Source organism: Nitrospirota bacterium (assembly GCA_016180645.1).
Classification (GTDB): Bacteria; JACPQY01; JACPQY01; order JACPQY01; family JACPQY01; genus JACPAV01.
Genome location: JACPAV010000004.1, coordinates 173,015 through 230,511 on the forward strand (window position 1 = coordinate 173,015; position 57,497 = coordinate 230,511).

Here is a 57,497-nt window from a genome sequence, read left to right on the forward strand (position 1 = left end):
GTTCACCCAATGCAGCCGACTTTCCACCACCGAACAGTTCCACTTCCAGCAGATCGGCCGGCATCCCTTTGCAAGCGAGGGCGGAGAATGGGTGTGTTGCCCGCGGGCCACGTAGATGGATGGCGCGGGCGACGGTTTCCTTGCCCGTGCCGGGCTCACCGGAGATCAGCACAGGGGCGGGGGAGTCGGCCGTCTGATCGATCAGCCGGAAGACCTCCAGCATCCGGGCGTCCCGGGTGGTCAGTCCGAAAAACGAAAACCGCTGGGTGGCGGCTTCGCGGAGCCGGACTTGGTCGGTGATGTCTTGGAAGGAGACCGCCAGCCAGGGTTCCGAGGATTGGGTGAGCCGCCGTGCGGAGAGGCTGAACACCCGGCTGCTGCCGTCCGATCGAACGGTTTCGATGACGCGGCTTTCCGATGGTGTGCCGGAGCAAAGCTCGTCGATGGGGTCGGTCCCAGGTGCCGCGCGGAGTCCCAGGACTGCATCGATACGCGCGCCGGGAAGCGCATCCACGGAGGTCTTCAGGATAGTTCCCGCGGCCGCGTTTCCGAACCGGACGACGCGCTTGGAATCGGCGATCAGGATCCCTTCACGCAGCGTGGCGAGAAGGAATTCACTCGCCTTTGTGAGTCCTATCGATGCCTGAAAACGTCCAGCTTCATCCACCTCATATCATGTTAACTTAACATAATATCCGTGTCAAGTGATACGAATATTACTGATAACTTTACTGTGAAACGTGCTAGTATCTTGAAATTACAATGGTTCGTAGTGAGAGTCTTTTGCGAATGCATCAGGCATCCCTTTCCAATCTGACTCGGGTCGGTCGACGGTGAATTCGACCGTGTGCCCATCGGGGTCCTGCACGTAGATCGAACGGGAGACGATGTGATCGGCGGTTCCGACCACGGAGATGCCCTTCGCCAAACAATGTCTGTACAACCGCCCAAGTTCTTTTTCATCACTGACTGTCACGCAGAAATGGAAGAGGCCGGTGGCCCGATCGGGGGGCGCCGGCGCTTCTCTCCCGGCGTCGACCAAGGCCAAATCGTGGGAATGTCCTCCTCCTTCGAGGAACACCATGCCCGGTCGTTCGCCGACCCGCTCGAAACCAAGCTCGGTGTAGAATTTTTCTGATCGGTCCAGGTCGCGCACTTTGATAACCACGTGGTTGATCCCTCCTAGGTTGAATTGGGCCATGAGTACCTCTCTCACCGAGCGTATCAAATTTTGAGGGTGTAGCGGGATTGTTCGGCGACCGAACGATCGCGGGAAATCAGACGAGGAGATCGATGATCGTGCCCAGGTTGTCGATTTGGATCCCCGCCTCCACGGTTGCCTTCACGGCCTTCTGGGCGAAATCGAGCTGGGCATTGAGGGCTTGGATGAGCACATCGTTCAGCGGGGCGATCGAGACCGATCCGGCGGGGGAGACTCCGTCCATTCGAGGTGGATCGGCGGCCTTGCGCGGAACTTGAGGCTCCGCCTCCGGTTTTGTTGCCGGTCCGCTTGAGGTTAGGGCGCCAAGGCGAACAGGGAGCCGGTCTGATCGAAATCGAGGAAGTTGCCAAACAGACCCTTCTTGCCGCAGATATCCACCTGCACGGTGAGCCAGTTCATGAGCGCGTTGAGGACGCGGTCGTCGGACGCCACGTAGCCCGCCGACGGCAACGTGCCGATCGACCGGCTGCACACGGCCCGGCTCGAATCGGTGAGCTCGCCGATCAGGCGATCGGAGACCTTTACCAGCCCCTTCAGGGCCGGATCCTTGAATTGGAGGTAGAGCAGGTAGCCTCCCCCTTGGGCGGCGCGATAGGGGCTGTCGGCCGCGGCTCCGACGGAATCGAGCAGGGCTTCATTGATGAGCAGGTTGTCCTTGGCCATCGCCCCCGCGAAGTGGGCGGCATCGCCGCGGGAGATGAGAGCGGATTGGTCCTTGTCGCCTTTCTTGTTCTTGCAAATGAGGGCGCCATCTTTTGTCTTGCCGTCCGGGCACGCCGCGGCATCGGAGCTCACTTCGGCCTCGATTTTCAGTTTGAGGAGGCTGCCGCTTCCGCTCGTGGCCGGTGTGAGCGCGCTCAAACCGGACTGGAAGAGAACGCCCGGATAGACTTGGAAGGCATCGCCCAGCACGGCGGTGAGGGTGGGCGAGCCGATGGCCAACTCGCGGCTGGAAACGCCCACGGAAGGATCGACGACGGCTTTGCCGAGCTTGGTGAGAAGCGCGGCCTGAGCGGGCCACAAGGCGCTGTAGTCGATGGCGAGTCCTCCCTCGGTTTTGGGGAGCCTGAAGGCCGCCGCGCTCGAAGGAGCGGGGCAACCTTCAGCCAGGATCGAGCCTGCCCCGGTGGCGGCGAACGCGCCGAAAGATTCTGGGAAGAAACGGATGACGATTTCGTCGCACGCGTTGAGCCGGTTGTCACCATTCGAATCCACAAAGCGGAGGACGGCCTCGGCGCTCGTGCTGTTTTCGAGCGCGGATACGACGGCGGGTTTCGAACCGGCATTGCCGTGGATCCACTCGATGGCCGCCTTGGCGGAGGCGCGCGAGGTTTCCAGTTTCGACGCGGCTCCCGTGTTCTTCACCGCGCCTTCCAGGATCTTGAGCATCATGCCGTCGAGCTGGTCGATCGTGGTGAGAATCTGGCCTGCGGTGTCGACGTCGAAGGAGAGGCTGCCGCTCAGGAGCGAGGTCGCTTCGGAGAGCAGCGAATTGATGTCCACGTGGGCCGCGGCGAAGTAAAGCCCCGCATGAACGCCTTGTCCGATCGCCGCCAGGAAGCGGAAGGCCGCCTCGTTGTAGACGCCGCCCAGATCATGCGTCGTTTTGCTGAAAACAACTTTCGTGGTCACGAGACGGTAGCCTGCGGGCGCGTTGATGTTCACGCCCATGGCGGCGATCGAATCGGCCAGATCCTTGCCGCATTGGGCGAGGCCGCGCTCCGCGCAGGGCGTATCGGGGGAGATGATGCCGATGAGCGGGCCCATCACGGAGTTGATGTCCAGGCTCGTGGCCGTTTGGGAGCCGAAGCTGAAGATTTGGGCGAGGTCGGCCATCGGTCCCAGGAACTGAGCCAGATCGTAAATGACCTGGAGGAAACGCGCGCGGTCCAGCGCATCCGGAGAAATCGTGCCGAGTTTCTGGAGCAGGAGTTCCGTGTTGGAGCGTGTGCCCCCGGAGACGGGCCTGTCCTGGTATGCAGAAGCAACACGGGTCTCCAGATACCGAAGGAGGTCCTCAGCATCCGGCTTGCCATTCCCGTTCGCATCGGCCTTCAATTCTTCTTCGGTGGCTCCCGACAAGGTTTGCATGAGTTCTGAGTCCGCCGTGGAGGAGGTTTTGGTCGCCGCGGCTGAGTCCGGCAATGCGGCAACGGCCTCGCCGAAGGTCGGCTTGCAATGCTCAACAACGCATGTGCTCTGCGTTTCGCCTTTGAAGGTCACCGGGGAGCGACCGTCGCACTTTTCCGCTCCGTCGTACGCGATGGAAAGCGTTTCTTTTCCGCGGAGTTCGATTGTGCCGGAGAGCGGTTCCTGGTCGCAGGCCGTGCCTCGCACGACCTCTTTGAGGTGGGCTTCGACCCGGCCGACCGTCGGCTCGTCCTTGGGGGGCTTCGTCGGTTCCCCACCTTTATAGGATCGCGCCACGACAAGCCCGCCGTTGTAGGTGATCGTGTCGGCTCCGCCTTCACGGATACGAAGATCGTCGTACGAGGCGGTCATCAGACCGGCCCGCCATCCGGGGGCCCCGTACTCCGGGTTCTCACTTCGGTTCGGGTCCAGCCAGGTGTAGGACGCGGTGCCCTTCAGTGTCGTTTCCCCGGCCTTCGTCTCGATCTTGAGCGAGCCGACGGAGAGCGGCAGGCGTTCGCTGAAGCCGGTAATCTGCGCCCAGAGGTTCATCTCGGCTTCGATGAGGCGGATGGAGCTGTCCGCCGACCGTTGTCCGCGAATGAACGCGGAACCCTCGGCGCGGTAGGAGAGATTCGGGGACTTGACATCGAGCGGTTGGACGATCGTCATCGTGAGGTCCACGGCTTCCGCGCTGACTTTCCCTTTCAGGACGGCTTCGCCGTCAACCGAGATCTTTTCCGATTTTCCAAGTGACCGGGAGCACCCGCCTGTGATCGTGATGTCCAGGAGGCCGGCCGCGGAATCGGATCGATCCGTCACCTTTGGGCACGACTCGGCAGCGGCGGTGGTCGTTCCTGTCTTGCCGCCGGTGGAGGCGCCGGAGGAAGAGCCGGTGGAACTGCCTGTCGATGCTCCGCCGGTGGAGCCGGTGGTCGTTCCGGTCGGTGGAGGTGGCGGCGGGGGAGGCGTCGTCGTGCCGCCAGGAGATGTCTGGAAGAAGGGGGAACGGCGCGGAGACTTGGATGGGGTGGTGGTACCGGTGATGATGGAGCAGAGCTGCGATCCGTACTCGGTCAGGATTCCCGAGCACGATTCTTCGTCGGACATCATGAGGGCTGCCTGATCGGAACACAGCATTCCTTTGTCGGCGTATTGACACGTGGAGGATAGGGAAGGGTTAGTGACGGACCCCGGACACGCGCACATCTTGGCGAACAACTCTCGGCACTTGGCACCGAGTTGAACGGCTTTCTGCCCCGAGGGACAGGTGCCCCCTGTGGTGGGTGTGCCGTCTTTCCCCGTCTGACTGTTGCCCGTGGCGCCTTTGGAGTCGAATTTGTTGATTGCTGTCTCGACTTCACCGAGGTCGATGCCCGGCAGGTTCAACATCATATTGGCCGCCTCGGCCTTGAAAGCCGAGTCCCATTCCTCCCTCGCTTCCGTGGCGTCGAACTTTCCCGCCAGATCCACGGGAAGCGGCTCCAGCCACCGGTAGGCATCCGATGCCTTCGTCAGCACCGCCGGCTGCACGCTTTGCTCGATGTTCTTGGCCTGCCCCTCCACACCCTTCGGCCCTTCATCCGTGGCGAGTGGAAGCTCGCAAGCGGCCAGGCCGAAGACGCATAAGGGTAGAACTAGGATTCGGAATGGGTTCATGACTTTCCCCCTTTCGGTTGCTCCCCTGCGGTTCCCATACGGGTTGGTGGAACAGATTACCTCTTCCACTCGGGGACATCAAGCGGTTGATATCGCGGTTCGGCCTCTATAGTCTTGCGGAGGAGTTCCTGTGGCAAAGGAGAACGCTTCCTATGAACGGCGCGGCGCGGCGGCGATCCTTCGTATTACCCGCCCGGAGCGGCGGAACGCGGTGGACAGCGCGACGGCGAAGGCCCTGTTGAGTCATTTCCGCGAATTTGAACGCGACGAATCCGCGCGCGTCCTGATCGTGACCGGAGACGACAAGGCGTTCTGCGCCGGATGGGACCTCAAGGCGGCGGATTCCGCAACCGATCCCGATGAAGGCCCGATGGGTTTCACACGGGTTTTCTCGACGAAACCGACGATCGCCGCGATCAACGGCTACTGCGTGGCGGGCGGGCTGGAAATCGCGCTCTGGTGCGATCTCCGCATCGCGGCAACCGATTCCGCCTTCGGCTGTTTCGAACGCCGTTGGGGCGTCCCGCTTTTGGATGGGGGCACTCAGCGGCTTGCTCGCGTGATCGGACTCAGCCGAGCACTGGAACTCATCCTTCTCGGGCGGGCCGTGGATGCGGAAGAAGCCCTTCGATTCGGACTGGCCAACGCGGTTGTTCCGCCGGCCCAGGTTTTGGAAAAGGCCGTCGAGTGGGCGGAACTCATCGCGTCGTTCCCGCAGGAAACGCTCCTCGCCGACCGCGAGGCCGCGATCAAAGGATTCGGGTTGCCGCTCGATCAGGGGCTCGCCCTTGAGCGCCGATTGGGGCTTCAAACCGTGGCGGTCGCCCTCAAGGGCGCGGCGCGATTCAGCGGTGGCGCGGGCCGGCATGGAGCAGGCGTGCCAGGAGGGCAGCGTCCCGACCCTCCAGCGGTGTCCAAGGATGGGCGCCGCAAGTAGGTCGGGGGAGTTCCGGATCTCAAGAAGTAAGCCGCGCTTTCCGTTTCCCACGAAGCGCGTGCTTTGCTACGCTTTCGCTCCATGAACAGAGCCGTATTTCTGGATCGCGACGGAACCGTTTGCGAAGAGGTGGGTTACGCCAATCACCTTTCCCGGATTCGACTCCTTCGCCCGTCCGCCGGCGCCATCCGCCGGCTGAACAAGGCCGGCTTCAAAATTATCATCGTTACCAACCAGGGCGGCGTGGCCAAAGCCTACTTTCCCGAGAGCTTTCTCGCCCAGGCGCACGGCTACTTGCGGGCAGAGCTTCGCAAGCGCGGGGCAAAGATCGATGACGTGTACTACTGCCCCCATCACACGGACGGCGAGGTGAAAAAGTACACGCGCAAATGTGAATGCCGGAAGCCCAGGACCGGCATGCTTCTGGCGGCCTCTCGGAAACACGGGATCGATCTCCGGAGCAGTTTCATGGTGGGCGACAAAGGCGTGGACGTGGAACTGGGCAAGAACGTTGGGGCGAAGGCGATCCTCGTGAGGACCGGTTACGGAGCCGGCGAGGTGGCGTTCAGAAAGAAATATTGGAAGGCCCGTCCGGACTACATCGCCGATGACCTCGCCGACGCCGCGCGCTGGATCCTGCGGAAAGGCCGCATGATCGTTCCACTCGCCGTCCCCGGAGCGAAGAGAAGGGGGCCGCGGAACGGCTCGTCCCGGAACCGGCGCTGATGGCGAAGCGGCGATCCGCTCCCGTTCGAAAGTCCGAACTCAACCGAATTCTTCGGGCCCTTCCGAAGCTCAAGGCCGGCGTGATCGGCGATCTGCTCGTGGATGAATACGTCGTCGGGCGCACGTCCCGCGTCTCCCGTGAAGCCCCGGTCCTGATCATCCGTTACCAGGAGTCACGGTCCGCCCTCGGCGGCGCGGCCAATACCGCGAACAACGTCGCCTCCCTCGGCGCCCGCGTGCGGCCGCTGGGCACGGTGGGGGAAGACGCCGCGGGGCGTTCCCTCACGGCGCAACTCCGGCAGGCGGGAATGGATACCTCCTGCGTGCTCGCCTCGGCGGAAACGCCCACAATCACCAAGACGCGAATCCTCGCGGGCGGACTTCACACCGCCGTCCAGCAGGTCATCCGGATCGACCGGGAACCGGACCAGGGTCCTCCTGCCGCCGTGGAGCGCCGGATTCTCCGCGAAGTGGACCGCCTGGTGAGGACCGTGGACGTGATCATTCTCTCCGACTACGGTTACGGCGTCCTCGGCGAGGCGGTGGTCGCCAGGCTAAATCAACACGCGCGCGAAAAAAAGCCGCCGATTTTTGTTGATGCGCAGAAAGATCTCTTGCGCTTCCGGGGGATGAAGGCCATCACGCCAAACGAACCGGAGGTAGAGGAAGCCCTCAAAGTGAAACTCTCGACGGACGATGAAACGATCCTCGCCGGGCGGACACTTCTCGAAAGATCGGGTCACGCCTGCGTAGTCATCACCCGCGGGCGGAAAGGGATGGCGGTGATCGAGCGCGGAGCCGAGCCGGTTCTGCTGGACGTTTTCGGGACGGATGAAGTGGCGGACGTAACCGGAGCCGGCGACACCGTGGTGGCGACGCTGGCCCTGGCCGTGGCGGCAGGCGCGGGCTGGCGGGAAGCAGCGGTCCTGGCGAATATGGCCGCGGGAATCGTCGTCACGAAATCGGGAACCGTCCCTATTACCCGCGCGGAGCTTTCAAAAGCCGTTTCGTCTCTGTAATATTCCCCCGATGCCCAGATTCTATGACCTTTCCAGTCATCGTCCCCTGAGCGAAGCGTAGGGGGGCGATGGTCCACAATAAGACGAGAGCTCAGAGGTAGGCCCGAATGGCTGAAGCGGTTGCGCACCGACCCAAACTTCGGTTCAAGCCGACGGACGAAACCCGCTTGAGTTCCGTCTCGGACCCGGCTAATGTGAGCAGCCACATGGCCAAGAAGCCATACACGGTAGTCGTAGCGGAGGACGATCCCGTTTCGGCCAAGATCCTCCTGAACGAGCTCCAGAAGGCTGGTTTCAAGGTCCAAGTATTCCCAAACGGGGGCGAGGCGATCCAGGCCATCAAGCAGAGCCCGCCCGACGTGGCCATTCTCGACCTGATGATGCCGAAGCTTCACGGATTCGAGGTCTGCCGCATGATCAAGACCGACGCGGCGCTGAAATCGGTGAAAGTGATGATCCTGACGGCGCGTGCCTACAAGCCGGACCAGGACAAGGCCATGGAGCTGGGCGCCGATGGATTCGTGCTCAAGCCCTTCGCGCCAAACGAAATTATTGAAAAAATCCGCAAGCTGGCGGGCGGATGAGCGCGGGTCACCACACTCCGGCTGAATCGACCCCGGGTTTTTTCCGCGTCAAGTTCTGGGGAACACGCGGATCGATCGCCACACCCGATCCGGCCTGTCTCGGATACGGCGGCAACACGGCCTGCACCGAAGTTCGCGTGGATGGCGAGGTGATCGTGATCGACGTGGGCACGGGAGGTCGATTGCTTGGCTCCGCGTTGGCGAAAGAGTACGTGGGCAGGGAGTTCACCGTCCACCTTCTCATCACGCACACGCATTGGGACCATATTCAGGGCTTCCCCTTCTTCCTGCCGGCGTATCTGCCCACGGTAAAGCTGAAGATCTACGGCCCGGCGGGAACCGACAAGCCCATCGAGAAACTGTTCCGGGACCAGATGGACACTTCCTATTTCCCGGTGCCGCTGACCGACTTGTCATCATCCATTGAATTCAAGAACCTCCGCGGGGGGGACGAATTCGATATCGGGCCGATGCGGGTGAAGGCCTTCTACCTGAACCACCCCTGCATGGCGCTCGGCTACCGGATCGAGGCGGGCAAGAAATCGATGGCCTACATCACGGATCACGAGCCCTACCGCCATCTCCTGTTCCGCCAAAATCCGCTGGCGACACGGCTTGCGAATCGCGAGCAGATCGAGCGGCTCGATCACGGCTTGGTGGAGTTCGTTCAGGGCGTCGATCTCTACGTGTGCGAAGGCCAGTACACCAAAGAAGAGTATCCGCAGAAAATCGGATGGGGCCACACCTGCCTGGACGATTTGGTTCAGTACGGCATCGACGCGAAGGTGAAGAAGATGCTCCTCATCCACCATGATCCGATGCACGACGACGGATTTGTGGACAAAATGGTGGCCCACGCCCAGCAGCTCATCAAGAAATCCGGCCAGCCCATCGAATTCGCAGGCGCCCGCGAAGGCTTCGAAATCAACCTGATCGGCTGATCCGTTTCTCCTTTTCGGCGAGCCCGCATAACTTCCCTTCTATCTCCAGAGCGTAGACTCGCAGGAGGGCACGTTCCGGATCCAGTACCGCGTGGTAGCGGATATCTTCCGTTCCGGCGGTGCGGATGAAGAGTTCGGTCGAGTTCTTCTTGTCGATGAGTTCAATGCCTTGAATGGCGGCGATCGGGAATACACAGATCCGCTTCCGCGCGCTTCCGGCGGTGAGATCCACAATGGCCGACCCCACGATTCCGCCGAACTCCAAGACCGGCTTCCCCTCCCCGTGACTGACTTGGTAAAAATGGGCGGAGAGGTCCGTTTCCCATCGGGAAAGGGTCCGGACGAAATCTTCAACAACCTCCGAGGGAAAGTGCTCCGCCGCGACTTTCCTAATCCTCTTGCTCAGGAGTTCCAACGACCTACTTCTCTCCGCGGGGGATGATGACGGGTGATCCTGTCTCCACGTAAGTGCGGAAGAACTCCTGGACTTGGCGGGAGGCGCGGTCGTCCTCGAAGACGACCCAGTGGCGCCCCTGTTCGTATTGCTGGTCGCCGCCCGTGAGCTTGACACCGGTCGGAACGGATACATTCAAAGAAACCGGGGGCGTCAACGGCTCCCTGCCCAACACTTGGAGGAACGGCACGTCCTTCATGAGAGGCGTGAGCATATCCACGCCGAGTGCTACGGCCAGAGCTTCGTTAGTGGAGGGAGGCAGATAGACGTCCTTGAAGCCCTCTGTCATGAAGACATGCTTGGGCGCGTCGGTATTGATCATCACGTAGGGAGCATAGTTCACTGGATCGACCGGCTCGGTGACGGATTGAAAGAGTGTGAGGAGAAAGTAGAATTCGTCCACCGGCTCGCCCGCCACGCCGAACCAGGATTTCAACGTCTCCCCCGCTTGTTCGGGGGTCACCCCGAGGAGGTCGGCGATTTCATCATCGCCCTTGAACAGCCGGTCCTTCACGAAATAGATCATGTTTCCACCCGAGCCGCTGAGCATCGCCGCCTTCACGTCCGGGTCGATCATGAGGTACGGCACGCCGGTCGTCGTCCCCTGCGAATGGCCCATGAAAAGGATCTTGTTGGCATCGAACGTGATGGGTAGTTTCTGGGTTGTGATCTCGGCGGGCACGACGAGCTTCCGGACGAGCAGCGATGTTTCAAGCGTATCGAAAGCGGCCTGACGGAGCAGATCGAGTGAGGAATTCACGTTGGTGAGATTCACCGTGAGCATGATGGCGGGGACATCGGAGGGATTTCGCGCGCCGTGGAGCGGTTGATCGATCGCGATGACCGCCGTATCGATCTGGGCGAAAAGGCACGGGAGGTCTTCATTCACGAAACTGAACCGGTCGCCTCCGGTTCCGTGCATGTAGATGACAACGGGGAAGCCGGTTGACGGCGGTGCGGATTTCGGGAGCGAGAGGCCGAACGAAAGAGTTTCTTGCGTTTGGGGCTGAGGGGTTCCGTCCGGTGCGAGGACAAAGATCCCGGTTCCGGGGTCGGCGTAAGGCGCAGGTCCTGAGAGGAAGTTCGGTTCCTGGAACTTCCCTTCGTAAAGGTCGAAACATTCACTCGCCTTCTTGAGTTTCTTGGTTTGGATACTCGTGGCAGTTGGGGAGGGCAACTGGCGCAGGTACTCGGCCCCCTTCAGGAGTGGACCCAGCACGTCCTGGGTGGTGAATACAGCCGCGGCAGCGATGTCGTCGCCCTTCGCCAGCACGCGGGACCGAACGAACTTGAGGTCGGTGGCAAGATGGCCCTGCTCGGCTTGGAGGAAGGTTTCCATCGAGCCCAGGCTGAGCCCGTCGGCGTCTTCGACAGTTCGCGTGAGAACGGCGGCGTATCGGGAGGCGGGGCGCATCGGGAACCCCGGGAACGGGAGCAGCACGAGCGTATTCGCGGGCGAGAACTTGGTGGACTCCTTCAGAAACTTGATTAGAAGGGGTACTCGTTCGCCGAGATACGGGGAAGTGGGATCGACATTGACCAAGAGCGCCGACGAACCGGGGAGCAACGTATCGAGCGGCGTTTGCGGCAGTGTTGTTTCATCCAGCGGAGCGTTGAAATAGAAATAGACCGCCCCGCTCGTGCCGAATGCGCGGAAACGCGTTTCCACCTGCGGTAGAAACAACCTCAGAAGCAGATTCTCGTTTCGGCCCGGCAGCCGCGAGAGATCGACAAGCCCTTGCGCGTTCAATCTGGTGTCGTCCGGAAACGGCGCCGCGAAAAAATCCTCGGCAAGTCGCACCGGCTCGTAGTTCGCCCTCGTCGGGTTCTTCGCCGGATTATTTTCAGCCCCGCATGAGATTGCCACAACAGACGCGAATAGGCTGGCTGAGAAACGAAGGCATTTCATGAGGCCATTCTACGGTCTGGGGCCTTCCTTGCAAGAGTGGAGAAGATAATCGATCATGGGGAAGAAGATGCCCGAACCTCCCGCTGAACGGAATCGGGAATGCGAGAGTGGGCCGAAAGGAGGCGAAACATGGAACAACCAAATCAGCTCGGCAACACGGGCGCATATGCCCCCTGCCCTTGCGGGAGCGGCAAGAAGGTCAAGTTCTGCTGCGGATTGAAGGAAGACGTCGATCCGGAGAAGCCCGCTTCAGCTTCTGCGCAAGTCGAGAGCAAACGACCTCCAGCTTCACCGACACGGGGAAAGTCGGGCCCCTCCGACGCCTTCATCGGCTACCGACACGGGAGACGCAAAGTCTGAGAGGAGGTCGTCCGCTCCCGCCTGTAACGCCGCTTGCCTTGCAAGGGTGAAGCGATGAGAATGCGGCGATGTCGAAAGCCGGGGCGCTCCTCAAACAGGTCCGGTTCGTGCTCGTCCGGCCTCAAACGCCGGGGAATATCGGTTCGACGGCGCGAGTCCTGACGAACTTCGGCTTCACCCATCTCTCCCTCGTCGAACCGGCCGCGGCGCTCGATCATGAAGCGGTGAAGTTCGCCGTCCACGGAAAATCTCTTCTGATGAAGGCGCGCCGCTGTGCGTCGCTGGAAGACGCGGTGGGCGGTGATCACGTGGTGATGGGCATGACCCGCAGGCTCGGCCATCGGCGGAGACATCACTACCTCACTCCGGAGCAGGCCTGCGCGATGGTGCGGGACGTCGTCGCCTCTTCCCGCGTTTCGATCCTCTTCGGGCCGGAGGATGACGGACTGTCCAACGACGATCTCCGGTTCTGCCATTGGCTGGTCACGATCCCGTCTCCCTCGACGCACAATTCGATGAATCTCTCGCATGCCGTGGCGGTGATGGCCTACGAACTGGCGCACCAGATCTCCGAAGGACGCGTCTATTCCCGCGCCACCGCCTCGGAAATGGAATCATTCTTTCAACACCTGCTTACCGTCCTCCACCAGATCCGCTTTCTGAAAGCCCACGATCGTCACCGGATGATGATGAAGTTCCGGCATATCTTTCACCGCGCCGGACTGGACCAGAAGGAAGTGAAGACGCTCCACGGCGTGCTGAGTCAGATTCAGTACACGCTCGGCGTGCGCAAGGGGATCGACTTGAAGAGTTCGGCAGAAGCTGATACCTGAGAGCGTACCGCACAGGGCTCATCGTGGATATTTGCGTTATTGGAACCGGATACGTCGGTCTCGTCACGGGCACATGCCTGGCCGAGACGGGCAACCGCGTCGTCTGCATGGACATCGACGAAAAGCGGATCCGCTCGCTGGAACACGGCCAAATCCCCATCTTCGAACCCGGCCTCAAGGAGCTGGTAACGCGGAACGTGAAGGAAGGGCGGCTCCGATTCACCACGGATCTTCGCAAGTCGCTCGATGGCGCGCTCCTCTGTTTCATCGCGGTGGGGACACCGCCCCTCAAGAGCGGCAAGTCGGATTTGTCGGCGATGTTCCGCCTGGCGCGGGACATCGGGAAATATCTGACTCAATACACGATCGTCATCGTGAAGAGCACCGTTCCCGTGGGCACTACGATGAAGGTGAAGCAGATCATTCAGAAATCGGCCCGATCCGATTTCGCCGTCGCCATGAACCCCGAATTTCTCAAAGAGGGCAGCGCCGTCGATGATTTCATGCGGCCGGATCGGGTGGTCGTCGGCGTGGAGCGCGATGACGTGGCCGGCATTCTGAAACGGCTCTACGCGCCTCTGGTCAGAACCGAACATCCCATCATCGTGATGGACATTGCCAGCGCCGAGCTGACGAAGTATGCGGCCAACGCCTACCTGGCCACCCGCATCTCCTACATCAACGAAGTCGCCAACATATGCGAACGCGTGGGGGCGGACATCGAGATGGTACGCAAGGGGATGGGCGGCGATGCCCGCATCGGTTACCAGTTTCTTTTTCCCGGCGTCGGATACGGCGGCTCCTGTTTCCCGAAAGACGTCGATTCGCTCGCGCACTTCGCCAAGGCGGCCGGCTACCGTCCCGACCTTGTGGGTGCTGTCAATTCGGTCAACCGGAGACAGAGACAAATTCTCTTTCAGAAGGTCGTGAGACATTTCAAGGGCTCCGTGGCGGGGAAGACATTCGCCGTGTGGGGTCTCTCCTTCAAACCCAAGACGGACGACGTGCGGGAGGCGCCCTCCATCGACATCATCCGCTTGCTCCTCCAGGCCCGGGCGAAAGTCCGTGTATACGATCCCGTCGCCATGCCGAACACGCAGAAAATATTCGGCCACCGACTGCAATACACGAAGAAGCCCCTTGAAGCCGCCCGAGGAGCGCATGCGCTTCTCATCCTCACCGAATGGCAGGAGTTCCGATCGCCCGATTTCGCCCAGCTCCGCGAGACGATGAAGTCCTGGGCGATTTTCGACGGGCGGAATCTTTTCGACCCGGCCGTGATCCGCAACGAAAAATTCTTCTACTACGCCTTCGGACGTCCGCCGGTGACCGGTTCGCGGGCTTCGAGCTGAGGCCCCATGGCGAAGGGTCGGGTCGTCATCACCGGAGGGGCCGGTTTTATTGGCTCCCATCTGTGTGAGGAACTGATCCGGCGCGACTACGACGTCACGTGCATCGACAATCTCCTCACCGGCGATCTGGCCAACATCCAGCCCCTCTTTGGAAATCCGAAGTTCATGTTCATGAAAATGGACGTGACGAACTTCATTCACGTGCCGGGGGAGGTGAACTACATCCTCCATTTTGCCTCGCCGGCTTCGCCGGTCGACTATCTCCGGCACCCCATTCCAACGCTCAAGGTCGGCGCGCTGGGTACGCACAAGGCCCTGGGCCTCGCGAAAGAAAAGAGAGCTACGTTTTTTCTTGCCTCCACCTCCGAGATTTACGGCGATCCGCTCGTGCATCCTCAACCCGAGTCATACTGGGGGAACGTGAACCCGATCGGACCTCGCGGCGTGTACGATGAGGCGAAGCGCTTTGCCGAGGCCCTATCGATGGCCTATCACCGGAACCACAAGATCGACGTCAAGATCGTCCGCATCTTCAATACTTACGGCCCGCGGATGAGGCGGGAGGACGGCCGCGCCGTGCCCACGTTCATCAACGAAGCTCTGGCGGGCCAACCGATGACGATCTTCGGCGACGGAAAGCAGACGCGAAGCTTTTGCTTTGTGACGGACCTGGTGGATGGAATCCTCCGGCTTCTCTTCTCCGATTTCAACGGCCCCATGAACCTCGGCAACCCGGCGGAGTACAGCATTATGGATCTGGCCCGCATGATCGCCAAGCTCGCGGGCGTCCCGGAGAAATTCCGAAACCAGCCGCTGCCGGTGGATGACCCGAAGGTTCGACGCCCGGACATTTCCCTGGCGACGCAGAAGCTGGGGTGGTCCCCCCGCGTGCCCGTCGAGGAGGGCCTGAAGGTCACGATCGACTACTTCCGCAAGAGCGCTTCGCCCTCGGGGCGCCCGATTGAATGAAGCCTCGGCGCAAATCGTACGCAGGCTCAAGCCTGCGCCTACCTAGGACTCACCTCTTGGGTAGCCGCGGGCTTCAGCCCGCGTCATTGCGTTGGGGGCTTTAGATGATCCCTCCCGAGCGGATACGCAACTTCTCCATCATCGCCCACATCGATCACGGGAAGTCCACCTTGGCGGATCGCATCCTGGAACTGACCGGGGCCGTGTCCAAACGCGAAATGCGGGCGCAATACTTGGACAGCATGGACCTCGAGCGCGAACGCGGAATCACGATCAAAGCTACGCCGGTTCGGCTCGAATACAAGGCAAAGGACGGTCAAATCTATCGCATGAATTTGATCGACACGCCCGGCCACGTCGATTTTTCCTACGAAGTGTCCCGCTCGCTTGCCTGCTGCGAAGGGGCGGTGCTCGTGGTGGACGTCTCCCAGGGCGTGGAAGCCCAAACCCTGGCCCACGCGAACATCGCGATGGAGTTGGGCCTGGGTCTGCTCCCGGTTCTGAACAAGATCGATTTGAAAAACGCGGATCCCGAACGGGCGTGCCGCGAGATCGAAGAACTCCTGGGGCTCGACACGGCGGACCACGTGCGTTGCAGCGCAAAAGAGGGGGTGGGCATTCAGGACGTTCTCGAAAGCGTCATCCGGCTGATCCCTCCCCCCAAAGGAGACCGATCCGTTCCGCTCCGCGCGCTCCTGTTCGACAGTTGGTTTGACGATTTCCGCGGCGTGATCGTCGTGGTGCGCGTATTCGAGGGGCACATCACCCCCGGGAAAACGATTCTCTTCATGTCCAATCAGAAAACCTACTTGGTCGAGGAGGTGGGCATCTTCGCTCCAAAGCCGGTAAAGGCCGACCGGCTTGACGCCGGAGATGTGGGCTACATCATCGCCGGGATTCGGGAGGTGCGCGACACGAGAGTGGGCGACACGGTGACCGAGAAGGAACGCCCGGCCTCGGTGCCTTTCCCGGGATTCAAAGCCCTGAAACCGATGGTGTACGCAGGCTTGTACCCCGTGGACTCGAACGACTATGAAGACCTGCGCGATGCCGTGGAGAAACTGCGGCTGAACGATTCCTCGTTCACCTACGAGCCGGAAAATTCGGTGGCGCTCGGATTCGGCTTCCGCTGCGGATTCCTCGGGCTGCTCCACATGGACGTGGTTCGGGAGCGGCTTGAACGCGAGTTTGGACTCTCCGCCGAAGGATCGCTCATCTGCACCGCGCCGACGCCCCTCTTTGAAGTGATGAAGACCGATGGGGAGATCCTCCGCGTGGACAATCCGAAGAAGATGCCGGACGAGAGCCAGATCGAGCTCGTTCAGGAGCCGATCGTGCTGGCCACGATTCACGTGCCGACGCCGTACGTGGGTGCCGTACTTCAGCTCTGCGAATCGGTGCGCGGCGTTCAGAAAGAGCTCAAGTATCCCACACCCGACCGCGCCATGGTCCTCTACGACTTGCCTTTGAATGAAATCATGGCAGACTTCTTCGACCGGCTGAAGTCGGTGTCGAAGGGATACGCTTCGCTGGACTATGAATTCAAGGAATTTCAGGAAGCGGAGATGGTGAAAGTGGACATGCTGCTGAACGGCGAGCCCGTCGATGCCCTTTCGTTCATCGTGCACAAGCGGCGGGCCTACGATGAGGGGCGGGACATCGCGGAGCGCCTGCGAAAGCTGATTCCTCGCCAGCAATACGAGGTGGCAATTCAGGCGGCGATCGGCGGCAAGATCATCGCCCGGGAGAACGTGAAGCCGTTCCGGAAGGACGTGACGGCGAAATTGTACGGCGGCGATATAACGAGAAAAATGAAAGTCTTGAAGAAACAGAAGGAAGGCAAGAAACGGATGAAGATGGTCGGCCGCGTCGAGGTTCCCCAGGAGGCCTTTCTGGCGCTGCTGAGGAAAGGTCAGGCGTAATGCGGAAGAAATCGGTCTTTCGGGAGTACTTGGAGTCGTTCGCTTTTGCGGTGGTGGTGGCCCTGCTCATCCGCACATTCATCGTCCAGCCTTTCAAGATCCCGTCTTCCTCCATGGTCCCGACACTCCTCGTTGGAGACCACATTCTCGTGAACAAATTCCTCTATGGAACGAAACTTCCATTCAGCCCGGCGCGCTTCCTCCGGTGGAGGGAACCCTCGCGCGGCGACGTGGTCGTGTTCAAGTACCCCAAGGACCACAGTGTCGATTTCATCAAGCGATTGGTGGGCCTCCCGGGCGAGCGATTGGATATCTGCCCCAAGAGAATTCTGTTGGATGGCACTCCGCTGAATGATGGCTGGGGGCACTACGAACTGGATGAAGGCGGATTTCTCCTGGAAGGGACCTTTGCGGCGGCCGACTGCGTGCCCCTTGTGGTTCCATCGAAGGGCATGGGTGTCGAGTACACCGCCTCGCAGGTGCGCGTCAATCAAGAGGCCCTTAGCGACCAGGGGAGCCGTTTCGTGCGAGAGGCGATCGCGGTGGAGGAAACGGATGCGGGAACGGCGGTCGTGACGGAAGATCATTACTTCATGATGGGAGACAACCGAAACAACTCGCGCGACAGCCGCGCGTGGGGCTTCGTGAAAAACCGGGAAGTCGAGGGAAAGGCTTTTCTCATTTACTGGTCCTGGGACAAGGAGAAAAAACGCGTCCGCTGGGACCGTATCGGCAACCGGATCCGGTAGACGATTTCCGTGGGCCCGGCCCTGGCCCTCCTGCCGATTCTTTTCCTTGGCGGTCCACGTTCCACCCTGTCCTTCTGCGAACCGACTCGTCTGACCGCTGATCTCGAATCCGGCGCGCGCGAGGCCGCTGAAAACCTGCGTCGGGAGGAGAAGCCCTACAGCAGCCTGGAGGACCGTGCGCGGTGGAGGAGCGTCTTGCCGGCGGTAACCTTTCGGTCGAGTTTCTCGGAACGGACGGCCACCGCCACCGGATCGGGGACACGCTTCTACTCCGAAATCGATTCGGAAACCGTCCTCACATCATCCAGCGAGAGCGGCCTCGTGAATCAGCGGACCTCTCCGACGGGCGTCACCGTAACCGCGACGTGGAATCTCATGCCTTTGTTGTTCTCTTCCGGTGAGAACGCCGCGCGCGTATTCCGCAGGGAATCCTACATGCGATCCCGAAGGCGTAGCCGGGAACTGCTGGAAGCCGTCGAAACGGCGCGGGGCGCGATCCGCCGTGTCGAAATGGGCGCGGGTTCCCCGGTGTTGGAGTGTATTGAAGCTCAGGCGGCTGTGGAAAAGATCAGGCACCGAAATTGAAAGCCGATGGCTGAAAGCTGGTCCGCCTCAGGCGGACTGAGCGCTGAATGCTGACGGCTGTTTACCTCACGAAAGGAGGATCCGATGAACCACTACCTGTGGGTTGCCGCGATGGCGGCGTGGTTGATGTCGGTCCGGGGGACTTTCGCGCAGGAGTCGAATCCTGTTGATTCGCTCCTCGCAGAAACACCGCCGGTATCCGACGTAGTCGAGGCGGCGCTCCGCCATGCGGACGTGTTCCGGGGCGGGGTCAACCGATGGCAAACCCGATCCCGGGCCAAGGCCGTCCTGCCCGTGTTCGAGGTCTCCGTATCGAGAAACGTGGGCGACGGCACTTCGGTTGATACCTCGCGGACGATCTTCGGATCGGCGTCCACCGAGACCAGCCCGGGCCAGTTCGGGAACATCATCGAAGGTCCGGATGACCGCACGCTTCGCCAGTCGAAAGACGAGGGAAAGACACTGCGGTTCGCCGCGCGATGGTCGTTGGATGAGATGATCTTCAATCCCGACGAACTTCGCGCCGCACGGGAGGCGCAGAATCTCGTCGATCTCCGCGGCGGATTGTCGCGTCAGGTGGTGGACCTCTACTACACCCGCCTCAAACTGCTCGCCCTGCTTCGACTCCCGAGCGGACTGGGCCTCGTGGAGAGAACGGACAAGCAGCTCCAAGCCGACCGCGCCTCCGCCGAGCTCGACGCCCTCACCGGCGGCTTCTTCGCCCAGGAACTGAAGCGGTTGAAAAAGAAGTAGCGTAAAGCGTTCAATCCCCCGCGCGCTTCCCCCTCATGGGGAGTGAAAGAACCTTCCCCTCTCCCCGAGCGGGAGAGGGGGAGGGGGCTGATCGCCGTCGAGGCTGACACAAGGGAACTCCAGCAGATTTCAGAAGTTCTCGATTTGATTCTCGTCGGCTGGCAGGCCGAGCAGTGTGGTGATAGGATGCGCATCGATACATGACCCAGGGGGACGAAAAGAGTTAGACGGTTGAACAAAAGACCGTACCCTATTGGCGCTACAATATCAGGGCACAATGGCAAGTTAATCAATGGTTAGGCAGCTTCAATGAGCGGCAAGAAATTGACTCAGCACCGCGGAGAACTCTCCCTTGCGATGATCGCGGAGGGAATAAACGCAGCTCGCGCAAATGCAAGGCGCCTGCTTGATGATGCGAAGACTCTGCAAGATGCGGGTCGAACGCACAGCGCTGTGGCACTCGCCATCCTTAGCATAGAAGAGTCAGGGAAGATCTCGATCCTCCGGCAGATGGTGTTATGCGAGAGCGAAACAGAATGGCGGCACGCGTGGAAGGACTATCGTAGCCACACAAGTAAGAACACGGCGTGGATCCTCGGCGAGCTTGCCGCAAAGGGATATTGGGGTCAAGGCTTTACTTGCCACATAGTGGCCGTTGGAACCGCTTGGAACGGGCGCATGGGCACCGGCGCATAACTCGAGCGGTCGGGGCTAGACACGGGGCGTGACACATCTGGACGAGGATTGCGCGGAGTTTTGAGGTTGAGGGTGGAGCCGGAGGCAGTGGGAATCGGACGAATAAACGCGGCCAGCGGGCGGACGTGCGGAAGTTCGTTGGCGGTCAGCGGGTCCCAACTTGCTCGGTTCGGATAAGCAGTTCGGCGGGGGTAACGATCTCGATCCCTTCGTGCGTCCCCAGGACAAGCAGATCCTTGTCGCCCGTCACCAGTATATCCACCCTCGCCTTAACAGCGGCGGCCAGGATCGCATCGTCGTCCGGATCACGACAAACCCGCGGGGGGTCGCCCTCAGCGTCAACGACCTCACAAAATCTGCGGATGTTCGCGATGCGCGCGTCGGCCTCCGGCCCCGCGTGCCCGACCTTGGGCAGATGCTCCTTGAGTTCATCGAGCACCTGCGGGCTCACCACACTTTGGAACGTTCGCAAGGCCGCATGCGCCAGCAGACGGTGGCAGACCCCCAGTGTCGCAAAGGCTGAAAAGAGCACATTGGTATCGAGGAAAACCCGGCTGCGTGTGGCCGGTGAGCGCCCCGGTGCTCGACCTTGCCCGGCCAAGCGGGGCGGCGCCAAGATGGCAAAGCGGTTCCGCGACTGGCCGGATGCCACCAAGCGGGGAGACCCTCAGGAAACCATGTCGAAGATCTGCTCTTCCGAGACGATCCCGCGGGCCGCGGCCCTCTTGCGCGTTTCAGCAGCCAGCTCCTCGAACTCCTGGAGAGCCAGCTGTCGTTGGAGAGCTTCCCGGACAATGGCGCTCCGTGGGAGCCTCCGCTTCCTGGCGACGGCGGAGAGTTGTCGGACAAGGTCTTTGGGGAGGCGAACGGTAATCGCGGCTTCCATGTCTGACAATGTAATACAACCCGGGTGCGGTGTCAATGCCGTCGGGTCCGAACGGGATCTGCACGGCTGGGGTCAGGCGTGGGGGTTGATACTTTGGGTCCAGCGTGTTTCGACAACCCTTGGGGCAGCACGGACTATCCTGATCCTGAAATCGTGATTGCGAGCATTCTCTCGATGCCTCGATACTGTGAAAGTATCAGGTCCCATGCCTGACCGCATGACCCCCTGACCCATGACTTGGAGTGTCCCGAGCGCGGAAATCCAGAAACCTGATCGGGGGGATTGCTTGCCATTACCCCGGTAATGTGAGATAAGAGGCTCATGCCCATCGCGCAATCCAGGCTGACCGCCCAGGGGCAGATCTCGGTGCCCGCGGAGGTGAGGCGGAAACTCGGGGTCGGACCCGGCTCGATCCTGGAATGGGACGAAGCGGGCGAGAAAATCCTGGTCCGGCGGTCGGGGCGGTACACCTCGGAAGACATCCATCGGCAGATTTTCGCCGGGAGCGCGCCGCGGCGTCGGAGCACCGCAGAGATCAAGGAAGGCATCCGCCGGCACATTCGGAAGAGACATGCGGGCGGTTGACACGAATGTTCTCGTCCGACTGGTGACCCGGGACGATCCGGAGCAAGTGGCCGCCGCGGAGTCGTTCGTGGAGCGCGGCGCTTGGGTCTCCCATCTTGTCTTGGTGGAGCTGTTGTGGGTGCTGGAATCTGTGTATGGGATTGGGCCGCGTGAACGCGCTATGACCGTGGAAATGCTACTCCATCACGACCGGTTGACGATCGAGGGTCCGAACGTGGTTTCCGCGGCGCTTGCGGTCTTTCGACGCAAGCCATCCCTGGGCTTTTCGGACTGCCTGGTGCTGGAGACCGCCCGAACAGCCGGGCACCTGCCCCTGGGAACCTTCGATCGCGCGCTCGGGAGAATGGACGGGGCTCAGCGACTGGCGTAACGCGGCCCAGCGATGTCCACCGCCTCCGGCGAAGACCCTCAAACGCGAAGATTCCTCTCAAACGGTGTTTGACGCACCCCCGGTGGGCCGGTAGAATCCGCCTGTGGGGAACAGGGTTGTTGTCTACACAGCGAGCCTCTGACCGTATTGCATCAAGGCAAAGGCTTTGCTGAAAAAAAGGAATGTCCCGTTCACGGAGATCAATATGGGTTGGGACGGACCCCTCTGGGATGAATTGGAGAAAAAATCCGGCATGACCACCGTGCCTCAAATCTATCTCGACGATACCTGCATCGGGGGCCATGATGAACTCAAGGCCCTCATCGATTCCGGTCGCTTCGAAAAGGTGTTCGCCTCCGTTCTGAGATCGTCATGAGCGCCCGACCGATTGGCCGCATGGAAGCCGCCGGAGCCGGCCGGGTTTCTCCGGGTAAGATCCTCGTCGTCGATGACGATGCCGCCCTTTGCGACACACTGAAGGATGTCTTCACGGGCGATGGTCATCACGTGGGGATAGCCCGGGACGGGAAGGCGGGGCTCCGCGAGCTTGCGAACGATCATTACGACGTCGTCATCACCGATCTCAACATGCCCGAGATGGAAGGATTGGAACTGCTCTCCCACATCCGTAAGAGTCAGTTCGACGTCTGTCCCATCGTACTCACCGGCTTCGGAACCATCGAGGCCGCGGTGGAATCGATGAAGCTGGGGGCCTACGACTACGTGCTGAAGCCGTTCAACGTAAACGAATTCCGCGAGGTCGTCTGGAAATGTCTGGCGCGGGTTCGCGAGGAACGGGAGCACCCGATTCGCGTCGACCGGCTCAAAGCGGAGACGGCGGAGGGCCTCCTTGAAGCCTTGGAAGCCAAGGATCGATACACGCGCGGCCATTCGGAGCGCGTGGGCCGATACGCCCGGATTCTGGCCGAGGGGCTCAATTTGGGTGACGGAGACGTGCGCCTGATCGAACAGGCGGGGCGGCTCCATGACATCGGCAAGATCGGAGTGCGCCTTGAACACCTCAACAAGAGGGGCCCCCTCACGGTCGACGAACACGAGCTCTACAAGCTGCATGTCTCCTATGGAAAGACAATTCTGGACGTCATCACGCCGTTTCGGAACCTGTCGGAAATGGCCTATCACCACCATGAACGATTCGATGGCAATGGGTATCTTGCGGGTGTTCAGGGCGCCGACATTCCGCTCGGTGGACGCATCCTCGTCATCTGCGACGGGTTCGACGCCATGACCTCCGACCGACCCTACCGCTCGCGTCTGCCTCTGGGTGTGGCGGTGCAGGAGCTTCTGCGCTGCTCAGGAACGCAGTTCGATCCTGACCTGGTTCAGGTGTTCGTGCGAAGACTCAAAGAGCTTCACCGTCCGGAAGAACTCGAACCGGAAGAGATCGTCATCGCCCGGGAAAGCTCGAAGGGCGGCCTCGGACCGCTGATCTTCACCAAGCGCGCGGTGGATGAGGGTGAAATCCCTGAGTGGGAATCCGACGGCCGGAAGACCGTGCCGTTCGAACGATACTAAAAGGAGTCACCACGTGCCGATCTATGAATATGTCTGCAAGAAATGCGATCAGGAATTTGAGGAGTTGCTTCGATCAAGGGATGAAGTGGTCAAGTGTCCCGGCTGCGGAACGAAGAAGGTGTCCCGCCGGCTCTCGATCGTCGGTTTCAAGAGCGGAAGCACGTTCGTGTCGGCGAGCGGCGGCGGCGGCTGCGGCAGTGGGAGTTGCGGCGGCGGTTCCTGCGGATCCTGCTCGCACTAGGCCGCAAGTACCCTGAGACACGCCCGCGCGGCGAGTCGGCCGGCGAGCGCTTCCCCATCCAGACCCCAATAAGGAAATATCTCCGGAGCGGCAAAGAAAAGATTCGACCAGTGGCTCCTGAGGGTCAATCCCACCGGCGAGTCTTCATGCTTCGGATCCATCCGGTAAACGACATTCGTGTTCCCCAGGAAATTCCGGGCAAACGTGAGGGAGTCGTGCCACCCCACGCACCTGATTTTCCCCTCGGCGAAAGGCATCAGATCGTGAAGGCGGCGCAACACCTGATCCCGAGCGTGGGCGGCGGCGGTCTCAAACTTTTCCATGTCCTCCGCCGGGAGGAAGACCGTGGCGGTAACCGGAACTTCGTTCATTTCGGAAGTGGGATGGACAGCGAGCAAGAAACACTCGGTCCAATCCTTCAAGTCGGGCGACGCAATGGAGCTTTTGGCGCCGGGAGGTTCCTCGCCCAGATGGCAGGCCAGATACGGACCGATGCCCACGGGCACTACGTCCATAAGGACCCGGAAATGTATCGACAGACGGACGTATTTCGGCGCGAGAAAGAATGAAGCGATCCGGCTTCGGACGGGATCCTCGCCGGCAACCCGCGCAAACTGGAGATAGCCGGCGGCCCAAACGTAGGATCGTGCCTGGATGGGCCCATTCCCCTCGTGCAGATCGACGGCCTTGACCCGATTCCCCTCGGCGAAAACGTACTTCACTTCTGCACCCGCCACGTCCCCACCCATCTCCTTGACCATCTCGGCAAGATCGGTGAGGAATCCGCTCCTTCGCCCCTCGAAATAAAACGTGTCGAGTTGGGGATGAGCCAGCACCCCGATGGCAGCGTGAAAGTCGCCTTGGGGGTGGTAGAGCTGGCTGAAGGGAAGCAGAAGCAGGTTCAGATCGTGGATGAGCGAAGGGGGAAGTCCCGCGGATTCGGCTGCTTTCGTGAGCGTTGGCATCCGATCCTCCATGGCGGTTTTGACTTTCCGCTTGGTCCGATCCCACAGACCCTTCGGTTCGGCATCCGGGGCGAGATTCAGGCGCTCCATGGCCGTCTTCCGGACCTGGGAGAGGGCTTCAAGGAGTGCGCGCAGCCCCTCCTCGCCTACGGAGTGGTAGCGTCCCAGCGCTTCGAGAATCTGCTCCTGCTTCGGCGGGAAACTGATCCGGTGATCGGGCAGGAGAAGCTGCATCGCGGGCTCGACCGGCATGATGCCCCGCATTTTGTAGACGGGGACGTTCATCTCGCGCAGACCTTTTTCGAGATTGCGCCCCGCGGATAGGCCCCATAGAACGGGAGGGCCGTGCTCCAGGACCACTCCATCGGCCTGCGACTCCCAGGGAATGGTCTTCAGGAGGAGAACGCGCTTCTTCTTTCGGAGCAGAATCCCCGCGGTGATGAGTCCACCGATAGTGTTGCCAATAACAACGCAGTCGTAGGACGACTTCACGGTTTCTTCTCGAAATTGCGACGAACCGCGGGCTGGATCAGATTGGGAGCGGGACTCACAGTCGATTCGGATATCGTCACCTTGCGTCCTTCGATGCGCAGCCGTCCCTCGGCGTAGAGCTGTATCGCTTCGGGATAGATCTGATGCTCGAGAGCGTGAATCCGCGCCTCCAGCGTCTCTTCGGAGTCGGTTTCAAGAATCGGGCATTCCGCCTGGATAATGATAGGGCCGGCATCTACCTGCTCTTCGACGAAATGGACCGTGCAACCGGTGACCTTGACCCGGTGCTGAAACGCCTGCGAAATGCCATGGAGTCCGGGGAAGGACGGTAACAGCGAGGGATGAATGTTCATGATGCGCTGCGGGAAGGCACGGATGAAAACGGGGGAAAGGACCCGCATGAAGCCGGCGAGGATCACGAGCTCCACCTGGCGTTCTCGAAGCACGCCGACGATCTTCTCCTCGAATTGCGTCCTCGTACTGAACGCCTCTCGCGGGACGTGCTCGTGGAACAGTCCGTGCTTTTTCGCCCGCCCCAATGCACCGGATTCCGCATGGTCCGATATGATCGCGGCGACCCGGGCGGACAGGCTGCCGGCTTCTACTCGATCGATGATGGCCTGAAGATTGGTGCCTGTTCCGGAAGCAAGAACGCCGAGGGCGACCGTTCGCATTATTCGAACACGACCGGCGGGCCGCTCTTCCGCGTCTCCACCCGCCCGATCTCGTACGCCTTGATGCCCACGCCCTCGAAATGTCGAAACGTACCCCGGGCCTCGCGTTGGGGAAGGGCCAAAACCAGTCCGATGCCCATGTTGAAGGTGCGGAGCATCTCCTTGTCTGACACGCCTCCCGACGCTCGAACCCATCGAAAAATGGGCGGCACGGGCCAGCTCTCCGGCCGAACCCGGCAGGAGAGACCTCGGGGAAGGATCCGCGCGAGGTTGCGAACCATCCCCCCCCCCGTGATGTGCGCAATCGCGTGAACTTCCGACTTGTCCAACAAGGCAAGCACGGGCTTCACGTAAATTCGCGTCGGCTCCAGGAGCTCATCGCCGAGCGTTCTCCCTCCTGGAATTTGAAATCTCAAATCTGAAATCTGAGATTTCTTTGGGGAGAAGCCGGCGGCTCGAAGGGCCAGGGAGTAGCCGTTGCTGTGGAGGCCGGATGAGGCCAGGCCGATGAGGAGGTCACCCGGTCGAACGCGACTCCTCCACAGGAGTCGCTTTCGATCGACGATGCCCACGGCGAATCCCGCCAGATCGAACTTCTCGGGAGTGTAGACGAGCGGCATTTCCGCCGTTTCCCCGCCCAGCAAGGTACACTCGGCCTCCTTGCACGCGTCGGCGATTCCTTTGACGAGGCTCACGGATCGCTTCAGCCGGAGCTCACCCACGGCCAGATAGTCGAGAAAGAACAAGGGACGAGCACCGGTTGTAAGCAGATCGTTCACGTTCATGGCCACGAGATCGAATCCCAGCGTGTCGAACTTGCCGAGCGCCTCGGCGACGAGGATCTTCGATCCCACGCCGTCGGCGGACGCGACGAGGATCGGGTCTTTGAGGTGTCGAGAATCGGGCTGGAACAGTCCGGCCGAAGCGCCAAGATGTCCGATCACCGATGGCGAGTAGGTTCGCTTGGCGAGGGGCGCGATCCGGCGGACGAATTCGTCGGCCACATAAATGTTGACGCCGCTCGACTTATAGGTGAGGGGCTTCGGTGATTTTCTTCCAGACTTCACGGGTTTGGGCATAGGTAGACTCCAACGGCCCCGAATTGTCAACGACAAAATCGGCTTTTTTGGCCTTCTCGGCCACCGGCATCTGGCTTTCGATCTTCGCGAGGGCCTCCACGCGGGCAATCCGGTCCCTCACCATTAGTCGGTGGATTTGAGTCTCCAAGTCTGTCGACACCACGATCATCGGCCGGAGGAGATCGGCCCGTCCATTTTCGATGAGAAGGGCGGCCTCCACCACGCAGATCGTGCATCCCGACTGAGCCTTGCTTTGGAGGCCGAGAGCGATGGATTCCCCGATGCGTGGATGGGTGATGCCGTTCAGAAGGCGGCGTTTTTGCGGATCGGTGAAGACGATTTGTCCAAGCGCGATGCGATCGATGGCCCGGTCCGCGGCGAGGACGACTGAGCCGAAGGCGCGAACGATCTCGTCGTACGCCGGCCGGCCGGGGAGAATGATTTCGTGAGCGACCTCATCCGCGTCGATGAGCGAGGCCCCAAACTGGACGAGGTAGCGTGCGACGGTGCTTTTCCCCGTTGCGATTCCTCCAGTCAGGCCGATCGTCTGCATCAGAGAGGTTTCCGCTTGATCAGTTGATGATCACGCTCGCGTATCCGACCACGGCGTCGTAATCGCCGCTCACATCCCCCGAATTGGCGTACCGGACGAGAGTGGCCTGTTTGCCTCCAAGGGCCGTGGCCGCGAAAAGCGCAGCGGTCACGGGCAGGACTCCACACATGCTGATGTTCTTCTTCTGAACAACGTCATACAGCCCCTCGGGATCCATTCCAAGGATGCGGTCCAGCGCGAGTTCATCTTTCACCTTCGAAACATTCGACGGTTCGTAGTGATTCATGTCCGAACTGGCGACGATGAGGATCGGGCCCGACGAGATCAATTCCTGAATGATGCCCGCCAGCGCTTCGCCGACGTCCCGGCAATCTTCGACCGATAGATCCCCGAGTGTGATCGGGAGGAGTTTCACGTGCGGCTTCAGCCTTTGCAGGAACGGAATTTGGACCTCGCCCGCGTGTTCCCGCAAGTGTGCATCCTGATCCAACTCGGCCGAGGGGCATTTCTTCAGTAACGCAGTTCTAAGTTCAACATCGACGCATGCAATTCCCAGTGGCGTTTCCCACTCATCGAATTCCGAAACGGACACTCGCGCCCCGATCCCGGTGTGGTTGGGATTGAGGATAATAACGCGGGGTGGGACCGTGATCCGCGCATACGCCTCACCCGCCACGGCGCCCGAATACATGTACCCGGCGTGGGGAACCATGATCGCGATCGGGGTGGTCTTCGCTCCATGGGATTTCGGAAGAAAGGAATCGAGTTCCTTCAGGAGGGTCCTACGATCCGCGGGGTAGAACCGCCCCGCAACGGCCGGCGCCCGCATCATTCCCTCTCAATATCGGAGTTTCTGGCCCCGCGCAAGGTGTGATAGATTGCCCGCGTGCGATTTGAGACCATCGTGTGGAGAAACCTGCTCCGTCGGCGCGTGCGATCGATCCTCACCGTGCTGGGGATCGGAATTGCCATCGGCGCGATGATCGCCCAGGTGTCCATCACGCGCGGCTTCATCAAGAGCATCAGCCGCCTCATGGAAACGCGGAATGTCCAAATGGTGGTGAGCAAGAAAGAATCGCCGGACCCCATCTTCAGCTCCCTTCCGGAGGATTTGGCCAAGGGTCTGCTGGAGGTTCCACACGTGGACGGCCTGATCGGCGTGCTCGTGGACATGGTGACGATCGGCAACCAGCCCGGTGTGGCCGTGTTCGGATTCCGGTTTCACGGCGAGGCGCGTTCGCACCTCAAGATCATCCATGGGCGGGACATCGCGGGTCCCGGCCGGCACGAAATCGTCATCGGCTGGAGCCTGGCCAATCGAATGAAAAAGAAAGTGGGGGACAAATTGAACATCGAGGTGGACTTGTATGAATTGGTGGGTATATATGAAACGGGAAACATGATTGAGGACAACAGCGCGGCGATGGCATTGGAGGACGTGCAGGACCTCATGAGCCGGCCTTCGCAGGTGACCTTCTACAACGTGCTTCTGGACGACGTGAAAAACATGGACGTCGCCAAGAAGGAAATCGAGACTCGATTCCCGCACGTCTTGGCCATGGGCGCGGGGGAACTGGCGGACACGCTGGACGCCATCCAGATGGCCAAGGTGATGGCCTGGATTCTGTCGGTCGTCTCCATCGTAATCGGCGCGGTGGCGACGATGAACACCATGCTCATGAGTGTGTTCGAACGGACGCGGGAGATCGGCATCTTGCGCGCACTCGGCTGGAAGCGGAGGAAGATCTTTCGCTTGATACTGTCGGAAAGCGTTCTGCTTTCGGTCTTCGGCTGGGTCGTGGGAATCGGAGTGGGCATCTTTGGAGTGTGGGTCATCAATGAAATCCCGCGGGTCTCAGGGACGCTCCCGGGAAAGTTCGACGCCGTCCTGCTGGGCCAAGCCTTCGGGATCGCCGTCGGATTGGGGGCAATCGGCGCCTTTTATCCCGCCTATCGGGCGACCAATGTTTCACCGAGCGAGGCGCTGCGTTATGAGTAAAGGGAACGGCGCTTTCAAAGGAGCACCCCGGTTGAGGGGCGGGCCGATCGCGGCCCTCGCCATCCTGTTCTTCTTGCTGAGCGCGAGCGGGCGCGTGGTCCAGGTGGTGACGGACTACTGGTGGTTCCAGGAAATCGCCATGACTCCGGCCTTCTGGGTGATGCTGGGGTCGAAGATCAAGCTCGGCCTCCTCGCGGGCGCGGCGGCCGGTGCGGTGATCTATGTGAGCGTTTGGCTGTCGCTGCGGGGCGGGCGTGAAATGGTTGTGCGGGAGGAGCGGGACGTGATCGAATTCCCCGCTGCGCGCATGAAGCTCGGCGCGATGAAGATCACGGGCGCCCTCGTCTCCCTCCTGCTCGCGTACTGGATCGGCATGTGGGCCTCCAACCGCTGGAGCGTCGTTCTCGAATTCTACAACGGCGTGGCTTTCGGCGAGGTCGATCCGCTGTTTGGGAAGGACATCCGATTCTACGTCTATTCGCTCCCCTTCTACCGATTTATTGGCGGTTGGGCCACCGCGGTCATCGTCCTTTCGCTCCTGGCCACGGGCCTTATCCGCGCGATGCTGGGTCAACTCGAATGGGGCACGAGCGGAGCGAAAGTGTCGTCTTCGGCCCGATCGCATCTCTTGATTCTTGCGGGATTGTTTTGCGTGATTCTGGCGTATCGATTCCATCTCTCGATGTACGATCTCGCGTCGGCCCAGAGAGCCATCGCGCCGGGTGCGGGGTACGCGGACATCCATGCCTATCTGCCGGCGCTCAAGGTCCTACGCCTCGTCGCGTTGCTCTCCGCCCTCCTTTCCTGGGCGGCAATCTGGATTCCCGGCGTCCGGCTTCCCGCCGTGGCGGCCGGTCTCATCGCCGTCGGTTTCTTTGGGGCGCGGGGGTATCGGGAATTTGTACAGCGTTTCGATGTGGCTCCCAACGAGGTGGTCCGCGAAACGCCATACATCCAATGGGGCATCCGGAACACGCGCGCGGCGTTCGGATTGGAGGGGGTGCAGGAACTTGAGTTCGATCCCTCCGAGTCGCTCACGGCGAATGATCTCCGTCGGAACGAAGGGACGCTCAAGAACGTCCGCCTGTGGGACCACGCACCGCTCCTTACCACCTACAGCCAGCTCCAGGAAATCCGGACCTACTACGATTTTATGGACGTGGACAACGACCGCTATTGGGTGGAAGGCGAGTATCGACAGGTCATGCTCTCACCGAGAGAACTAAACCCGGCCAGCCTGCCGAGCCGCATCTGGATCAACGAGCACCTCACGTACACTCACGGTTACGGGGTGTGCATGGGTCCGGTCAACCGGATCACTCCGGAAGGGCTTCCCGAGTTCTTCGTGAAGGATATTCCGCCGGTATCGAGGGCCGGATTGAAGGTGACTCGCCCCGAGATCTATTTCGGAGAAGCCCGCGGCGTGTATTCGATTGTGAACACCCAGGCGAAGGAGTTCGATTATCCCGCCGGGGAAGAAAATGTCTACTCGCAATACAGCGGCCGCGGCGGGATCCCCTTTACCGGTTCCCTGCGGAAACTCCTTTTCTCGACGCGGCTGAAGGAACTCAAGCTCCTGCTTTCACGGGATATCACAGCCGAGAGCCGGATCATGATCTATCGGAACATCCAGGAGCGCGTCACAAAGGCGGCGCCGTTCCTGCTCTACGACCGCGATCCCTACCTCATTCTCACGGACGAAGGTCGGCTCGTGTGGATGGTGGACGCCTATACCACCACGTCCCGCTACCCCTATGCCGAAGTCGTTCGCGGCATCGGGAACTACATGCGCAATTCCGTGAAAGTGACGGTGGACGCCTATGACGGTACCGTGACCTTTTACGCGGCGGACGAACGGGATCCGTTGATCCGGACCTACCAACGGATATTCCCGGAGGTGTTCAAGCCCCTGGCACAGATGCCGAAGGATGTGCGCTCGCATGTTCGGTATCCGCAAACCCTGCTGATGGTGCAGGCCATGGTGTACGGGACCTATCACATGACCGATCCGCAGGTGTTCTACAACAAAGAGGATTTGTGGAGGATTGCCCAACGCTCCGGAGGCGACGCCATGGAGCCGTATTACACGATTATGAAGTTGGCGGGCGTGGGGCAGTCGGAGGAATTCATCCTCATGGTGCCGTTCACGCCCTCCAAGAAGGAGAACATGATTGCCTGGATGGCCGCGCGGTGCGACGATCCCAACTACGGCGGGTTGCTCGTCTACAATTTCCCGAAACAGAAACTGGTGTACGGCCCCGGACAGATCAGCTCCCGGATCGATCAGGATCCCGAGATTTCAAAACAACTGACCCTGTGGGGTCAGGGCGGATCGAGAGTCATCCGGGGTAGTCTTCTGGTCATTCCGGTCGATCGATCCTTACTGTATGTCCAGCCGCTCTACTTGGAATCGGAGGGAGGAGGGTTGCCGGAGGCGAAGCGGGTGATCGTCGCGTTCGGAAATTCAATTGCCATGGAGGCGACGCTGGAGGAATCGTTGGAACGCATTTTCGGGCGCGGATCGAAGGTCTCCGGCAGTGCAGCGACCGCTCCGGGAGCGCCGGCGCCGAATCTTCGGACCGATGCGGGCGTCTCCGAACTGACCCGTCAGGCGCGTGAGCACTACGATCGGGCGCAGGAACGGCTGAAAGCGGGCGACTGGGCGGCCTTCGGGTACGAACTTCAAAAGTTGGGGGAGATCCTCAAGCGATTGCAGGAGAAGCGCTGAGCGCTTCATTCTGCTCTACTCGATCATGTCTGCAGGACCACCATCTGAGCCTTCTTCATCGCGGTAGGCGCACCCTTCACGGGTGCGTCTTCGGACGCGGGCGTGAAGCCCGCGCCTACAGGAGGCACGGAGCACGGTGCGCAAGCGAGGAGCACCAAAAAGGTTTAGAGCACCATCAGCGGTGATATACAATCAGCCCACGCGAAAGCTCGCAGTAGTTCTTCTCATATCGCTGGGCGTCTTCGCCTGTGATCAGGTCACCAAGGACCTCGTGAAAACAGGCCTCCGTCACGGGGAGGTCAAGACCGTGGCGCAGTGCTGTTTCAATCTCGTCCACGTACACAACACCGGCGCCGCATTCAGCCTGTTTTCGGACGTGCGTTCGTACTGGGGACGAATGGCCTTTACACTCTTCTCGCTCTTAGCCGTGGGAGTGGTCTTCTACTACCTCTTCGCCACACCGGCCGGTGCCACTCTTCAGGTTATTGCTCTAGCCGCGATCCTGGGCGGCGCGGTCGGCAATCTACTGGACCGTTTCCGCTACGGCTACGTCGTCGATTTCATCCATCTCCACTATACCCGGTTCCACTGGCACATCTTCAACGTCGCCGACATCGCCATCACCGTGGGCGTTGCCCTCCTGATCCTGCGGATGATCACGCCCCGTCTCGCCCGCCTTCAACCCCCTGTTCCCCTCTGAGTCGGCAGTCGTTCGGGGCGCCTTCACATTTAGAGCCTCTAACAGAATGCCGATTCGTAGGGGAGCATCTTCAGATGCTCCCTCTTGTCGGGAGGGTCTGAAGACCCTCCCCTACGGATTCTGTTAGACGCACTTGGAAGCACGACTTCTGTTTTTCAAGGTCAACTCCTCCACTTCCGCGCGGGTCCGCGGGACATCGCAGCGCCTCCGGTGGCCCTCGGGGAGAGCGCCGCTACCCGGCGGCGAAGGGCATCGAATGCCTCGGCGCTCGGGAATTGCTCCAATCCGCAAAGATTTGAAATATCCCGCGATTCGCCTATGAGGCGGTGTCCTAAACTGAGTGGCTCTCCCTCGAACTCGCTCCAGGCGACCGTCTCCCTAAACCGGCAAGGTGATGAAACGCACGAGGCATGGAGTTTGCCCCGACGTCGGCACCAAGGCCAGCAACGCGTCTGGGGTGTGTGTTCATTGTCAGCTTTGCCGGATCCTGCTATTCTTCCAGCCGGGATACATGAAGCGAGATTCCCTGTTCCTTGCTGCGGTACTCTGCTTCTTCTCGATCGGCTGCCCCACTCCCTACGAAGAAGCGGGCCTACGGGGTGGCTACCGAGACCTCCAAATCAAGCCGGGGGTGTTTTACGTCCAGGTGAATGGTAACGGTTTCACCCCGGAGATCACGCTAGTTGGCTATTTCCACCAAAGGGCAGGTGAATTGTGCAGAAGAGCAGGATTTTCCGACTACTCCGTGCTGTCGGAGGCCCATTCCTCGGAAAGCCAGAACATTGAGTTGGGGAAGAGCTACACCGGAACGACCAGTGGTCAGCTTTACGGCAACACCTACACGGGCCAGACGACCGTGCAAGAGCACGGCGGTGGAACCATTTCAGTTACGCGTTACCAAGTAAGCGGCTACGTCGGATGCCTCACCGCGAACACCGGGCGCGTGAGTGATACGCCGGCAGCCGTCCCCAGGAAGAACGATTCCATGGACGTACCTACCAAGGCTGCGCCTCAGATTCCCCCGGTATCGCCAGTGCGCAAGCAAAGCGGATACTGCGTGACCGTTGCCCTCAAAGAACAACCCCGTGTGTATTGCTATCCGACTCTGGAAGAATGCCAGGGGTCTGCGGGCCGAATCTGTAAGAATGACCAGCAATGCGGCGTTTTGAGCAGCTGTGATCCAGGGGGAGATTGAGACTCCAACTCATGGGGTAAGAAAAGGAAAACAGCGCTGCCTGTTCCGGGATTTCGAGGTTGCGCCTGGCGTCGACCGTCAGCCTGAATAGAAATGGGGGTCGAGTGCGCCAAGGAATTCTTTCCCCAGCCCCCGAGCTTGCTCGTCGTACCAAGCGACCGCTCCGTCAAGCTCCAGTTGGGCCAGCTCTAGAAAACGGACCTTCAAGAGGGGCGATGCCTGGCCATGACCGATTCATACGATACCGTTCTGGCGCGGCCGGATTTGTAGGCCGCCCACCTCTTCCGGGCCTCTTTCGCCCAAACGCGATCGACCTCGGGGTCCGGTTTATCCAAACCCGCTAGAATGGCATCTACGAGTCGCAATTTGTCGGTGTCGGGCAGCGCCTCAATCTCCTTCTCCAACTTCTTGGCCGCCTTCGTCATCTGGATCCTCCTTTTCAGGTTTGCTCGGTTGGGAAAAGACTACCGTATTCCTTCTGACCTTGGAAGCTGACTCGCTGCGGCATCGTGGTCCTGACGCCGCCACGGGGACCAAGGGTCAGACATGCCATTCTGTACGTCCTTGGAGTATCACGCGGGTTACCCGCGAACCCGCATGACAAGAAATGGCCGGGAAGTCCTACCGGCCGAGGACGATATCGACGCCTTGAAGAATCTGCGCGAGGAAGCGCGGGGAAAGTTTACCGGCACGCTCGGAAAGGAACACCCGATCGATGGCCACGATTTGCGAGGCGTTGGCTACGGAGTCCTTCGGCAGGCCGGTCGCTTCTGCACGAAGAAGAGTATTGCCAGGGGCCTCCGCCCAATTCAGATTGCTCGTGAGCAGCACGCAGACCAACGTGGCAATCCGACTCCTGTTCAGGGGGTCTCCTTGGACAACGATCACCGGTCTTCGGAATCCGGGCGCAGATTTTGTAGGTGTGGGCAAATCCGCCCACCAGATTTCTCCCTGGGCGGCTTCTACCACTCGTTGCGCTCCAAAGCGCGTCGGGCGGCGGCGGAAACGAATGAATCCTTGGGTGCGTCGATCCGTGAAAGGGCTTGGTTCATCCGGTCGGTAACCTCATCGGGTGCGTGGCGAGACAAGTACTCCGAGAGCGCCTCGGAGTAGAGCCGACTGCGGGACTTGCGCGTGCGCCTCGCCTGGCGCTCGGCGGCCCGAAAAACCGTCTCGGGAACGGAGACCGCTGTGTTCATACCTCTAGTATAACCGTCGCGTCCGAGGCCCGCAACCGTCGAGGCATCCCGGTTGTGGAAACCTATTTGAAAGAGCAGGAATCAGCCTTGGAAAGATCGCGAGGGATGTTGAGCGTGGCCAGGCCGATGCGTTCGGTGCCCTCTCTCCAGCCGTCGCGGGCGTTGTAGTACATCCAGAGTTGGTTGCCGACGCGCCTCACGTCGAATGCGTACACGAAGGCCGATTTCCAGCCGTCGCCCTCCGGACCCACAACGGGGCGGTCGCAGACCTTCCCCCATGCGAGTCCGTCATCCGATGAAAGGATTCCGATCGCGGAGCGGGAGTGCCCTTCTGCGTCGTGAAAAATCCCGTTGCTGAAGGCTAGCCATCGGCCCCGCCACTTCTCGTCGAATACTTTGATGGATCCTGCCGCTTGATTTCGGTACGGATCGTCCGATCGCGGTTCCAAGATCGGCGCCGGATGTTTTTCAAAAGGTCCCTCCGGGCTTGAGGCCATCGCCCGCCCGATGTACTTCGGCTCCGAGAATCCCGTGTCGCTTTGGAGCACGCCGTTGGCGCTGTAGTAGAGCCAGTACTCAGTTCCTGTTTTCATGATGAAGGGATTCCCATTCGTGGACTGGAAACCGATTTCCCAATTGAGCGAGGGCTCCAGCACAGTGGTCGGAGTGGACCAATCCGTCAGATTGCTCGAAGTACGGATCTGCAAGGAAGACCGATCGAGTGTCAGGCTCTGAAAGGATTCGTAGAACAGGTAGAACATGCCACCTTCCGGATAGAGATACGGACGGGCGCCGGCGAAGAGGGGCGGACCGGCCGTCACGCGGTCCCAGTGAACGCCGTCGATGGACTGATAGTGATGGATCCCCAGCAGGCTGTGGGCGAACAGGTGCCACTTTCGATCCGGCGCCTTTTCCGGCAAGAGCACGGTGGGGTCGGCGATGATCGATTCCGGCTTGGGCGGCTCAATGAGCGGATTTTCCGGATGGTCCTTCCACCCGGTGCATAGACAGCCGGAGGGCTCAGGGCCATCCTCGATTTTCGCATCGCATCCCGCACCGGCCAGGGCGAGCAGAACAAGACAACCCGTTTGCATGCCGAACTTCATGATTCGTCAGTCTGACGCACCCGCCACCGCCACGCAACGGATTCCCGCAACGGACGGCGCCCTTCGCGCGCATGGTACCTGGCCTAGGACGGCTTGGTACCACGCTATGTCGCCCCGCTAGGCCATGGTCCATGCCGCGCCATCCGTGGCGCGGCGACATCGCATGGCCCCGTACCTTCCTTGGCACGGGGAAGGCGGGGCAATGCCCCGTGGTATACTGACCGCGTGATCGATTTCCGTCTGGAAAAGAAGCGCCGGAAACTTCTGGCGGATGAAACGGGCACGATCCACAAACAGGGAGCCGGCTACTCCGTGGCCCTTGTCTACCCGAACGTCTACTCCGTCGGCATGGGGAATCTCGGGTTCCAGGCCGTCTACGGCTACCTCAACGGCCTCGACGGTGTTTCTTGTGAGCGAGCGTTTCTCCCGGACCACGAGGATCTTCCGCTCTACGAGAAACATGATACCCATCTTTTCACGCTTGAGTCCGGACGGCCCATCACCGCATTTGACCTGCTCGCCTTTTCCATTTCATTCGAGGATGATCTCCTGAATCTCCCGCGGCTCTTCCGGCTCTCTCGCCTGCCGCTTCTTGCCCGGGCGAGGAGCGATCGACATCCTCTCGTGCTCGGGGGCGGCATGTGCGCGTTCATGAATCCCGAACCGATGGCGCCGATGATGGATTTCCTTTTCCTTGGAGAGGCCGAGGCGGGGATTTCGGAAGTGCTTGAAGCCCTGCTGTCCGTCGAACGAGGGAGTGGAAACCGCGAAGAGGCCCTGACCGCACTGCTTCGTGTTCCGGGAGTCTATGTGCCCCGCTCCTACGAGGTTGTTTACGATGAGCGAGCCTGGGTCTCGGAGCGCCGGCCGCTCAAGGGCGCGCCGACGATCATTTCCAAGCTCCGGGCTGAAATGCTCAAGGGATTTGTCACCAAGAGCGTCGTCTACACGCCGAACAGCGATTTCGGCGCGATGCATCTTGTCGAAGTCACCCGAGGCTGCGGCTGGCGTTGCCGATTCTGCGCCGAAGGCTACACGTACCTCCCGCCGCGGACGTACGATGCAGACGCTATTTTGCGGACGCTCCCCCAGGGTGAGGGTATTCGCAAGGTGGGGCTCGTAGGCACCTCCCTTCCCGAGCATCCACACCTCCTCGAACTGCTCCGGGGGGCGGCGCTGGATCAGCGCACGGTGTGTACGGCAAGTTTGAGGATGGACGGCGCGAATCGCGAGGTGTTGACTCGGATGTCCGAGGGCGCTCAAAAGACGCTGACCATCGCCCCGGAGGCCGGGAACGAACGCATGCGGCGCGTCATCAACAAGCCGATCTCGGACGCCGCCCTCTTTCGTTCGGTCGAAACGGCGATGGACTGTGGGATCAAACACATCAAGCTCTATTTCATCGTCGGCCTGCCGTTCGAGGAAGATGAGGACGTGAAAGATGTAGCCCGCCTCGGTGAACACATCTGGGGTCTGATCCAATCGAAGAGCCGTCACGCGGACTCCAAACTGACCCTGAGCGTCAATCCGTTCATCCCGAAGCCGTCGACGCCCTTCCAATGGTGTGGACTGAAACCCGAGCCTGAGCTGAAGAGAAAGGTCGCGTCGATTAAGAACGGCTTGGCCCACATCGAGCGGGTGCATGTGAGTGGATACTCGCCCAGGCAGGCCGTCCTTCAAAGTCTTCTGTCGATCGGCGATCGGCGTGTGGGGGAAGCCATGGCCAACGCTGCGGGCGACCAGGGTTCGGCACGGGGACACTGGGCCGCGGAGTTTCCGCCGAAAGACTGGATCGTCCATCGGGCAAAGGATGTTGGGGAAACGCTCCCGTGGGATTTCATCGATCACGGAGTACGCAAATCGTTTCTGGTTGATGAATACCGGCGCGCCGAGGCGGAGGTTCGCACGCGCGCGTGCCACGTCCCCACGTGCCGCATCTGTGGGGTCTGCACAGATGAGTCTGCATCGGCCGTTGCCCCTGGACATGAACACCGGGCCGGGGGGTCCATGTGAACGCCGAGCGCGTGCTTTTCATCCGGCTCAGTTCGCTCGGCGATGTGCTACGGACGCTTCCGACGATGGCCGCGTTCAAGTCGGCCTTCCCCCAAACGACGGTCGGCTTCCTCACATCGGAGTCGTACGCGTTTCTGAGGGGCGGCCTGACGTTTGTCGACAAATTTCATTTCTGGTACTCGGGCCGTCGCTCCGAAGTCATCCGCGAAATCCGGAGGGAGCGATACGAACGCAGTTACAATCTCCATCCCATCCTAAGGGCGGGGCTGATCTCAGCCATGCTGGGCATTCGGGAACGCTACGGTTTCGGGCCGGCTCTCGATCGGGAGGGCGGATTCCTCTTTTCCAACCACAGGGTGAATGTCCTGCCCTGCACTCATCGCCTCGACCAGACCGTTGAGTTGGTCAAGGCCTCCGGGGCAAGCTTGGAGCCTGTGCTGCGACCATTTGCCCTTGCGCCGAATCAGACACCCGAAGCCGTTACGCGACTGTTGGATCGGGAGAAGTTGGGACCCCAGCCGTTCGCCGTGTTCATTCCGGGCTCAAGCCCAGGGGCGACGGAAAAGAGATGGCCGCATCCATCGTACGCGGAGTTGGGTCGGCGGCTCGCATCGAGATTCAAGCTGTCCGTGTTCGTCCTGCCCGGATTGGGTGAGACGGCTCTTGCCGCGGAGGTGATGCGGGGGACGGACTCAGCCGGGCGGGTGGTTCCAGAATTGCGATTGGAGGAGATCGCCTCCCTTCTGTCCCGGGCTCGGATGGTTGTGGGGGGTGACACGGGACTGACCCATCTGGCGAACACGATGGGGGTGCCCTCGCTGATGATCTTCGGACCGACCGACCCTGCGGTCTACTCCCCCCGAATCGGAAAGTTCGAATGCTTGGGTGGTCGACCGGGAGCAGGACGGCCCCATCGTGGGGCCAGCCGTCGCGCCGCGCCGCCGACGTCCAGCATCAGCGTCAATCAAGCCTTCGATGCCTGCGCGCGGTTGCTTGACCGGACGCGAGTCTGACAACCTAAAATCGCTATAAAGGGAACAGCGTTGTAGCTTGGGTGATGGCTGGGGAGTGAGGAAGATCCGGCAAACCGGTCCTTCCGGAGAACACCCTCCCCCGTAAATCGTCGGCTAGGGAAGCAAGCCGGCGGCTCAGGTCGGGATGGTTGAACTGAGTGCAGTAGGAGAAGAGCTCCGTGGCCGCCAGTCGATGAATCCAAGTTTCTGATTCTCCTGATCTTCCGGCCAATTCCAAGCATCGACGGAGAAATCGGCGTGAAAAATCAGACTGGCGAGTGAGGAGGGCCCATTTTAGAAGCTCGAACCACGCCGCCGGCATGTCCCCACTCTGGAGGGCGGCGTGGAGGGAGACGATGCGCTCGCGAGCGAAAGCCGAATCCTCCAGACTCATCATGGCCTTGGGGTGCTGTTGGACCTGGAGATCGATCCAGGTGATGAGATCGGCGGCCGGCAGCGGCAGCGCCCCCTGGGCCAAACATCTCTCCACGCCATCGAAAAAATCGCTCCAACGTCCACGGGTAAGAAATTCAAAAGTGTCATGCCACGGCCCCTCTGCCGGATCGACCTGGAGCGGCCGACGTTCGCGGATCTTCCCTTTCTCATCCCACAACTTCAAGAATAGGGCCTCGTGCTTTGCCGCGGTGACCGGTGCATCGAAATCGCGCGCGCGGCGTCGCGCTGCCTCAATGAACCGGGGTACGATCGGGCCGTCTGATGCGACGTCTCTCCAAAGTGCGGCGACGACCGAACCTGCTTCTTCCAGGTTCCCTCGGGTGTAGTGAAACCCGCTCGTCCCGTTCTGAACGATTTCTCCCGGTCCCTCCAGGTTTGCGACAATGGGAATCAGGCCGCAGGCCATGGCTTCGACGACCATGTAGCCGAACGCCTCATCTCGCGGAGCCAGGTGAATAAACAGATCGGCCTGATTCAAGATTTCGGGAACGTCGTTCCGCCAGCCCCAATAGCGATGGAGTTCGGTCGATGGCCCATCGGTGCCCACCGTCCAGCCGACCGCAGGGACCCCTGCGCCTCGGAGGAGGCCCACCAGGCGCTCCATTCCCGCCGGATCCACGTCATACGGATAACCGACCTGAACGAGGATCAGCCGGTCCTTCTTTGCAATCTTCACCCGGTCGGTCCGGAATCGCCCGAGATCGATCCCGCTGTAGATGACGCTCGTCCGGGAGGAATCCGGTTGGAGACGGGCCACGCTCTGGGAGACGCAGATGGTCCAATCGACAAAATCATACTGTTGGCAGGGATTCGGATTTTCCACCCGCTCTACGATGAGCGGCACGCCGGCTTTGTGCGCCGCCATGAATCCCGTGTGATGAAACCCGCCGTGACTGATCACGGCGACGTCGACGTTTCGTAGCGAATCCACGAAGTCCTCGAACCGGGCGAGACCGTCAAGAATCCTGGCCCCGGTGGCGGCTTCGATTTGCGCCTTCATGTCGGCCGGCGCCTTCAACGCCGTGTGGCCGGACTGGGAGAAATTCTCTTTGGACGAATGGCAGAGCAGCGTGTATTCGCTCCAGTTGATTCCGGTGATCCGGCTGTAGTCCTGCTGCCAGCTCATGTGGGCCAGACGGAGGGGCAATGCAGACCGCATCACATAGGTTATCGGCGGCGCCGGACAGGAACTTGATTCGAGACCTCCTCCCGCGGGATGGCCGACCGAGGCCGATTTTGGTACCGTGCTCCCTCATGAAACACATCGGTTCGTTCCTCGTTTGGGTATTGCTGGCGTTCGCCGCGCAAGCCGCCGAGCCGATCGTCGTCCTCCAGGCGGGGACGTCGTCTGCGAACCCCTTGAATTGGGGGGGCGACGGGTTTCTCCCGTTCCCAACGGACTTTTACACGGTGGTGGATCCGTCAACGCCTACCGGTCTGAGGATGCAACTACCGGAAGATCCGATAGAGAATAAGCTCCTCTCGCGACTGCCGATGGACACGACCGGCCTGAGAGAAAAACTGAGGGAGCATGACGGATTTTCGCCGAACTTTCCCATCGTGATTTCCGTTCCTGCCGTCCTGAAGGAGTTCGATCTCCCGAAGCCCGAGGACACTGTCAAGTCCGATTCTCCGATCCAATTCTTTCGCGCATCCGATGCCGTTCCCCTGCCCTTCCGCACTTTTCTGGATGTCATCCTGAACGTAGGGGGGCCGAACGTGACGGTTGTTCGGATCCATCCACTCGTGGCGCTCCGGAAGAGCGAGCGGTACGTCGTCGTCGTACGATCCTCCTTCGGCGCAAGGGCTGATCGAACCATTCCCCCCAGCGGCGGTTTCCGCGCCCTGATGCAGGAGAAAAGTCCCGCCGACGGGGACCTCGCTGTCGCATGGCCGCGATACGCGGGGCTCCGGTCGTTTCTGAAAGATCACCAGCTCGACCCCTCCACCCTCTCTCTGGCCTTCGATTTCACGGTGGAGTCGGACGGGAGCTACACGCGCGGGGCGCGCCGGCTGCGGGAGGCCGTGGAGAATCACGCGGCGGAGCATCCCCTCCGGATCAAAGAGATGCAGGCGGACGAAGAGCGCACGTGGTGGGACTCGGCTGAGGCCGTCGGAGTACACGGCGCGTTCGAAGCGCTCGACTTCATCGACTCGGAAGGCCGGGCCCGCCCGGCACCCGTGCCCAAGAACGTGAAGTTCAAGCTTCTTCTCCCCCGGAAGCCCCGCGAGGGCGGCATTCCGCTGGCCGTGTTTGGGCATGGACTGGCTGTCAATAAGGACACCATGTTCCAGGTGGCGGGAAGGCTCGTGCGTGAGGGCATCGGCGTCATCGGCATCGACGCCCCGTATCACCAACACCTGTGGTCCCCTCTCAAGCCGATCCTGGGATCGCGCAGCAACATGGATCTCCTCGCCGGCATGTTCCGGCAATACCTTGCTCAGCAGCTCATGCTCCTTCAATTTATCCGGCAGGGGCTGGCGGAACTGGACGTGCTGCCGATGGGTGAAGGGGAGTCGAAGGGGGACGGACGTCCCGACTTGGACGTGACGCGCACGGCCTACATCGGCCAGTCGATGGGAGGGATCGTGGGGACTTCCGTTCTTGCCCTCGATGATCGTCTCACAGGAGGAGTGCTCAATGTTGCCGGAGGAACACTCGGCGATGTCTTTGAAGAAGCGTTTCTCATCGAGGAAATGGGCCTGCCCGTCTTTTCCGTGAAAGGCTTGTCTAAGATGGAGTCCTACGTTGCGGCGGGTCTTCTGGGGTATCTGACGGATGATGTGGATCCCGTGGGGATGGCGCCATACATCACGAGGGAGCGGTACTTGAACACCCATCCAAAACTGGTACTCGTCCAGGGCGGGCTGAACGACGGGCTGGTCCCCAACGCGGCGTCGGACCGCCTTGCGCGTGCGCTGGGCGTTCCACTGATGGAGCCGTCCGCGCGTGAGGTCTCTTTCATCGAGAAGGTGCAGCGACCCTATGTTGGCCCCGGTCTAGCCTTCTACCGCTTCGGTCAAGGGCGATTCTTCCCTCACCTCTGTCTTATGGGTGATGAGGCGGCCTCCGATGCCGTCGCCTTCCTGTCCTCTTTGCTGAGGCCAACCGGCGACCACGCCTTCTCCGCGACATCCGGCGACCCGAAATAGGCGCCCTGCCCCATGTCGGCGGATCGACCAAGCCAGCCGGCGGTGATTCGAGGAGGGAATCCGATCCTCGCGGCACTCGCCCGAATCGTGCGGATCGGAATCGATGACACGGTCCAACCGTACGAGGGAAAGTACATCGTTTTGACGAACACGCTCACCCTTATCGCGCTCGTCATCGCCATCGCCTATTTGCCGCTCACCATCGCCCAGGGTTCGCGACTGCCGATCCTTCTGCACGTCCTGTTGATTCCCATCTACCCGATGGCCTTCGTGTTCAATCGGTTCCGGAAACATTGGTTGGCCACCACGTGGATAGGGCTGAGCTCGATGGCCGCGTTGGCCGGACTGGGTCTCATGATGGGAGTGAGCAGCGGCATCCACTATTTTATTCTCACCCACGCCGTTGGAAGTTTCATTCTGTACTCCCCTCGCCATGAGAAAGCCATGTGGGCTCTCGCCCTGGTCGGACTGTGCGTTTTCGCCGCCTTCCTGTCCGTGGATGTGCCCGCGCAGGTCGGCGAAGGCGCCGCGGCGGTCTCCACCATGCCCAGATGGTCCCGGCCGGCCAATCTGATCGGTGTCTACATCGCGGTGGCCGCGGTGGCGTACTATTCCCGGCGCGGCATGATCAGGGCGGAGCGTGCCGTGCTTCGGGAAAAAGCCCGCGCGGAAGACCTGCTGCTGAACATTCTTCCCAAGCCGATTGCGGATCGGCTTCAGCAGTCGCCGACCACCATTGCCGATGGATATCCCGCGGCAAGCGTTCTCTTTTCCGACTTGGTGGGATTCACCACGCTCAGCCAGGAGATGCCGCCGGAAGATTTGGTCCGCCTTCTGAACCGTATCTTCATCTCGTTTGATGAGCTGACGGACAAATTCGGATTGGAAAAAATCAAGACGATCGGAGATGCGTACATGCTCGCTTCCGGCCTCCCCACCGCGCGGGAGGATCATGCCGAGGCTGCCGCGGAGATGGCCATGGCGATGCTTGAAACGGTCGCTCTCTTGGGCGCTGAACTCCGCCGCTCCCTTCACATCCGGATCGGCATCAACTCCGGGCCGGTTGTCGCCGGCGTGATTGGGAAGAAGCGATTTATCTACGATCTGTGGGGCGACGCCGTGAACGTGGCCGCCCGGATGGAATCCCACGGCGTCCCCGGCGAGATCCACGTCTCCCACTCAACCTATGAGCTCCTCAAGGCAAAGTTCATCCTGGAGTCCCGTGGGCGCATCGAAGTGAAAGGCAAAGGCGCCATGGAAACGTACCTGCTGAAGGGAAGAAAGGAGGGGAATTGAAGGAGATCGGCGTAGGCGCGCCGGACTACGGCGCGCCCTTGGCCCAACGGATGCGGTCCAGGCCCGGGAAGTTCGGGCCGTAGTACATCATGCGGTAGAGGCGGACCACCTGGCCGGTGGCGGGTTCTTTCACCTCCGCGAGAAGAAGTTCGACAATCGTATCCTCCGCTCCGCTCGGTTTGAGCCAGACCGCGGTATTGGGTTTGGCGATGGAGGCGGCGCCGTATCGCTTCACGGCATCACCATAGAGGGATTTGATGGGCGGATCATCGAGCGTGGCGGCCTGTCCCGCGTCGTACGCCTTGGAGTAGAGAGCAAGCTTGCCGTCCACAAAGTAGAAACCGTGCGAAATGCTGCGCCCATCCTCCAATCGCGTATCCCAGTAGGCATATTTTGTCTGTACTCCGAGGATCTCGGTTTCGCCCCCATCGGTGAGCGGAGGGAGCTTCGCCTCCGCGGCCGGGGCGAGCATCCCCCAGGGAATCTGATAGAGGTTCCAACCTTTGAAAGCCGGCTCTTTCTTCGCGGCGGTCGCCGCCTGCGCGGACGCCGTGAACCGTGAATCGTGAATCGTGAATTGAAGGAGGAACAGAAAGCCGAGCGTTTGGGCCGCCCGGATTGCAACACGAAGGGGTGGGTTCCCTCTCGGTCTCACGGGTTCACGATTCACGGGGTCACGACTCCTGATAGATCGCCAGGCTTGCGAAGCTCACCACGGATCCGGTGGCCTCTTCCGCAGCCTGGTCGTATTTCAGGAGATGCCCTTTGAGTGCGGGCGAACCCGACACGGTGGAGGTCACCGCCTTGAGAAGCGTGTAGATGGGTGAGAGACCGCAGATGCGCCGCTTGTCCTTCTCGCCCTGGATATTGCGAAAGAAAGCATCGCCGTCCACACGCTCGGCGTGCGTCAACATCTCTCGGTCGAGGATATCGAGCTCGCGCCGAATGCTCTCGTTCACCTTGAACGGATCGCCGAATTTCACTCCCATGTGGGCGAGATCCGCGCCGGCGATGTACACCGTCGGTCCGAATTGACGGTCGGCCTCCTGAAGCGCGGCAATGAACCGGCCGATCCGCTCGCTCTCGCCGGGCAAGTGGCCGTTCAGCACCCATTCGTGCATGGAGGAGCAAAGAATCGGCACGATCTTCAGCCCCGGCTCCAGCGGAAACAGGTATTTGAGAAACACCGCCTGAAACTCGACGGAATGCTCCGTCCGGTGGACCCATTCGTCGGCGTAGATCTCCGGCCCCAGCTCGGTTTCAAGAAACTGCACATAGTCCTGATCCGTGGGCACGGGGCCCAGGGGCGTGTCGTAGGCCTTCCGGGTGACCACGAACGTATTCGGCGGAGACTGGTGAGCGGTGCCCAGGATGACGAACCGCCGCGGCAGGGGCCCGCGGGCCAGGGAGGCGTACGCGAAAGCGTACGCTTGTCCCGCGAAACGGATATCGATATGCGGGACCACGACGCCTCGCAGGACCCCGGAATTGTCCTGCGGTCGAACCGCCGCGAAGTACTCCTGGAACTGCTTGCGCAGTTCTTTCGGCTCCGCGGGGTACACGAGGCCGGCGTGGCAGTAGGGGCGAACCGGCTGCGAGTGGAACGCGTCGTCGGTCTCCTTCTGGAGACGGCGGAAGCCTTCGCTATCGAGGTAACCGGACTGGTCGAGTTGGGTCATGAAGCCCAGGACCTGTTCCGTGAGGAGGAGCTGACCGAGACGGCGCTGAATCTCCTCCTGGAGCTGGCGGATGGTGTGCTTGCCGTCGAAGAACGCGAGGAGGAGGGCCGCGGCCTGGGGAATCAGGACCGGATCTTTGGCGTATCCCATCGGGTCGCGCAGCGCGATGAACTTTTGCGACCCCTGAACGATGGGGTAGACCTCGACGGCGCGGATGGAGGGCAGGAGCGTGTCCGGATCGGCTGCAACCGATGCGGTCGAAGCGGGCGGCGCGTCAGACGGAGGCGACTTTGACACAGTTCTTTCCAGAGCGTTTGGCTTGATAGAGCGCGGCGTCGGCCCGGTCGAACAGATCCGTTTCGTTGTCCGCCGACTCCGGGTACATCGAGAGTCCGACGCTCACGGTCACGCCCATTTTTTTCCCATCCCGAGCGATGTTGTATGCCTCGATTTGTTCTCGGAGCCGGTTCGAGACGAGCAGGGATTGCGACGCGTTCAGCTCCGTGAGGATCACGGCGATCTCTTCCCCGCCGTAGCGCGCGATCACGTCCGTGTCGCGCAAGCTTTTTCGCAAGATGTTCGAAACGCCGCGGAGGACCTCGTCGCCCACGGAGTGGCCGTAGGTATCGTTGAAGGACTTGAAGTTGTCGATGTCCATGAGCACCACGGCCAGGGGACGGCGGAGACGTTTCGCTTTATGGAGTTCGAGCCGGAGGTAATCCTTGAAATAGCGGTGCGAGTAGAGGCCGGTCAGCTCATCGGTGATGGCCAGTTTGAACAGCCGCGCATTCTCGATCGCGAGGGCGGCCTGATTGGCGAAGGCTTCGAGGATCTCCAGGTCGTCGTCCGAGAACGTGGGACCGTCCTTCCGATTGAGGACTTCGATGGCGCCGATGATGCGGGCCTTCACCTTCATGGGGGCGCAGGCGATGTTGCGGCTGGTGAAGTTCACCGATGAGGCGACGCGCGGGGAGAAGCGCGGGTCTTTGTCGACATCCGGGGAAAGCACGGGGACGCCGTGTTGAACGACCCAGCCGGCAATCCCTTCACCGATTTGCAGTTTGATGTCTTTTACTTCGTCCGCTTTCTCGCCGGTAGCAGCGAGAAAATAGAGGCTGTGGCCGTCCTCGCCCTTGAGGATGATGGAGCTGGCCTCGGCGTGGGTCACCTGCGTGGCGTGTTCGAGAATGGAGTTGAGCACGTGCCGTTCGTCGAGGGAGGAGTTGACGAGCGCGGTGACCTTGATGAGAGATGACAGTCTGTCAATGCGATCCTGTTCGGAGCGGAAGGCTTTGGAGAGCTCCTCGGGAAGGTGGGCATCGTCCACGTTGGAGTGGGCGCGGAGACTCTGCGTGAGCGTGTTCATGACGGATTGGAGGGCTTCGCCGTATCGGAAGCGCGTGCCCGGCGCCGTGGCAGGAGCGGGCGTGGTCGGCGGAACGGAAGGGGGGGGGCTGACGAGGCGGGCGGCGCGGCTTGGGGAAGGGGAGTGCCGGGGCGTGGAGCGGGTGGATCGCCGGACGGCGGGATGGGGCCTCGTGGACGACGCTTTGGATACAGAGCGTTTTGCTATGGAATCCTCCTGTAGTGTTCGAGGTCGCTCCCGGAGGTTCGCTCGGATTCCGGGAGAGGGGGATTGTAGCGGAATGGCGAGTTTTTTCAAAGGCGGGGGGGTGCTGAGTAACGCCCGGCGAAGCTCGGGGGGAATCGGTGAGTGACTGTGTGATAGTGTGATGGTGAGTCATCTAGGGTCTGCTGCGGGGTGGGGGAGGGGGCAGGCATTGGAGGCGTGAGGGGGAAAATAGGAGGATTGCCGCCGTTCAGCGGGTTCGAGGCCCCGTGACTTGCCGCGGAGCGTGGTTTCTTCAGCGCGAGCACGGGGTCCGGCCCGTCCTCCGCAGTGCCTACTCCGTCGAAGCAGCTTCGGCTGCGAAGGCTGGAAGCTGCTACGGAGGGGGAAGCCCCGTGCGGGGCTTTTGCGGGGTAGGCTAAGACCTTCCTGGATGGCGGTGGGTAGTTTGCATTGCAAGTTGGTTGTGGGCCGCATGATTAGTGGTTCAGAAATAGTAAAGAAAAGAATATAGTAGATGAAGATATCAGATAAGTCATTGGCTTGGTGCTTGGAAGTGGCATGTGTTCCACGTGGAACTTCGGATCGGAAACGGGGTTCACCAAGGTGGTATCGGCGTTGATGAATCAGTGGAGTTGCAACGTGGTCCGAGACTCATGGCCGACCTGCCAGGATGGACGCATGTAGAGGCTCGCCGAGGAAAGGTCTTGCGGTGACAACCTGGTTATCTCCCTCGGATCGGATGAAGGATATCTTGTTGGCAGGAGTGCATGTTCGCCCTGACCGATGCAGGGCCCTGGGAAGCACCATGAGCCGGATTCCAGGACAAGGCAGTTCTTGCGTTCCTGGGAAAGGTCTGGATTGACCAAGCGGCTGGAAGCGGGGCCGACCTGCAAGCAAGGCTGGAGTGGGAAACTGGATGGCGAACCAGGGCCACTCACTTGAACATGCGCGAGGCGAGCTTTGGAGGATTGGCTGAGCCTCGGCCGTCCCTCCTCGCAGTCGGAGAATCCTTAGAGAAGCTTGATTCCGGGAACCGCAAAGCCGGATCCTGTGCTCAGATCGCCAAGGCGAAGCACGCGACTATTTGCAGGAGTGCGCAGCATGTAGCGGCACCACCAAAGATTGGAGGTCCAAGACGGGCAAAGGCCCCTGAGAGCCGCAGAATGCGTAACCCCCCAGGATTGGCCTCTCAAAACATGCCGAGTCCTCGCGAATGCGCTACTGAAGATCGCCGTGGAACAGCCAGGATACGCCGGCTCTCTACCTCCCCTCTGCCCCCACTTACAAAGGAGGGCAATTCCTCCCAAGGGGAGGCGAAGTGGAGTAGAACAGATCATGAGTGACTTTAGCTCCGAAGTTTGCACGACATCTCAAGATCAGAACGCGTCTTCCGCCTAACGTCAGCCTGAACTCGCTTCAGGATCTCATTGAGATGCCGAAACAAGCTCGACGTGGTATCCGAAGTAGGGCTGCGGCATACCGAAGCGAAATCTGAAGTTTCTCAAGGGCGATATGCGCAAGTCACTGGCATTGCTCTCAGTCCATCTCGGGCGTCAGAGACCTACCAAGAACATCCTATCCGAGGCAGGTGCCAGTTGATGGACCGGAGTGCGATGAGGAGGGGGCGGCAACCGATGGGTGGGACACGCCGGAGGGTCTTCCCGTTTTCAAATTGGAAGGCGGGCAGGGCGACCATCTGAGTTTGCCGAGGCCATACTGCGTTTCCGGTGGCGCGGAAACCGCCCCTGCACGGATAGGATGCCGGCGAACGGACGAGCGCTGAACTTCCGGGTTTTCGGCCGGCGGACGCAGGGTATTGTAGGGCCGCATCTCCCGAATGCAACCGCACGACCTCCTGCCTCGAGACACCCAAGCAAGCATTTTCGCAGGAACTGACCATTACCCAGACACTCAAGACTGCACATCTCACAACGGCACGAGTTCCACGTGGAACGCCGATAGCCACCAGACTCGACCCTCCAAGCCATGGCCGCCCCAGGAACATTGTGAAAGTGTAAAGATAACATTCCAGTCGCAAATATGATAAACCCTGACAGTACAGATATATCTATATCATATTATATATACCTATAATTCAATACACACATCCGACAACCCGACGCCGGCTGTGTACAAGTCTGCCGCCCCTTGGAGGTGATTGGGATCACAGTATCAAAGCTCACGCAATTCTCCTTCCCCTCAAGGCGGGCCGATCGAACCGTGGACGAGGTTCGAGCCGGAGGCTTCCCCCGGCGGGGGCCTTCCCGGACGGAATCAAATGACACTAAGTCAAGGATACACACTGTCACTAAGACAAACGCGGTCGCATGGAAACCCGGACGGAAATCGGTCTTTCCATGGTCGGAGGCGGGCGGCGCCGCGGCTTTCCCCCACGGGCTCCTGCGTGGCTCGCCATGCGCGCCGTGCTATACTCCCCCTCCCAGTGAACGGGATACACCTCCGCCTAGGCCGCCTGATCGGCACGCTTCCGATCCTTCTCGTTGCGGCGATCTGTGCTCGCTTCGTTTTTCCCGATTCCGCCCGCGCGCAACTCGATCCCTTCGAGAAGGTTCACGAGAAAAAAGGCCCCATCAATATCACGGCCGGCCAGGTGGAGTACGACAAGGAACACAAGATCGTTACCGCCACCGGTCATGCGAAGGCCGTCCAGCAGGACTTCTCGATTGAAGCGGACAAGCTCATCTACTACGACCAGGAAAAACGGCTCGAGGCCGTCGGAAACGTGGTCATGCAGGAGTGGGAAAATCTCTACAAGGCCGACCGGATGGTCATCGACACGGGAAATGAAACCGGAATTCTCATCAACGGCGAGGTGTACCTCTCCTCCGGAAATTTCCAGCTCTGTGGGGAACGCGTGGAGAAGCTCCCCGATGACCGTTACCATATCGAGGATGGAACCTACACCACCTGTACCTGCCCGCCCGGGCAGAAACCGAGCTGGACCCTCCGAGGCAGCTCCATGGATGTCGCGTATGGCAGCTACGGGGCGGTGTCGAACGCGCGCCTCACCGCGAAGGGCATCCCGGTCTTTTACTTCCCCAAACTCGCCTTTCCCGCCCTTCGCGAACGCCGGTCGGGTTTCCTCTTCCCGGATGTCTACTGGACGGACCGCAAAGGGTTCAGCACAAGCCTGCCGTTCTACTGGGCCATCGCGAAGAATGCCGATGCCACCATCCGACCCCGATTCATGGAGCGCCGGGGGGCGGGGGCCGACGTGGAATTGCGCTACGTCATGAGCCGTCGCAGCGGGGGGGGGGCCAACTTCTCCTATTTCAATGAATTCCGATTCAAGCGGGTGGCGCCGCTCGATCCCAAGCGGCCGCAACGCCGCAAACTGGGCGATCAGGAGCCGGCGCCGAGCGTGGCGGCCTTCAAGCCCGACGCCAGCCTCCACCGATGGGAACTCTCGGCGGGGTACGGGCACGAATGGACACCCACGCTGGGCAGCAACGCGAGCATCCACATTCTGAGCGACGAGCTGTACTGGGAACTCGCTTCAAGGCAATTTGACACCTCGAAGCCTTTTACCACCTCGACCGTAACCACCAGCAAGGGGTGGACCGGCACGGGGTTGACGGCGACCGTGCGCTACTTCCAAGACCTTGTTCCCACCCAGCCGCCGTTGTGCCGGCCCGCGGACGGATCGGATCTGGAAGAGGCGAGCGTAGGGGTGGACCGCGCTCGCGGTACGTGCAACCGCATCTGGGTGGTCGAACGGCCCATCACCTATCAGCAGTTCCCGAGGGTGCAGTTTGGAACAAGCCTCTACGATCGCGATCAATCCGTCCTGGCCCTCACGCTCAATTCGGAGATCACCCGGTTCTACCGGTTTCCCAACGTGCCGATACCGGAACATCTTATCGACCAAGTGAGTGCTCCGATCGAGGCCTACCGGATGATCCTGACGCCCGCGACGGGTCTCCCCTACGACTTGTGGGGATACTTCAACGGTTCGGTGAAGTTGGAAATGGACCAGTTTGTTTACTATGTGCCCGTTTACCAGTCCGGCACGACACAGACTTTCACGATCCTCCGGCCCACCGTGGAAGCCCGGACCAGCCTCATCCGGCGCTACACGTTTCCATTCGGTCCGATCCGAAAGATCGTCCACCAGGTCCAGCCGACCATCCGGTACAAACTGGTCAACCCTGTTTCGCTGCCTCCCCGGATTTCCCCCCAGCCGGCGGACGCCACGCTCCTCGAGCCGCCTCCGCGGGTCGAAATTCCGCCCGAGCCGGGCGGTGGGATGACGCTGCACAGTTTCGGCCTTTTCGGATTCGATGGCCGAGACGGAGGCACGAAGACGGAACTCATCGAACTGGTCCTGCGCAACCAATTCCCGACGACGTACGTGACGTGGAGCGGGCAGGAAGGCGGAATCGACCCGTTCGAACTCCTGTTGACGCAGCCCATCAGCGTGAATGAACTCAAGCGCCAGGACATCGGCCAGAGTAGTCTCACGGGAGGTTACGAGTCGCACTACAAGTACAACCTCGACCCTTACGTTCGCCAGCGGCAGGCGGAGCAGTTGGGCCTCGTGCCCGTGATCGAGTCCGACGTCCAGAAAGCGGCGCCTCGCCCGGAGGCGGGGGATATCGTTTCCACAAAAGACGAGCACCGGCCGCTCTTGCCGCTGCTGGCGGAACTCCGATCGAGGGTCATCAGGAACGTTGACATCCAACTCCTGGCGCAGGTCGACCCCTACTACGGTCGGGAGTTTCATACGCTCACCGCGTATGTGGGGATCCGGGACAGGTTCCGCTTTCGCCGGCTCGGGTTGAAGTACACGTTTGGGGCACGTTCTCGGAAACCGCAAAACGGACCGGATCCTGCATCCGCGAACAAGGAGAACCCCTTCTTCTTTCATTCACAGTACATTGAGCCCAAAGCACGGTTCTACCTCCACCCCCGATTCGTCATCGGGAGCGACGCAAGCTATGACATCGGTTGGCGCAGGCTCAACTACGGCGCCGGCAGCATTGAATACTACTCCGCCTGTCGGTGCTGGGGAATTTTTGCGATGGCCGGGCGGCGGGTCATCGGTCGCCGGGAGAACTTCACCCTTCAAGCCGTGGTGGGCCCGGACGGTTTGCCCGTTCTGGATCACGAATGGGTTTTCCAAGCCGGGCTGAACCTGGAGGGATTGATCGGCCTGGGGCAGCGCCCCGACTACTGATCGCTTGCTTCGGACATCCGGCCGGCCGGGGTCAATCCCACTCGAGGGCGCCCTTGCGAAGAATGTACAAGTAGCCGGCGCCCAGTATGCCCATAAAGACGAGCATCTCGATCATGCCCGTCCAGCCGAGGTCGCGAAGGCGAATCGCCCAAGGATAGAGGTAGATGACTTCCACGTCGAAGATGATGAACAGCAGGGCCACGAGGTAGAACTTCACCGAGAACCGCAGTCGTGCCGAGCCGATCGGCTTCATGCCGGATTCGTACGGCGTGGTCACGTCCGTGGAGCGATGGGGGGCGATGAGCGCGGGGATGGCCAGCGCGGCTCCGGCAATCAAAGCGCCGAAGAGGCCGAGAAAAAGAATTCCAAGGATATCCGTCATCGTCGCCGGGGTTTTTTACCACGTTTCCCGCCGCGCCGTCCAGGAAGGTCCGCTGTGTGCGCCCCGCGGTCTCCTTGAGCTTTGGTGTAGCGAATCTTGCGGAAGAAACAACTGCGTCGGCCGGTGTGGCACGCCGGTCCGGCCGGGCGAACCTTGAAGAGAAGCGTGTCCTCATCGCAGTCATACCGGATTTCCTCGACCCGCTGCACGTGTCCGGAGGTCTCTCCTTTCTTCCAGATTCTCTTGCGGCTCCGGCTGTAGAAGTGCGCCCAGCCCGTCTCCATCGTCAATCGGAGCGCTTGGGCATTCACGTAGGCGAGCATCAGCACCTCACGGGTGCGCGCGTCCTGGAGCACCGCCGGAATCAGTTTCTGTTTCCGAAAAAGGGAGCGAATCGTCGCGGCGTTCATCGTGCCCCTCAAATCCGGACGGCCACGCCCTTGCGCCGAAGATAGCGCTTGACGAGAGGGATCGTGGTCTCACGGTAGTGAAAAATCGATGCGGCCAGACAGGCGTCGGCCTTCCCTTTGATAAAGCCGTCGTAGATATGCCGGGCGGCTCCGGCGCCCCCCGATGCGATGATGGGAATTCCCACCGCCTCGCTCACTGCACGGGTCAAGGCAAGGTCATACCCCGCTTTCGTCCCGTCGCAATCCATGCTGGTCAGGAGAATTTCACCTGCACCGAACCGCTCGGCCTCGCGCGCCCACTTCACCGCATCCCGCCCGGTGGGTGCTCGCCCCCCGTGGGTGTAAACCTCCCATGCCTCCCCCCTCCCTTTTCCCGTCTCGCGCCTCTTTGCATCGATGGCGACCACGATGCACTGTGCGCCGAACAATCGGGAAGACCCGCGAATCAATCCCGGATTCTTCACGGCGGCCGTGTTGAGCGATACCTTGTCCGCCCCGGCCCGAAGCAAATCCCGGATGTCTGCGCGAGTCCGGACCCCCCCCCCGACTGTGAACGGTGTAAACACCTGCTCGGCCGTTCGTCGGACCAGGTCGAGCAGGATGTTCCGCCGCTCGTGCGAGGCGGTGATGTCGAGATACACGATTTCGTCGGCCCCCTGCTTTTCGTACGCCTTGGCCACGGCCACGGGATCTCCGGCGTCGCGGAGCTGAACGAACCGAATGCCTTTCACGACCCGACCGTCTTTGATGTCCAGGCAGGGAATGATTCGGCGGGCAAGGCCGTTTGCGGCGCGGGTCACGAGAGCGCCCTCCGGGCATCGGCGTAGGTCAGCCGGCCTTCATAGAGGGCTTTCCCAATGATGACCCCCACCACGTTGGACGCCTTCAGCTTCGATACGGCTTGAAGGTCTTCGAGGGCGGATATCCCGCCGGAAAGAATCATCGATTTCCCGAAGGTCCGTGCCGCGCTGCGAGCCGATCGAAGATCGGGACCTCTCAGGGCTCCATCCCGGAGAATGGACGTTAGGACGACACCGCCGATGGGCCAGTCCCGCGCCTTCCCCAGAAGTTCGTGGGTGGTCACGCCCGAAGAGTGGGTCCAGCCCTTGAGCATGATCTCCTTGCCTCGCGCGTCGACCGAGAGCCAGACGTGTCCTCCCAGCTTCTCCGCCCAGCGGAGAAACTTCGATCCCTTCTCCAACGCGGCCGTGCCGGCAATAACCCTCTTCGCGCCCGCATCCAGCAGGCGGCGCGCGGCGGCCTCCGTGCGGATACCTCCCCCCACTTCGACGCTGAGTTTCACCTGCCGGAGGATATCGAGAATCTTCCTGAGGTTGCTCATCCGGCCCGTCCGGGCGCCGTCCAAGTCCACCACGTGCAACCACCGGGCGCCTTCGCGCTCCCAACGCAGGGCCATCTCCGCCGGTTCCCCGCCGTAGAGAGTGGATCGGGCATAGTCTCCCTGCGTGAGCCGAACGCATTTTCCGCCCAGAATATCCACGGCCGGGAGCAAATCCATCACGGGCGACATTGTACTCAGCGGCCGCCGTTCTTGCCACGTCGAAGGATTCCACTCGGATCGTCCTCCGCAGTCTGCTAAAATGACACGATGCGGTTCATGAAGGATAGGAGGGCGGTAATTCAGTGGGCTGTCGCCGCCTGCATGGTGGTCGGAACGGCAACTTCGTGCGCCCACCGGCCGGAGCCGAACTTTTCGCGCGCGGAGTTCTTCTGGGGCCAGGCCCAGGCCGCCGGTGGCGGACGGTTTGCTCCTGACCGAATGCTGGAAGCGGAGAAATTGCTTCAAAACGCAAAAGACCTTCACTCGAAGTCGAACAAGTCCGAGGCGGCAAAGGACCTCCTCCGCGCCGAGTCCCTCTTGATTGAAGCCGAACGGCTCGGTCGCCAGATGGGCGAGCGTGAGGCCGCGATGGAGCCGCCGCCCAGGCCGCGCCCGGTCGGCACTGCCCCCCCCCCGCCGATGAGGCTGGATGCCGATCGACAACTGGCCCTGTACCGCGTCAAGCGTGGCGATACCCTCTGGGATATCTCCGCGCGGAGAGACATCTATGGCAATCCCTGGCGATGGAGCCGATTGTACGAAGCCAATCGACATGCCTTGAGGAGTCCCCATCGGATTGCCCCCGGCCAGAAACTGGTCGTCCCCCGAACGATGGCAGCCGTGCCACCGGCGCCTCCGTTGAAATCGGCCCCGGAAATCTCGCCCCCCACTCAGGATGAATCGAAGAAGTAACCTGGTCCCCTCGCTCAGGAAGATATTCGGCAGTCACGGATACAGCGAAGACCCGGATCTGGCGGCGGCGTTCGGGCGGGATCTCTCTCCGTTCCTCATGCTGCGCGCGAAACGGCATGCTCCCTTCCCCGTTCCCAGAGCCGTGGTCTTCCCTGAGAACGAGACGCAAGTGTGCCGCTTCTTGAAATGGTCCGTTCGTGCCCGCGTGCCGGTGGTGCCCTTCGGCGGGGGGTCCGGAGTGTGTGGAGCCGCGATGGCCTCCCCGGGGAGTGTCGTGCTCTCTCTGGGACGCATGAACCGGATCGTGGACCTCGATCCCATTTCCGGTTTGGTGCGAGTCCAGCCGGGCGTGTATGGGCCGGAGCTGGAGAAGCATCTTAATCACGAGGGCTTCACGCTCGGCCATTTCCCCGCCTCCTTCGAGATTTCGACAGTGGGTGGATGGCTGGCCAGCCGCGGCGCCGGCCAAAGCTCCACGAAGTACGGGAAGATCGAAGACATGGTCAGTTCCGTGAGGGTCGTGCTGCCCGATGGGCGGATCGTTCAGACCGTTCCGGCGCCCCGATCCGCAACGGGGTCAAGCCTCGTGCAGCTTTTCGTAGGAAGCGAAGGCACACTGGGAGTCATTGTCGAAGCGGGGCTTCGCGTGTGGCCGAAGCCGGAGGAGAAGATTTTCCAGTCGTATTCGTTCGACACCTTTGTCGCCGGTGTGGAAGCCGTGCGGCGGCTCATCCAAAAGGGCTATCGGCCGGCCGTGGTGCGCCTCTATGATGAAGCGGAGGCGGCGTGGTATGGATCGAGCCTCAAGTGGGAAGGAGGAGGCGCCCTGCTCGTGCTGGTTTGGGAAGGAACGAAGGGCCTGACCTTCGGAGAGGCGGAGATGGGGCGGCGGGAGATCGAGGGGACCGGCAAGTTTACGGGGGAGATTCCAGGGCGACGGTGGGAGGAAACCCGATTTCAGCAGGTGCACGACTACCGGAAAATCATGGAGCGGCCGGATCCCATCATGGCCGAAACGATCGAGATCGCCTGCCTGTGGAAAGACGTCGCCGGGCTCTACGAGGAAGTGCGCAACTCGGTACCGGGTACACTCTGCACGGCTCACATTTCGCATGCCTATCAGGATGGCGTGGGGATCTACTTCACGTTCCTGATTCAAGCGGATTCGATGAAGGCCGTGCAGAAACGATACCACGCGTTGTGGAAGGCCGTCATGGGCGCGGCCGTCCGGCGGGGCGCCGCCATCAGCCATCACCATGGCATCGGCACGCTGCGCGCCCCTTGGATGAAGCGTTCGCTCGGCGAGGGCTTCCAGGTGCTCAAACGACTGAAGAAATCCCTCGATCCGGCAGGCATCCTGAACCCCGGCAAACTCGGCCTGTAGGCGCAGTCTCCAGCCACCGCTACCCGTGTTGAAAGACCCCCCGGACTCGACTAACCTTCATGGTATGGGCGACCTGAACAGTCCCGATATGCACCGGACGAACGGTCGTATGCCGCTTCGAGGGCTGAAGCACAACACGTACTACAAGTATCTCTTTCGCCTGCCGAAGAACTATCTCCTCACCAAGCTTTTTGATCGCCCCCTCTACCTCAACATCGAAGTCACGATCATGTGCAACGCGGGATGCAGCTTCTGCGACTACTGGAAGGTGAAGAAAGAGGATCGGCTTGACGACTACGCCGAGGTCGTCAATCGGATCAAACCGCTGTACGTCACCATTTCCGGCGGTGAGCCGACGCTGAGGAAGGACCTGCCGGACATCCTCTATAACATCAAGTCAAGGACGGAGGCGATCTTCGTGTCGATGACCACGCACGGAGGATTGCTGACGTTCGAGAAGGCCAGGGAACTTTACGAATCGGGGCTCGACGCGGTGAACGTCTCCCTTGATTTCCCCGACGAGCGCCACGACGCCCAGCGGGGCATGCCGGGGCTGTTCAAACACCTTTGTGAGGAACT

At 60.9% G+C, this 57,497-nt stretch carries 57 protein-coding genes (2 of these 57 running past the window's edge); 32 read left to right on the plus strand and 25 right to left on the minus strand.

Features of this window, described 5'->3' with window-relative positions; translation table 11 throughout:
• The 4 genes from HYT87_03840 to HYT87_03855 all read right to left on the minus strand — a co-directional run.
• Positions 1-667 carry the 5' portion of a sigma 54-interacting transcriptional regulator gene (locus HYT87_03840; GenBank protein ID MBI2058880.1) on the minus strand. It extends 701 nt beyond the left edge of the window, so 667 of the gene's 1,368 nt are visible here — the first part of the coding sequence; it begins with the start codon at positions 665-667; its stop codon lies off the left edge, out of view.
• A gap of 90 nt (positions 668-757) precedes the next feature.
• Positions 758-1,201 carry a VOC family protein gene (locus HYT87_03845; GenBank protein ID MBI2058881.1) on the minus strand — a complete coding sequence of 148 codons (444 nt, stop codon included), beginning with the start codon at positions 1,199-1,201 and terminating at the stop codon, positions 758-760.
• Positions 1,202-1,277: 76 nt separating this feature from the next.
• On the minus strand, positions 1,278-1,445 hold the full coding sequence (locus HYT87_03850; protein MBI2058882.1) for a hypothetical protein: 168 nt from the start codon (positions 1,443-1,445) through the stop codon (positions 1,278-1,280).
• 71 nt (positions 1,446-1,516) lie between these two features.
• Positions 1,517-5,011: a hypothetical protein gene (locus HYT87_03855; protein MBI2058883.1), complete on the minus strand. Its 3,495-nt coding sequence runs from the start codon at positions 5,009-5,011 to the stop codon at positions 1,517-1,519.
• A gap of 130 nt (positions 5,012-5,141) precedes the next feature.
• Between HYT87_03855 and HYT87_03860 the strand changes: the two genes are divergently transcribed.
• From HYT87_03860 to HYT87_03880, 5 genes are all read left to right on the plus strand, one after another.
• Entirely contained in the window at positions 5,142-5,948 is an 807-nt protein-coding gene (locus HYT87_03860) for a crotonase/enoyl-CoA hydratase family protein (protein MBI2058884.1), read from the plus strand.
• Between the two features lie 81 nt (positions 5,949-6,029).
• A complete protein-coding gene (locus tag HYT87_03865) occupies positions 6,030-6,674 on the plus strand; it encodes an HAD family hydrolase (GenBank protein ID MBI2058885.1) in 645 nt (214 codons plus the stop codon).
• Entirely contained in the window at positions 6,674-7,693 is a 1,020-nt protein-coding gene (locus HYT87_03870; protein MBI2058886.1) for a hypothetical protein, read from the plus strand. Before HYT87_03865 ends, HYT87_03870 begins: the two co-directional genes overlap by 1 nt.
• A gap of 107 nt (positions 7,694-7,800) precedes the next feature.
• Positions 7,801-8,277 (plus strand): response regulator, encoded by a 477-nt coding sequence (locus tag HYT87_03875; GenBank protein ID MBI2058887.1) that lies wholly within the window; start codon positions 7,801-7,803, stop codon positions 8,275-8,277.
• Positions 8,274-9,218, plus strand: a complete 945-nt coding sequence (locus HYT87_03880) for an MBL fold metallo-hydrolase (protein ID MBI2058888.1) — start codon at positions 8,274-8,276, stop codon at positions 9,216-9,218. The genes HYT87_03875 and HYT87_03880 overlap by 4 nt, the downstream gene beginning before the upstream one ends.
• Here the strand turns inward: HYT87_03880 and HYT87_03885 are convergent.
• A complete protein-coding gene (locus HYT87_03885; protein MBI2058889.1) occupies positions 9,202-9,633 on the minus strand; it encodes a hypothetical protein in 432 nt (143 codons plus the stop codon). The two genes, HYT87_03880 and HYT87_03885, sit on opposite strands and share 17 nt — an antisense overlap.
• Positions 9,634-9,637: 4 nt before the next feature.
• Positions 9,638-11,581 carry a hypothetical protein gene (locus HYT87_03890; GenBank protein MBI2058890.1) on the minus strand — a complete coding sequence of 648 codons (1,944 nt, stop codon included), beginning with the start codon at positions 11,579-11,581 and terminating at the stop codon, positions 9,638-9,640.
• 129 nt (positions 11,582-11,710) lie between these two features.
• On the opposite strand from HYT87_03890, the gene HYT87_03895 reads away from it, so the two are divergent.
• From HYT87_03895 to HYT87_03935, 9 genes are all read left to right on the plus strand, one after another.
• Positions 11,711-11,941, plus strand: coding sequence for a hypothetical protein (locus HYT87_03895; protein MBI2058891.1), 231 nt, complete (start codon positions 11,711-11,713; stop codon positions 11,939-11,941).
• A 68-nt stretch (positions 11,942-12,009) separates the two neighbouring features.
• The gene (locus tag HYT87_03900; protein ID MBI2058892.1) at positions 12,010-12,774 is read left to right on the plus strand and encodes an RNA methyltransferase; all 765 of its coding nucleotides are present in this window, start codon (positions 12,010-12,012) and stop codon (positions 12,772-12,774) included.
• A gap of 23 nt (positions 12,775-12,797) precedes the next feature.
• Positions 12,798-14,126, plus strand: a complete 1,329-nt coding sequence (locus HYT87_03905) for a UDP-glucose/GDP-mannose dehydrogenase family protein (GenBank protein MBI2058893.1) — start codon at positions 12,798-12,800, stop codon at positions 14,124-14,126.
• Positions 14,127-14,132: 6 nt separating this feature from the next.
• Positions 14,133-15,095, plus strand: coding sequence for an SDR family oxidoreductase (locus HYT87_03910; GenBank protein MBI2058894.1), 963 nt, complete (start codon positions 14,133-14,135; stop codon positions 15,093-15,095).
• 107 nt (positions 15,096-15,202) lie between these two features.
• Positions 15,203-17,017: an elongation factor 4 gene (gene lepA / locus HYT87_03915; protein MBI2058895.1), complete on the plus strand. Its 1,815-nt coding sequence runs from the start codon at positions 15,203-15,205 to the stop codon at positions 17,015-17,017.
• Positions 17,017-17,766, plus strand: a complete 750-nt coding sequence (lepB, locus tag HYT87_03920) for a signal peptidase I (protein ID MBI2058896.1) — start codon at positions 17,017-17,019, stop codon at positions 17,764-17,766. Before lepA ends, lepB begins: the two co-directional genes overlap by 1 nt.
• A 9-nt stretch (positions 17,767-17,775) precedes the next feature.
• Positions 17,776-18,351, plus strand: coding sequence for a hypothetical protein (locus HYT87_03925; GenBank protein MBI2058897.1), 576 nt, complete (start codon positions 17,776-17,778; stop codon positions 18,349-18,351).
• A gap of 84 nt (positions 18,352-18,435) precedes the next feature.
• On the plus strand, positions 18,436-19,104 hold the full coding sequence (locus tag HYT87_03930; protein ID MBI2058898.1) for a hypothetical protein: 669 nt from the start codon (positions 18,436-18,438) through the stop codon (positions 19,102-19,104).
• A gap of 309 nt (positions 19,105-19,413) precedes the next feature.
• Positions 19,414-19,800, plus strand: a complete 387-nt coding sequence (locus HYT87_03935; GenBank protein ID MBI2058899.1) for an AbiV family abortive infection protein — start codon at positions 19,414-19,416, stop codon at positions 19,798-19,800.
• Positions 19,801-19,945: 145 nt separating this feature from the next.
• Here the strand turns inward: HYT87_03935 and HYT87_03940 are convergent, their stop codons facing one another.
• Together HYT87_03940 and HYT87_03945 are read right to left on the minus strand one after the other, a co-directional pair.
• The gene (locus HYT87_03940; protein ID MBI2058900.1) at positions 19,946-20,455 is read right to left on the minus strand and encodes a putative toxin-antitoxin system toxin component, PIN family; all 510 of its coding nucleotides are present in this window, start codon (positions 20,453-20,455) and stop codon (positions 19,946-19,948) included.
• 12 nt (positions 20,456-20,467) lie between these two features.
• A complete protein-coding gene (locus HYT87_03945) occupies positions 20,468-20,686 on the minus strand; it encodes a ribbon-helix-helix protein, CopG family (protein ID MBI2058901.1) in 219 nt (72 codons plus the stop codon).
• 321 nt (positions 20,687-21,007) lie between these two features.
• Here HYT87_03945 and HYT87_03950 point away from each other — a divergent pair, with 321 nt between their 5' ends.
• The 5 genes from HYT87_03950 (at position 21,008) to HYT87_03970 (ending at position 23,418) form a co-directional block, all read left to right on the plus strand.
• A complete protein-coding gene (locus tag HYT87_03950) occupies positions 21,008-21,271 on the plus strand; it encodes an AbrB/MazE/SpoVT family DNA-binding domain-containing protein (GenBank protein ID MBI2058902.1) in 264 nt (87 codons plus the stop codon).
• Positions 21,258-21,641 (plus strand): PIN domain-containing protein, encoded by a 384-nt coding sequence (locus HYT87_03955; GenBank protein ID MBI2058903.1) that lies wholly within the window; start codon positions 21,258-21,260, stop codon positions 21,639-21,641. The genes HYT87_03950 and HYT87_03955 overlap by 14 nt, the downstream gene beginning before the upstream one ends.
• Before the next feature lie 151 nt (positions 21,642-21,792).
• Positions 21,793-22,017 carry a glutaredoxin gene (locus tag HYT87_03960; protein MBI2058904.1) on the plus strand — a complete coding sequence of 75 codons (225 nt, stop codon included), beginning with the start codon at positions 21,793-21,795 and terminating at the stop codon, positions 22,015-22,017.
• Entirely contained in the window at positions 22,014-23,177 is a 1,164-nt protein-coding gene (locus HYT87_03965) for a response regulator (protein MBI2058905.1), read from the plus strand. The genes HYT87_03960 and HYT87_03965 overlap by 4 nt, the downstream gene beginning before the upstream one ends.
• Before the next feature lie 13 nt (positions 23,178-23,190).
• Complete coding sequence (locus HYT87_03970) at positions 23,191-23,418, plus strand: zinc ribbon domain-containing protein (GenBank protein MBI2058906.1); 228 nt, start codon at positions 23,191-23,193, stop codon at positions 23,416-23,418.
• On the opposite strand, the gene HYT87_03975 is transcribed toward HYT87_03970, so the two are convergent.
• Genes HYT87_03975 through amrB (HYT87_03995) form a run of 5 tightly spaced genes read right to left on the minus strand, consistent with a single transcriptional unit; the run spans position 23,415 to position 28,013 of the window.
• Entirely contained in the window at positions 23,415-24,875 is a 1,461-nt protein-coding gene (locus HYT87_03975; protein ID MBI2058907.1) for a hypothetical protein, read from the minus strand. The genes HYT87_03970 and HYT87_03975 overlap by 4 nt on opposite strands.
• Positions 24,872-25,549, minus strand: a complete 678-nt coding sequence (locus tag HYT87_03980; GenBank protein MBI2058908.1) for a phosphoribosylglycinamide formyltransferase — start codon at positions 25,547-25,549, stop codon at positions 24,872-24,874. Before HYT87_03980 ends, HYT87_03975 begins: the two co-directional genes overlap by 4 nt.
• Positions 25,549-26,628, minus strand: a complete 1,080-nt coding sequence (locus HYT87_03985) for a phosphoribosylformylglycinamidine cyclo-ligase (protein MBI2058909.1) — start codon at positions 26,626-26,628, stop codon at positions 25,549-25,551. The genes HYT87_03980 and HYT87_03985 overlap by 1 nt, the downstream gene beginning before the upstream one ends.
• Positions 26,576-27,181 (minus strand): dephospho-CoA kinase, encoded by a 606-nt coding sequence (locus tag HYT87_03990; protein MBI2058910.1) that lies wholly within the window; start codon positions 27,179-27,181, stop codon positions 26,576-26,578. The genes HYT87_03985 and HYT87_03990 overlap by 53 nt, the downstream gene beginning before the upstream one ends.
• Positions 27,182-27,200: 19 nt before the next feature.
• On the minus strand, positions 27,201-28,013 hold the full coding sequence (amrB, locus tag HYT87_03995; protein MBI2058911.1) for an AmmeMemoRadiSam system protein B: 813 nt from the start codon (positions 28,011-28,013) through the stop codon (positions 27,201-27,203).
• 54 nt (positions 28,014-28,067) lie between these two features.
• Here amrB (HYT87_03995) and HYT87_04000 point away from each other — a divergent pair, with 54 nt between their 5' ends.
• The 4 genes from HYT87_04000 (at position 28,068) to HYT87_04015 (ending at position 33,803) form a co-directional block, all read left to right on the plus strand.
• Entirely contained in the window at positions 28,068-29,180 is a 1,113-nt protein-coding gene (locus HYT87_04000) for an ABC transporter permease (GenBank protein MBI2058912.1), read from the plus strand.
• Positions 29,173-31,908, plus strand: coding sequence for a UPF0182 family protein (locus HYT87_04005; GenBank protein MBI2058913.1), 2,736 nt, complete (start codon positions 29,173-29,175; stop codon positions 31,906-31,908). Before HYT87_04000 ends, HYT87_04005 begins: the two co-directional genes overlap by 8 nt.
• A 181-nt stretch (positions 31,909-32,089) precedes the next feature.
• On the plus strand, positions 32,090-32,608 hold the full coding sequence (lspA, locus tag HYT87_04010) for a signal peptidase II (protein ID MBI2058914.1): 519 nt from the start codon (positions 32,090-32,092) through the stop codon (positions 32,606-32,608).
• A 511-nt stretch (positions 32,609-33,119) separates the two neighbouring features.
• Positions 33,120-33,803, plus strand: coding sequence for a hypothetical protein (locus HYT87_04015; GenBank protein ID MBI2058915.1), 684 nt, complete (start codon positions 33,120-33,122; stop codon positions 33,801-33,803).
• A 203-nt stretch (positions 33,804-34,006) separates the two neighbouring features.
• On the opposite strand, the gene HYT87_04020 is transcribed toward HYT87_04015, so the two are convergent.
• The 4 genes from HYT87_04020 to HYT87_04035 all read right to left on the minus strand — a co-directional run bounded on the left by HYT87_04020 (position 34,007) and on the right by HYT87_04035 (position 36,096).
• Positions 34,007-34,228: an addiction module protein gene (locus HYT87_04020; GenBank protein MBI2058916.1), complete on the minus strand. Its 222-nt coding sequence runs from the start codon at positions 34,226-34,228 to the stop codon at positions 34,007-34,009.
• Positions 34,229-34,424: 196 nt separating this feature from the next.
• Positions 34,425-34,772 (minus strand): type II toxin-antitoxin system PemK/MazF family toxin, encoded by a 348-nt coding sequence (locus HYT87_04025; protein MBI2058917.1) that lies wholly within the window; start codon positions 34,770-34,772, stop codon positions 34,425-34,427.
• Positions 34,766-35,002: a hypothetical protein gene (locus tag HYT87_04030; protein MBI2058918.1), complete on the minus strand. Its 237-nt coding sequence runs from the start codon at positions 35,000-35,002 to the stop codon at positions 34,766-34,768. The genes HYT87_04025 and HYT87_04030 overlap by 7 nt, the downstream gene beginning before the upstream one ends.
• Positions 35,003-35,064: 62 nt before the next feature.
• Complete coding sequence (locus HYT87_04035; protein MBI2058919.1) at positions 35,065-36,096, minus strand: family 43 glycosylhydrolase; 1,032 nt, start codon at positions 36,094-36,096, stop codon at positions 35,065-35,067.
• A 237-nt stretch (positions 36,097-36,333) separates the two neighbouring features.
• On the opposite strand from HYT87_04035, the gene HYT87_04040 reads away from it, so the two are divergent.
• Together HYT87_04040 and HYT87_04045 are read left to right on the plus strand one after the other, a co-directional pair.
• Positions 36,334-38,121: a radical SAM protein gene (locus HYT87_04040; protein MBI2058920.1), complete on the plus strand. Its 1,788-nt coding sequence runs from the start codon at positions 36,334-36,336 to the stop codon at positions 38,119-38,121.
• On the plus strand, positions 38,118-39,134 hold the full coding sequence (locus HYT87_04045; protein MBI2058921.1) for a glycosyltransferase family 9 protein: 1,017 nt from the start codon (positions 38,118-38,120) through the stop codon (positions 39,132-39,134). Before HYT87_04040 ends, HYT87_04045 begins: the two co-directional genes overlap by 4 nt.
• Positions 39,135-39,147: 13 nt before the next feature.
• Here the strand turns inward: HYT87_04045 and HYT87_04050 are convergent, their stop codons facing one another.
• Positions 39,148-40,749, minus strand: coding sequence for a glycosyltransferase family 4 protein (locus HYT87_04050; GenBank protein MBI2058922.1), 1,602 nt, complete (start codon positions 40,747-40,749; stop codon positions 39,148-39,150).
• A gap of 95 nt (positions 40,750-40,844) precedes the next feature.
• On the opposite strand from HYT87_04050, the gene HYT87_04055 reads away from it, so the two are divergent.
• Positions 40,845-42,743: a hypothetical protein gene (locus HYT87_04055; GenBank protein MBI2058923.1), complete on the plus strand. Its 1,899-nt coding sequence runs from the start codon at positions 40,845-40,847 to the stop codon at positions 42,741-42,743.
• 12 nt (positions 42,744-42,755) lie between these two features.
• Complete coding sequence (locus HYT87_04060) at positions 42,756-44,039, plus strand: adenylate/guanylate cyclase domain-containing protein (GenBank protein MBI2058924.1); 1,284 nt, start codon at positions 42,756-42,758, stop codon at positions 44,037-44,039.
• A 25-nt stretch (positions 44,040-44,064) separates the two neighbouring features.
• Here the strand turns inward: HYT87_04060 and HYT87_04065 are convergent, their stop codons facing one another.
• Genes HYT87_04065 through HYT87_04075 form a run of 3 tightly spaced genes read right to left on the minus strand, consistent with a single transcriptional unit; the run spans position 44,065 to position 47,084 of the window.
• Positions 44,065-44,709: a hypothetical protein gene (locus tag HYT87_04065; protein ID MBI2058925.1), complete on the minus strand. Its 645-nt coding sequence runs from the start codon at positions 44,707-44,709 to the stop codon at positions 44,065-44,067.
• Between the two features lie 4 nt (positions 44,710-44,713).
• Positions 44,714-46,015 (minus strand): AmmeMemoRadiSam system protein B, encoded by a 1,302-nt coding sequence (gene amrB, locus HYT87_04070; GenBank protein MBI2058926.1) that lies wholly within the window; start codon positions 46,013-46,015, stop codon positions 44,714-44,716.
• Positions 45,993-47,084, minus strand: coding sequence for a sensor domain-containing diguanylate cyclase (locus HYT87_04075; protein MBI2058927.1), 1,092 nt, complete (start codon positions 47,082-47,084; stop codon positions 45,993-45,995). Before HYT87_04075 ends, amrB (HYT87_04070) begins: the two co-directional genes overlap by 23 nt.
• On the opposite strand from HYT87_04075, the gene HYT87_04080 reads away from it, so the two are divergent.
• Entirely contained in the window at positions 47,083-47,436 is a 354-nt protein-coding gene (locus HYT87_04080) for a hypothetical protein (protein ID MBI2058928.1), read from the plus strand. The two genes, HYT87_04075 and HYT87_04080, sit on opposite strands and share 2 nt — an antisense overlap.
• 2,298 nt (positions 47,437-49,734) lie before the next feature.
• Positions 49,735-52,488: an LPS-assembly protein LptD gene (locus HYT87_04085; protein MBI2058929.1), complete on the plus strand. Its 2,754-nt coding sequence runs from the start codon at positions 49,735-49,737 to the stop codon at positions 52,486-52,488.
• A gap of 31 nt (positions 52,489-52,519) precedes the next feature.
• Here HYT87_04085 and HYT87_04090 read toward each other — a convergent pair whose 3' ends face one another.
• Genes HYT87_04090 through hisA form a run of 4 tightly spaced genes read right to left on the minus strand, consistent with a single transcriptional unit; the run spans position 52,520 to position 54,802 of the window.
• Entirely contained in the window at positions 52,520-52,870 is a 351-nt protein-coding gene (locus tag HYT87_04090) for an NADH-quinone oxidoreductase subunit A (GenBank protein ID MBI2058930.1), read from the minus strand.
• Positions 52,867-53,280 carry a phosphoribosyl-AMP cyclohydrolase gene (gene hisI / locus HYT87_04095; protein ID MBI2058931.1) on the minus strand — a complete coding sequence of 138 codons (414 nt, stop codon included), beginning with the start codon at positions 53,278-53,280 and terminating at the stop codon, positions 52,867-52,869. The genes HYT87_04090 and hisI overlap by 4 nt, the downstream gene beginning before the upstream one ends.
• 8 nt (positions 53,281-53,288) lie before the next feature.
• A complete protein-coding gene (gene hisF / locus HYT87_04100) occupies positions 53,289-54,080 on the minus strand; it encodes an imidazole glycerol phosphate synthase subunit HisF (GenBank protein MBI2058932.1) in 792 nt (263 codons plus the stop codon).
• Positions 54,077-54,802, minus strand: coding sequence for a 1-(5-phosphoribosyl)-5-[(5-phosphoribosylamino)methylideneamino]imidazole-4-carboxamide isomerase (gene hisA, locus HYT87_04105; GenBank protein MBI2058933.1), 726 nt, complete (start codon positions 54,800-54,802; stop codon positions 54,077-54,079). The genes hisF and hisA overlap by 4 nt, the downstream gene beginning before the upstream one ends.
• Positions 54,803-55,210: 408 nt before the next feature.
• Here hisA and HYT87_04110 point away from each other — a divergent pair, with 408 nt between their 5' ends.
• The 3 genes from HYT87_04110 to HYT87_04120 all read left to right on the plus strand — a co-directional run.
• Positions 55,211-55,534 carry a LysM peptidoglycan-binding domain-containing protein gene (locus tag HYT87_04110; protein MBI2058934.1) on the plus strand — a complete coding sequence of 108 codons (324 nt, stop codon included), beginning with the start codon at positions 55,211-55,213 and terminating at the stop codon, positions 55,532-55,534.
• Positions 55,518-56,918 carry an FAD-binding oxidoreductase gene (locus HYT87_04115; GenBank protein MBI2058935.1) on the plus strand — a complete coding sequence of 467 codons (1,401 nt, stop codon included), beginning with the start codon at positions 55,518-55,520 and terminating at the stop codon, positions 56,916-56,918. Before HYT87_04110 ends, HYT87_04115 begins: the two co-directional genes overlap by 17 nt.
• Positions 56,919-56,982: 64 nt before the next feature.
• On the plus strand, positions 56,983-57,497 hold the 5' end (the start) of the coding sequence (locus HYT87_04120; protein ID MBI2058936.1) for a radical SAM protein. Its footprint extends 562 nt past the window's final position; 515 of the gene's 1,077 nt are visible here — the first part of the coding sequence; its start codon is at positions 56,983-56,985; its stop codon lies off the right edge, out of view.

Bases quoted from the DNA above. Each gene is read 5' to 3' on its own strand.
- HYT87_03845 (MBI2058881.1), bottom strand. From the start codon at position 1,201: ATGGCCCAATTCAACCTAGGAGGGATCAACCACGTGGTTATCAAAGTG.
- HYT87_03850 (MBI2058882.1), bottom strand. From the start codon at position 1,445: ATGGACGGAGTCTCCCCCGCCGGATCGGTCTCGATCGCCCCGCTGAAC.
- HYT87_03855 (MBI2058883.1), bottom strand. From the start codon at position 5,011: ATGAACCCATTCCGAATCCTAGTTCTACCCTTATGCGTCTTCGGCCTG.
- HYT87_03865 (MBI2058885.1), top strand. From the start codon at position 6,030: ATGAACAGAGCCGTATTTCTGGATCGCGACGGAACCGTTTGCGAAGAG.
- HYT87_03870 (MBI2058886.1), top strand. From the start codon at position 6,674: ATGGCGAAGCGGCGATCCGCTCCCGTTCGAAAGTCCGAACTCAACCGA.
- HYT87_03875 (MBI2058887.1), top strand. From the start codon at position 7,801: ATGGCTGAAGCGGTTGCGCACCGACCCAAACTTCGGTTCAAGCCGACG.
- HYT87_03880 (MBI2058888.1), top strand. From the start codon at position 8,274: ATGAGCGCGGGTCACCACACTCCGGCTGAATCGACCCCGGGTTTTTTC.
- HYT87_03890 (MBI2058890.1), bottom strand. From the start codon at position 11,581: ATGAAATGCCTTCGTTTCTCAGCCAGCCTATTCGCGTCTGTTGTGGCA.
- HYT87_03895 (MBI2058891.1), top strand. From the start codon at position 11,711: ATGGAACAACCAAATCAGCTCGGCAACACGGGCGCATATGCCCCCTGC.
- HYT87_03900 (MBI2058892.1), top strand. From the start codon at position 12,010: ATGTCGAAAGCCGGGGCGCTCCTCAAACAGGTCCGGTTCGTGCTCGTC.
- HYT87_03910 (MBI2058894.1), top strand. From the start codon at position 14,133: ATGGCGAAGGGTCGGGTCGTCATCACCGGAGGGGCCGGTTTTATTGGC.
- lepB (MBI2058896.1), top strand. From the start codon at position 17,017: ATGCGGAAGAAATCGGTCTTTCGGGAGTACTTGGAGTCGTTCGCTTTT.
- HYT87_03930 (MBI2058898.1), top strand. From the start codon at position 18,436: ATGAACCACTACCTGTGGGTTGCCGCGATGGCGGCGTGGTTGATGTCG.
- HYT87_03935 (MBI2058899.1), top strand. From the start codon at position 19,414: ATGAGCGGCAAGAAATTGACTCAGCACCGCGGAGAACTCTCCCTTGCG.
- HYT87_03945 (MBI2058901.1), bottom strand. From the start codon at position 20,686: ATGGAAGCCGCGATTACCGTTCGCCTCCCCAAAGACCTTGTCCGACAA.
- HYT87_03950 (MBI2058902.1), top strand. From the start codon at position 21,008: ATGCCCATCGCGCAATCCAGGCTGACCGCCCAGGGGCAGATCTCGGTG.
- HYT87_03955 (MBI2058903.1), top strand. From the start codon at position 21,258: ATGCGGGCGGTTGACACGAATGTTCTCGTCCGACTGGTGACCCGGGAC.
- HYT87_03965 (MBI2058905.1), top strand. From the start codon at position 22,014: ATGAGCGCCCGACCGATTGGCCGCATGGAAGCCGCCGGAGCCGGCCGG.
- HYT87_03980 (MBI2058908.1), bottom strand. From the start codon at position 25,549: ATGCGAACGGTCGCCCTCGGCGTTCTTGCTTCCGGAACAGGCACCAAT.
- HYT87_03985 (MBI2058909.1), bottom strand. From the start codon at position 26,628: ATGCCCAAACCCGTGAAGTCTGGAAGAAAATCACCGAAGCCCCTCACC.
- HYT87_03990 (MBI2058910.1), bottom strand. From the start codon at position 27,181: ATGCAGACGATCGGCCTGACTGGAGGAATCGCAACGGGGAAAAGCACC.
- amrB (MBI2058911.1), bottom strand. From the start codon at position 28,013: ATGATGCGGGCGCCGGCCGTTGCGGGGCGGTTCTACCCCGCGGATCGT.
- HYT87_04005 (MBI2058913.1), top strand. From the start codon at position 29,173: ATGAGTAAAGGGAACGGCGCTTTCAAAGGAGCACCCCGGTTGAGGGGC.
- HYT87_04015 (MBI2058915.1), top strand. From the start codon at position 33,120: ATGAAGCGAGATTCCCTGTTCCTTGCTGCGGTACTCTGCTTCTTCTCG.
- HYT87_04020 (MBI2058916.1), bottom strand. From the start codon at position 34,228: ATGACGAAGGCGGCCAAGAAGTTGGAGAAGGAGATTGAGGCGCTGCCC.
- HYT87_04030 (MBI2058918.1), bottom strand. From the start codon at position 35,002: ATGAACACAGCGGTCTCCGTTCCCGAGACGGTTTTTCGGGCCGCCGAG.
- HYT87_04035 (MBI2058919.1), bottom strand. From the start codon at position 36,096: ATGCAAACGGGTTGTCTTGTTCTGCTCGCCCTGGCCGGTGCGGGATGC.
- HYT87_04050 (MBI2058922.1), bottom strand. From the start codon at position 40,749: ATGCGGTCTGCATTGCCCCTCCGTCTGGCCCACATGAGCTGGCAGCAG.
- HYT87_04055 (MBI2058923.1), top strand. From the start codon at position 40,845: ATGAAACACATCGGTTCGTTCCTCGTTTGGGTATTGCTGGCGTTCGCC.
- HYT87_04060 (MBI2058924.1), top strand. From the start codon at position 42,756: ATGTCGGCGGATCGACCAAGCCAGCCGGCGGTGATTCGAGGAGGGAAT.
- HYT87_04080 (MBI2058928.1), top strand. From the start codon at position 47,083: ATGACGGATTGGAGGGCTTCGCCGTATCGGAAGCGCGTGCCCGGCGCC.
- HYT87_04075 (MBI2058927.1), bottom strand. From the start codon at position 47,084: ATGAACACGCTCACGCAGAGTCTCCGCGCCCACTCCAACGTGGACGAT.
- HYT87_04090 (MBI2058930.1), bottom strand. From the start codon at position 52,870: ATGACGGATATCCTTGGAATTCTTTTTCTCGGCCTCTTCGGCGCTTTG.
- hisI (MBI2058931.1), bottom strand. From the start codon at position 53,280: ATGAACGCCGCGACGATTCGCTCCCTTTTTCGGAAACAGAAACTGATT.
- HYT87_04110 (MBI2058934.1), top strand. From the start codon at position 55,211: ATGGAGCCGCCGCCCAGGCCGCGCCCGGTCGGCACTGCCCCCCCCCCG.
- HYT87_04115 (MBI2058935.1), top strand. From the start codon at position 55,518: ATGAATCGAAGAAGTAACCTGGTCCCCTCGCTCAGGAAGATATTCGGC.